Consider the following 55,786-nt stretch of genomic DNA (forward strand, 5'->3'; position numbering starts at 1 on the left):
CGACCTCCGCACCCGCAGCCATCGCGGGATCCCTCCCCGACCTGACGCTCCCCCTGCTCGGACTCCCGAAGACGGGCCTCGACGAGGCCGTGGACACGGCGCCCATCCCGATCGGATCCGTGGAACTCGGCCGGTGGATCACAGACCCGACGATCACCCCGATCGAGGTTCTCACGGACCCGGTCGCCCAGTACATCCCGCCGAAGCCGCAGCCCGCGGATCCCAGCATCCCCGGGCCAGGAGATCCCGGGTCCGGCACCGGGGGGACGCCGGGCCTCGACCCCGGCGTCACCACCCCGACGGATGTCGCGGCCTACGTCGCCCCGATGATCACCGGACGGACCGCCCCGGGCAACGCCGTCGCGATCGAGTTCGCCGCCCAGCGGTACACGGTCGATGTCGCGCCCGATGGATCCTGGACCTTCGACACCCGCCCGCTGGCATTCGATCCCGGGACCTACGACTACTCCGTCTGGGCCTTCACCCCCACCGAGCAGTCCCTCGCGACCACGGGGACCCTCACCCTGCAGGCACCGACCGTGCAGGGGTTCGAGCAGCTCGACGGGCCGATGCTCCTCGATGAGGCGCGCACCACCGGACTCGTCGTCTCGATCACCGGACCGGCCAACGGCACCGTCTGGGTCTCGACCCCCACGACCGATGCGACCGTCACTCTGGACGACACCGGTCACGCGATCCGGCGGATCAGGATGCTCGCCGACGGGTGGTACCCGTTCGGCTTCTCGGTCATCGATGCCGACTGGTACTCCGGACCGGGCACCGTCGCCACCGTCGACGTCCTCGACCCCAGCCGGGGCCCGGACTGGCCGCGCGGCGGCGGCGGCGTGTTCGAGATCGTCGATCCCTGAGCCTCCCCGAGGGATCCTGCCGTGCGGGAGGTGCGGATCAGCCCGCGCCGGGCGGGGTGCGCTTCGAGTCGGCGAGCTCGTCGACCACGAGGGAGCGCTCGTCGATCGTGCCGTTGCGGTAGGCCTGGCGGCCGACAATGTGCGCGGACAGCGGGGCGGTCGCGAACTGCATGAGCACGATGGGCGCGACGAGCAGCAGCCCCAGCGCGACGCCGATCACGGACCGCTGCGAGAGCGCGATCGCCAGGCAGATCAGCAGCAGCCCGAGGACCTGCGGCTTGGTGGCGGCATGCAGCCGATTCGGCACATCGCGCAGGCGCAGCAGGCCGATCGCGGCGATGAGGCACAGCAGCGCGCCGATCAGCACGAGCACCCAGACCGCGGTGTCGACGACGACATCGGGGATCCTCAGCTCGAAGACGTTCATCGCTCTCCCCCGTCCCTGCGGGCGCGGCGGGCGAAGGCCCGGTTCCTGGTGACGGCGTTCATGACGGGGTGTTGTCCCTCCGCGCGACGTAGCGGGCGACCGAGATGGATCCGAACACGCCGACCGCGGCGACGACGATCAGCACCGGCAGCGTGCGGGTGTGGTGGTTGATCGCCATGTCGGCGCCGAGCACGCACATGACCTCGGTGAGGAGCACATCGGCGGCCACTGCCCGGTCCAGGATCGATGGCCCGATGACGATGCGGATCACGGCCAGCACGGCGGCGACCGCGAACACGATCATGATGACGAGCAGCAGCGGGTTCATCGGCGACCCTCCTCGGATCCCTTCGACGGGCCGGATCCCTGTGCCGGGCCGGATCCCTTCGGCCGGTGCGGCTTCGGCGAGCTCCCGGCCACCGTACCCCCGAGGCGGTCCTCCTCGGCGCGTTCGTCGGCACGCAGCCGCGCCGCCTGCGCGGGCGAGCCGAGTGCGCGCACGATGCGGCGCTCCCAGCGGAGCACCCCGGCACGCTGACGCTCCACGTCCTCGAGCGAGCGCACGCCGATCACGTGCAGGTACAGGGTGCGGGTGTCGCGCTCTGCCTCGACCACGAGGGACCCGGGGATGAGCGACGACGTCACCGCGACGTGCGTCATGACGAGATCGTCGGCGTAGCGCAGCGGCACGGCGATGATCGCGGCTCCTGGTGCGCGCCGGGGGTTCAGCACCTGCACGGCGACGCTGAGCGAGCCGTGCACGACGGCCGCCAGGAACTGCACCACCAGCAGTGCCGCCCACCACAGGTTGATCCGCCCGGAGAGCTCGATCGTGGGCAGCCGGAACACGCGCGTCACGAACAGCGCCACCGCGATGCCGGTCACGGCAGAGAGCACCGTGAACTGGCCCCAGAGCAGCATCCACAGCACCACGAGCCAGAGCAGGAACGGCAGCTGCAGGCCGATCTCGCGCCAGAGTCCGCGCCTCACCTCGGTGCTCATGATGAGGCCTCGTCCCCGTCGAGCATGTCGAGGTGCACCGGCTGCAGCAGGTTCGCGCCGATCCGCTCGCAGAGTCCGTAGATCGGGCCCGCGAACACCGTCAGCGCGAGGGTGACGGCGACCATGCCGCCGGTCGCGAAGGTCATGATGGTCGGGATCCGGCGCCGCTCCTGCTGCTCGTCATCGGCCGCCGGCGCGCTGCCGAGATGAGCGATGCGCTCGTTCTCCTGCTCCTCCGGCGTCTCGTCCTTGTCGCGCCAGAACGCGAGGTTCCACGCGCGCATGAGGGCGTAGAGCGTGAGCAGGGAGGTGAGCACGCCTCCGACGATGAGCACCCAGATCAGGGGCGTCGCCACCTGCGCCGCCGCCTGGAACAGCGCGAACTTGCCGATGAAGCCCGAGAACGGCGGCAGTCCGCCGAGGTTGATCGCGGGCACGAAGTACAGCACGGCGATGAGCGGCGCGGCCTTCATGAGCCCGCGCACCTTGAGGATCGAGGTGCTGCCGGCCCGCCGCTCGACGAGCCCCACCGCGAGGAACAGGGTCGTCTGCACGATGATGTGGTGCACGATGTAGTACACCGTGGCGCCGATCGCGGCGGGCGTCGCGATCGCCAGGCCGAACACCATGTAGCCGACATGGCTCACCAGCGTGAACGACAGGATCCTCTTGAGCTCCGCCTGCGCGACCGCGCCGAGTATGCCGATCACCATCGTCGCGAGCGCCACGATCATGAGCACCGTGTTGATGCTCGACACGTTGAACAGCTGGGTCTCGGTGCGGATCAGCGCGTACACGCCGACCTTCGTCAGCAGGCCGGCGAACACCGCCGTGACCGGTGCGGGCGCCGTCGGATACGAGTCCGGCAGCCAGAACGACATCGGGAACACGGCCGCCTTGATGCCGAACGCGACCACGAGCATGAGGTGCAGCACGAGCTGCGTACTGGGCGGGATCTCGCCGATGCGCTCCGCGATCTGGGCCATGTTCACGGTGCCGAGAGCGGCGTAGATGAGCGCGATCGCGACGAGGAACAGCACTGAGGACACGAGCGAGACGACGATGTAGACCGCGCCGGTGCGGATGCGGGATTCTGTGCTCCCCAGCGTGATGAGCACGTAGGAGGCGACCAGCAGGATCTCGAAGCCGACGTAGAGGTTGAACAGATCGCCCGCGATGAAGGCGTTGAAGATGCCCGCGGCCAGGATCAGGTAGGACGGGTTGAAGATCGAGATCGGGGTCTCCTCGGCCCCATCCGCCGCGCCCTGGCCCACCGAGAAGAGCAGGACCGCGACGAGCACGATGCTCGACACGAGCACGAGCAGGGCGGCGAGCCGGTCGACGTACAGCACGATGCCGAACGGGGCGGGCCAGCCGCCCACCATCACAGCGATCGGCTTGGTCTGGTCCACCACCACGAGGAGGGTCGCGGCGATCACCGAGACCGCGGCGAGCGTGGCGACCGTGACGATGACCTGCACGCGGGTGTTGCGGCCGAACACGAGCGTGATCGCCGCGCCCAGCAAGGGGAGGGCGACGAGCAGGGGGACGAGGGCGTTCATCGCGGCTCCTCCCCCGGGTTGCGGTCGTCGTCTGTCTCGGTCGGGCGCGCTCCCCCGGAGTCGTCGACCGAGGCCGGCCGCGGATCCGGCCGGTCGACGGGGGCGTCGTCGACGAGGCCGTCCAGATCCTTCGCGTGCAGCACGCGGATCGGCGAGGTCGCGACGCCCACGAAGTCCGTCGTGGCGTCCTCGTCCTCGAGATCGACCTCGTCGTCCATGAGGTCTTCCTCGATCTCCGTGCGCTCGCGCAGGGCGATGTCCGTCTCGTCGTCCTCGACCGTGTCCGCCTTGCCCAACTGCCAGGAGCGGTAGATGAGCGCGAGCAGGAAGGCGGAGACGGCGAACGTGATCACGATCGCGGTGAGGGTGAGCGCCTGCGGCAGCGGATCGCTCACGTCGCCGTCGGTGCCGTAGAACGGCGCGCGTCCCGGCCGGCCCATCACGATGAGCAGCAGCAGGTTCACGGCGTTGCCGAGCAGCAGGAAGCCGATCAGCACGCGGGTCAGGCTGCGCTCGAGCATCGCGTACACGCCGCAGCCGAAGAGCACCGCCATGACGATGATCAGCACGAGGGAGACGTCCATCAGATGTCCACCCCCCGCGCGCGCATCTCGAGCGTCTGCCGGTCGACCTCGGCGCCGAGGCTGCGCAGCACGTCGAGCACGAGCCCGATCACGACGAGGTAGACGCCGATGTCGAAGAAGGTCGAACTGACGAACTCGATGTGTCCGACCACGGGGATCTCGGCCTCCCACACGGCGCTGGAGAGCGGCGCGAGGCCGAAGAACAGCGGCACCACGGCCGCCCCGACGGCGAGGATGAGCCCCGCCCCCAGCAGGCGCCCGGCGTCCGTGGGCGCGGCGGCGCCGAGCTCCCAGCGCCCGCCCGCGATGTAGCGCATGACCAGGGCCATACCCGCGACGAGACCGCCGGCGAAGCCGCCGCCCGGGGCGTTGTGGCCCGCGAAGAGCAGATAGATCGACACGACGATGATCGTGTGGAACAGGATCCGCACGATCACCTCGAGCAGGATCGAGCGGTTCTCGGGTTTGACGTTGCCTCCGCCGACGAGCCATGCGCGCGGGGCCGTGTCGCCGGCCGTCTGCACGCGCACGCCCTCGGTCGTCTCGACGAGAGGCCGGCGGCGCGCCGTGCGCGGGCCCTCCGGCAGCGCCCTCGTGGCGGAGAGCCGGTCGGCGCGATGCGTGACGAACACGAGCGAGGCGACGCCCGTGGCCGCGAGCACGAGCACGGACAGCTCCCCCATCGTGTCCCAGCCGCGCAGGTCGACCAGCGCCACGTTCACGACGTTCTTGCCGTGCCCCAGCTCGTAGGCCAGCTTCGGGAAGGCCGCGGAGATGGGATCCGCAACGCGGGATCCGGTGGCGACGATCGCCACGCACGCCATCATCACGCCCGCGGCGATGCCGAGGATCGCGCGCGGCACCCGGCCGACAGACGCGTTGTGCTCCCCCATCCGCGCCGGCAGCCGCCGGAGCACCAGGGCGAACGTGACGAGGGTCACGGTCTCGACGAGGATCTGCGTGAGCGCGAGGTCCGGAGCGCCGCTCGTGCCGAACAGCACGACCATGCCGAGACCCGTGACGGAGACCAGCACGACGCCGGTGTAGCGCTTCTGCGCCCGGATCGCGAGCAGGCCCGCGAAGATCATGATCGGCGCGACCACGAGCTGCACCGGGGTGTGCCAGGCGCTCAGCTGCGCGTTCGCGGGTCCGCCGGCGATGAGCGCGGTGGCCTCGGCGGCGATCACGACGACGAAGATCGTGCCGACGTAGACCGGCAGGGATCCGCGCTGCGTGAGCGACGTCGTGACCACGGAGAGCCGGTCGACGCTGCGCATCGCGAGGTAGTAGGCATCCTGGGCGGTGAACGGCAGCAGGCGCGGACGGCGGTCCCAGCCGAGGCGGCGCGTGAGCGGGAACAGGGCGAGGCCGAGCAGCACCGCCCCGAGCGACAGGAACAGGGCGGGGGCGAGCCCGTGCCAGAGCGCGAGGTGTCCGGGATCCAGGGCCGACCCGTCGTAGCCGGGCGCCTTCGCGTCGTCCGCGTAGCCGTAGAGCACCACGGTGACGGCCGAGGCGAGCGGGCCGAGGACGAGCGTGGCGAAGGCGAGGATCACCGGCGACACCAGGAAGCCGAAGGGCGGCGAGGGCCATTCCGTGTCGGGCATATATGCGCCCGCCGCATCCTTCTTCCGCCAGAAGGCGCCCCAGAGGAACCTCGCGCCGTATGCCGCGGTGAGAATGGATCCGAGGATCACGCCCGCGAGGGCGACGATCCCCCAGGGGGATCCGCGCTGGGACTCGTCGAAGAGAGCCGCGAGCGTGGACTCCTTCGCCGCGAATCCGATCGTCGGGGGGATCCCCATCATGGATCCGACCGCGAGGAATCCGGAGATCGCGAGCAGCGGGGCCTGACGCCCGACGCCGCTGATCTCGTTGACGTCACGGGTGGAGAGCTGGCGGTCGATGACGCCGACGATGAGGAACAGCGACGACTTGAACAGCGCGTGGCTGATCACGAGCGCGAGCCCCGCGAGCATCGCATCCGAGGTGCCGTAGCCCAGCACGACGGTGAAGAAGCCGAGCTGGCTCACGGTGCCGAACGCGAGGATGCGCTTGAGGTCGGTCTCGCGCAGCGCCTGCACGCCGCCGAGCAGCATCGTGAACACGCCCAGCGTGATCGTGATCGGACGCCACGGCCCCGAGAGGGCGAAGACGGGGGCGAACCGCGCGATGAGGTAGATGCCCGCCTTCACCATGGCCGCGGCGTGCAGGTAGGCGCTCACGGGCGTCGGCGCCGCCATGGCGCCGGGCAGCCAGAAGTGGAACGGGAAGATCGCGGACTTGCTGAGCGCACCGACCAGCAGCAGCACGATCGCGGCGTCGACCAACGGCCCCGTCGGCGCGAGCTCCAGGATCCGCGACATGCTCGAAGTGCCGGCATCGACGGCCAGGAAGACCACGCCGATGAACATCGCCAGTCCGCCGAGCGTGGTCACCAGCAGCGCCTGCAGCGCCGCACGACGGCTCGCGCCGCGGCGGTGATAGTGCCCGATCAGCAGGTAGGAGAGGATGCTGGTCAGCTCCCAGAACATGACCAGCAGGACGAGATCGTCGGTGGTCACCAGGCCGTACATCGCGCCGGCGAAGGCCAGCAGCACCGCGGCGAACTGCCCGATGCCTTCCTTCGACCCGCGGAAGTACCACCGGCAGTAGAGCAGCACGAGCGCGCCGACACCGGTGACGATGAGGGCGAGCAGCCAGCTCAGCTCGTCGAGCCGGAAGGAGAGCGCAAGCCCGAGCTGCGGGATCCAGTCGATCGACTCCCGCGGAACGAGGGCGGGATCCTCGGATCCGGCCAGCACCTGCGGCGTGAGCACCACCAGGTGCACGAAGGCCGCCGCCGGGACGAGCGCCGCAACGGCGAACGCGCGTGCTCCGATCCAGGAGACCAGCAGCGGCAGCAGCAGAGACGCGAGGGCGAACACAGCGAGGAGTGTCAGCACGGCGGTCTCCTCTGGCTCGTCGGTCTCTGCGGGCTCAGCGCGTGAGCGTGCAGGTCGACACAGGCGGGCGGGTTCGGATCCAGTTTACGTGCCGGAACCGGCATCCACCGCCGCGAACGTCACGAAAGCGGCTGCCGGACGGGGGCCGGCCCCGTCGTCGTGCCCTCGCGGAAGGTGCACGTGAAGCGGATCGAGGCGGCCTGCTCCCCCGCCAGCATCCGTGCGACGGCGTCGCCCGCGGCGCGCCCCTTCTCGACCGCGGGCTGCACGGCGGTCGTGAGCACGTGCTCGCCCAGGCCGTCCACCGCGATGCCGTCGAAGCCCGCCACGCTGACGTCCTCCGGCACGCGCAGGCCCGCCTCCTCCGCGGCGCGGATCACACCGGCGGCGAGGAGGTCGCTCTGCGCGATGACCGCCGTGGGACGAGTCCGCGGATCCTCGAACAGCATGCGCCCCGCGATGAGGCCCTCGTCGATGAGGCTGCCGGCGGCGGACACGACACGCGCATCGGGGAACACGGACAGGGTGCCTTCCAGGCGTGCGCTCGTGACGGGGGTCGTGATGGACGCGATGCGCTCTGGCGTCGCGTCGCCGCGCACCTTCGCGCCGTCGAAGGGCAGCGTCACCACGGCGACGTCCCGGTGGCCGAGCGCGCGCACATGGTGCGCGATCTGCGCCGCGGCCTCGCCATTGTCGAGCTCCATCCGAGGCACGTCGTCACCGGCGTCCCCCTCGATCACGACGACGGGCAGACCCCGGCTCCGTACGGCCTGCAGGGTCTCGCGCATGCGTCCGCTGCAGCCGATCAGCACCGCGGCGTCGATGGGCGCCGTGGCGAGGGTCGGCGCGTCCGACCCCGCCTCGGGATCGTCCCGCAGCAGGAGCACGCCCGCACCGAGTTCGGCGAGGCCGTCGGTGAGGCCGTCCATGGTCGCGGTCTTGATCGGGTCCAGGAAGGCCGTCCGCAGATGCTCCTCGAGCGCGACGGCGACGATGCCGCTGCGCCCCCGCCGCAACGAGGCGGCACGAGGATCGGGGCCGGTGTAGCCGAGCCCGGCCGCGACGGCGAGCACCCTCTCCCTGGTGGCGTCCGCGACGGGCGCCTTCCCGCTGAACACGACCGATGCCGTGGAGGGGCTGACCCCCGCCGCGCGCGCCACATCTGCGATCGTGGCACGGCGCCGCACGGCCGAAGGGTCCGGATCCGAGCTCATGTCTCGACAATAACATCGTGGGGAACACACGGATCGAATCGATTCGATACACTGTGCGGATGGACACCGCCCTCACCCGCTCCCAGTTCGTGCGCTGGCGCGCAGCGATCTTCGCGATCTTCCTCGCCAGCGGTCTGTCCATCGCCACCTGGGCCTCGCGCGTGCCGGATATCAAGGCCGCGCTGCACATCGAGAACGGCCAGATGGGCCTCCTGCTGCTGGGCATGGGGGTTTCGTCGATCATCGGCATCTCGACGAGCCCTGCGGTGATGGCGCGCACCGGGGCGCGCCTCGGCATGCTCGTCACGATGCTGAGTTTCGCCGTCGGCGTGGGCCTCGTGGGCCTCGGCACCAACGTGCTCGGGTCCGTCCCCGTGGTGGTCGCGGGGCTCGTGCTGTTCGGCCTCGGCAACGGATCGCTCGACGTGATGATGAACGTCGAGGCGACCGCGATCGAGCAGCAGATGGGCAAGACGATCCTGCCCGTGTTCCACGCTTTCTTCAGCTTCGGCACGGTGATCGGCGCGGGGATCGGCGCGCTCCTGGTGCACCTCGGACTGAACGTCGCCGCGCACACCCTGCTCATCGCCGTGATCATCGCGGTGCTCGCGGTCGCCTGCTGGATCAATGTGCCGAACCGCGAGGCGACGCTCGACCCGCAGCCCGCGGAGAAGCCGCGCTGGCGCGAGCGCATGCACGTCGCGCTCGAGGCCTGGCGCGAGCCGCGCACCTACTTCCTCGGCATCGTGATGCTGGGCATGTCGTTCGCCGAGGGCGGCGCGAACGACTGGCTCGCGCTCGGCGTCTCGGAGGACCACCAGGCCGGCCCCGCCCTCGGTGCCGCAGCCCTGGCGACGTTCTCCGTCGCGATGACCGTCGTGCGGCTGTTCGGCGGCCCGCTCGTCGACCGCTTCGGCCGCGTCATCGTGCTGCGCGTGCTCGCGATCACGGCCGCCGCCGGCATCCTGCTGTTCATCCTCGCGCCGAGCACGCCGCTGGTGTTCGCCGGCGCGGCGCTGTGGGGGATCGGGGCCTCGCTCGGCTTCCCCCTGGGCATGTCCGCCGCCGCCGACGATCCGGCCAAGGCCGCCGCCCGGGTGAGCGCGGCCGCCACGATCGGCTACATCGCCTTCCTCGGCGGCCCGCCCGTCCTCGGCTTCATCAGCGACCACATCGGCCTGCTCAACACGCTCTACGTCCTCGTCGTGCTGGCGGCGCTCTCCGGCTTGTTCTCGGGGGCGGCCCGCCCGCTCCGGGAGGAGGAGAAGGTCAGCGCCGGCTGAGTAGCGCTGCGCGCACGGCGCACCGCGGCGATCAGCGCTGACGGACGATCGCAGCCGCGTGCGAGCGGCTGCGTGCGCCGAGCTTCGCGAGCACGTTGGACACGTGCGTCTTCACGGTGGTCACCGAGATGCCGAGGTGATCCGCGAGCTGCGCATTGGACCAGCCGCGAAGGATCCCGTCCAGCACGTCCTGCTCGCGGGCGGTGAATGCGCCGCCCACCGGGGCCGCGCCGGGGGCGGCGACCTGCTCCCGGTCGGATCCGGCGCCGGCGCGCGCTGCGGCGAGCGCACGACGGGTCACCCTCGGATCGAGCACGCCTCCTCCTGCGGCGACCGCGCGGATCGCCTCGACGAGCGTCGCCGCGTCGGCGGTCTTCAGCAGAAAGCCTGCGGCACCGGCCAGGATCGCCCCGTCCACGAGGTCGTCCTCGTCGAAGCTCGTGAGCACAAGGACGTCGGCCAGAGCTTCGTCCACGATCTCCCTGGTGGCCGAGATCCCGTCACGGCCGGGCATCCTGAGGTCCATCAGCACGACGTCGGGACGCAGCGCTCTGGCGTTCCGCACCGCCACCTCGCCATCCGAGGCCTCGCCGACCACGTCGATCCCATGCGCCTCGAGCATGATCCGCAGCGCGCTGCGGATCGCCCCGTGATCGTCGGCGAGGAGCACCCGCGGCGCCGGCCCGGTCACGGCGCCGCTCCTCGGGGCAGCTCGGCGCGCACCGACCAGCCGTCGCCCTCCGGGCCGGCGGAGAACTCGCCGCCCAGGGCGCGCACGCACTCGGCGAGCACCGCGAGACCCGTGCCGGATCCGGCGAGCGCCGGGCCGGACGCGCCCCTGCCGCCGTGGGAGTCGATCCGGATCAGAAGCCGATCCGCCCCGTTCGAGAGCCGCACCCGCACCTCGGCGCCGACCGCGTGACGCGCCCCGTTGGCCAGGGCCTCGCGCACGACACGGGCCGCCGTCTGGTCGACGAGCGCGGGGAGCGTGCCGGCCCGACCGCCGGTCGTCCGCTCATCGGCGATGCGCACGGTGAGTCCTGCCCGCTCCGCCGCGCGCACGAGCTCAGGGACGTCGGCCAGCCTCGGCGCCGGGGCAGGGGCGTCGCCGCCGTCGCGCAGCACCGCGATCATCGAGCGCAGCGCCGCATGGGCGTCGAGGCTCGCATCGCGCACGGCGCGCAGCGCCGCACGATCCCGCGTCTGGTCCGGGGGAGTGGACAGTGCCGCCTCCGACCGGATCGCCATCGCCGACACGTGTCCTGCGACGAGGTCGTGCAGTTCCCTCGCCATGGTCTCTCGTTCATCGCGCACGGCTTCCCGCGCCGCGTCCGTCGCCCTCCTCCGCTCGAGCGCGGCGACCTCCTCCGCCCGGCCGACGGCGACCGCCCACCAGTAGTCGGTGCCGAGGAGGGTGGCGATCTGCAGCGTCACGAGCATCGCGACCCGGACGTCGGAGGTGCGCAGCAGAGCGAAGACGAGGAATCCGCCGGCCACGAGCACGAGCGCCACCGCGACTCCGCGGCGCGCGCGGGCCGTGGCCCGGTGGACGGCGTGCCAGAGCACGTCCAGCAGCACGACGAGGGATCCGAGACCGCCCACGGTCGCCGCGTCTCCGGCGAACAGCGCCGCCACCACCGGGAGTGCGAGCAGGGGAGGGATCCGGTCCCGGAGCGCGATGAGGACGCAGCCGGGCAGCGCGAACGCGAGCGCCCACCACGGCGAGATCGGGGAGGGCGTGACCCGGAAGAGATCCCAGAGCCCGGCGAAGCCGAAGGCGGACGCGGCCACGCTGAGCAGCGCGGTGCCCACGGCGTCGACGATCGGTCTGGGTATCACGTCGAGCACCCGGGGGAGGAGCGAAGGAGGACGCGGCACGGCGACGCGATCGAGCGTGCGCGGGCTGTCCATCGCCCTATCGAACCACGCGATGCTCCGCGGACGTATCGGTCGAAAGGAGGAACGGCGCCCGCGGCACTCCGTCCTTCGCCCGATCCGCGACGGTCCGGTGGACGGGAGCCTGGGAGCATGGACCTCTCACCGGAAGCGCCGCTCGCGCTCACCCTCGCCGTCCTCGCACTCCTCGACGGGCTGAGCGTGGGCACCCTGCTCATCCCGGTCTTCCTGCTGCTGCCTGCCGGTCGTGTGAGGGTGAAGCGGATCCTCCTCTACCTGGGCACCATCACCCTCTTCTATCTTCTGGTCGGGCTGCTGTTCCTCTGGGGTCTCGTGAACGTCGTCGACGTCGCCGCCGACTTCTTCTCGTCCGAACCCGGGCGGATCCTGCGCTTCGTGATCGGAGCGGCCCTCCTCGTGGGCTCCTTCCTCATCCCCAGCGCGAAGAAGAAGGAGGCCGCGCTGGTCGGCGGCGGCTCGCCGGACACGGTGCGGGAGGCCGCAGGTCCGCTCGCTCCCGGCGTTCCCGATGCGGCGGAGCCCGTCCAGGGCCGGATCGCACGCTGGCGCGACCGGCTCCTCGACCCGACGACTCCGCCGCTCGTCGTGGTCGGCCTCGCGATCGCCGCGGGCCTGGTCGAGGTCGCGACGATGCTGCCGTACATCGTCGCGATGACGATGCTCGCGGATGCCGGCATCGGCATCCCGCTCCGCGTCGCCGCGCTCGCGGGCTACTGCCTGCTCATGATCGCGCCCGCGCTCCTGCTGCTCCTCCTGCGCGTGCTCGCCGCCCGGGCCGTCGAGGGGCCGCTGCGCCGCCTCGGCGCCTGGCTCAGCCGTACTGGCGCGGAGAACACGGCGTGGATCGTCGGGATCGTCGGATTCCTCATCGCTCGGGGGGCCGCCGCCGAGCTCGGCCTCTTCTCCGGCATCGGCACCCTCTTCGGAACCGGCGGGAGCTGAGCCGCGGCCCGGCGGGCTAGGCTCTTCGGGTGCGTCTCGTCATCGCCCGCTGCGCCGTGGACTACTCCGGCCGGCTCAACGCCCACCTGCCCCTCGCCACGCGTCTGCTCGTGCACAAGGGGGACGGCAGCCTGCTCGTGCACTCCGACGGCGGCAGCTACAAGCCGCTGAACTGGATGAGCCCGCCCTGCCGCCTCGAACCCGAGGAGCCGGGGGAGGAGGAGGCATCCGCGGGCGTCACCGAGGTGTGGCGGGTCACGCATCAGAAGACCGGCGACGCGCTGCGCGTGCAGATCTACGAGATCCTGCACGACTCGGCCCACGAGCTGGGGATCGACCCCGGCCTGCAGAAGGACGGCGTCGAGGCGGATCTGCAGCGCCTGCTCGCCGAGCAGGTGGAGCGGATCTCCGAGGGCGCGACCCTGGTGCGCCGCGAGTATCCGACCGCGATCGGGCCGGTGGACCTCATGGTGCGCGACGCGGACGGCGCCGCGATCGCCGTCGAGATCAAGCGTCGCGGCGACATCGACGGCGTGGAGCAGCTCACCCGCTATCTCGAGCTGCTCGGCCGGGATCCGCATCTCGCCCCTGTACAGGGCGTGTTCGCCGCCCAGGAGATCAAGCCCCAGGCGCGCGTGCTCGCCGAGGACAGGGGGATCCGCTGCCTCGTCCTCGACTACGAGGACATGAAGGGCATCGAGTCCGGCATCCCGCGGCTGTTCTGAACCCTTATCTCCGAGAGGCATGAACATGGCCGCATCCCCCTACACCTGCGTCCTCTGGGACGTCGACGGCACGATCGCCGACGCCTCGGCGGGGATCCTGCCGCGCCTCGTCGAGGTGTACGCCGCGTTCGGCCTGCCGGAGCCCGCGCAGAGCGAGCTGTCCCGCTGGATCGGCCCGCCGATGTTCGAGTCGTTCCGCGACCTGGCCGGCCTGTCCGAGGAGGACGCGCACCTCGCAGTGCGGAAGTACCGGGAACTGGCCATGCGCGACGGCTACGCCGCGAGTGTGCGGATCTATCGCGGCGTGGCCGAGGCCCTGCAGACGGTCAAGGCGGCGGGCATCCCGCAGGCCACCGCGAGCTCGAAGCCCGAGAACCAGGTGCTCGCGATCCTCGAGCACTACGGCCTGATCGACGACTTCGTCATCGTCGCCGGAGCGCTGCCCGACGCCTCCGGCCTGCACGACGGCAAGGAGGCGGTCCTCCGCCGCGCCCTGCACCGGCTCACCGAGGCGGGCGTCGACGTCAGCCGCCCCGTCCTGATCGGCGACCGCCTGCACGACATCGAGGGCGCGGCTCCCCTGGGCGTGCCCGTGATCTTCGTCACCTGGGGCTTCGGCGAGCCTGGGGAGTCCGCCGGCGCCATCGCCGAGGTCGCGACCCCCGACGAGCTGCTGCGGATCCTGCTGCCGCACGGCTGACCCAGGCCCCGAGGCCGCCGAGCCGCCCGCGAGAAACCACTTCCGACACGAGGCACCACGTCTGACGCGGCGTCTCGTGCAGGATCTGGTTTCTCGCACCGAGCGGCCGAGCCGCCCGCGCAAAAGAGAGACTCCCCCGGTGCCGAGGCACCGGGGGAGTCAGAAGTCCGTGTCGCTCAGAGCGGACGGATGTTCTCGGCCTGCAGGCCCTTGGGGCCCTGCGCCACATCGAACTCGACGCGCTGGTTCTCGTCGAGCGAGCGGTAGCCGGAGGATGCAATGGCGGAGTAGTGCGCGAACACGTCAGCTCCACCGTCGTCGGGGGAGATGAAGCCGAAGCCCTTCTCCGAGTTGAACCACTTAACCGTGCCCTGAGTCATGTACTGCCTTCTTGCTTGGGCTTACGCCGGCGCAGTCGCGTCGACGATGCTAACGCTATCCGAGTCGACCCGCATAGCAACACCCCGGATCACAAGGTGACGAAAATGTTGCAACCGGCGTCACAGGAGAGATCCACATCCCGAGCGTGCGGAGGGCCTGAGGCCACTGTACGCGTGCCCGGGGGAATTAGGCGGGTCCCCACCGCGGGGGGAGCGATGGGGACCCAGGACGACCGGAGGGTGCGTCTGAAATCAGCATAACCCATGTTCGGGGGTTCTGTCCCCCAAAAGGGGGACAAAATCTGACCGCGGCGGTATCATCTCAATAGATCGCAATACCGGGGGAGGAAGCGGCCCCCTCGGGGGATCCATTGGGGACTGGATGCGCCGAGGGGGCCATTGCACGCACTAGCCGCCGGTCTCTGGGGAAGACCTTCCGCCACGCTGGGGACGTTGGGCGGGAGCAGCCGTCTTCACGTGCGCGCGGTCCACACTAGGCGAGTGCGCGCACCCCTGTCCAGGGAACACGAGCGCACCGATCGGAAAACGCTCTCAATCGGTCAGAGAGCGCCATTCTTCCGCGAGAAGCCCGTAGTTCATGCCATCCATCCACTCTCCGCTGCGGTGCAGCGCGGTGCGGCGGCTGTGCTCCTCGCGCCGCATGCCGAGGCGCTCCATCATCCGCCAGGACGGCTCGTTCGCCGCGAAGCAGCCGGCGCTGATGCGGCGCAGCCCGAGCTCGGTGAAGCAGGCGGCCATCACCGCGCGCACCGCCTCGGTCGCGTATCCGCGGCCCTGCTGCGCGGGATCCATGGCCCAGCCGAGCTCCGCCTGCACGCCCGCGGCCTGCGGGCGCACCTCCGTCTGCGCCCACGCGTCCTCGACGCGCAGCATGATGTCGCCGATCACGCCGACGCCGGGAAGCTCCACGAGCAGGGTGAGCGCGAGCCGCTCCGGATCCGTGAAGTGCGCGCGGAACGCCTCGGCATCGTCGGGAGCCGTGCTCAGCCACTGGCGCACCTCGTCGTGGCGGCGGTAGCGCCACACCGCATCGGAGTCGGCCGACGTGCTGGCGCGCACGATGAGCCGCTCCGTGCGCAGCGGGAGGGCGATCCGGTCGAATGCGGGGGAGGTCATGCCTCCAGGCTAGAGTCCGGATCCGACATCCGGGCGCCGCGCACCTGGACGAGTCCGTCCAGGGCCTGCAGCAGGCGGGCGGCGCCGGGCCGATCCGGCGTGGTGCGCGTGTGGACCAGCACGTTCATCGCGGCGAGCACGAGGGACACCGCGCGCACGGCCTCGTCGTGATCGGCGGCACGGCGCTCGGCGAGCTCGATGAGCTGCTCCCGCACGGACCCCATCCACTGCGAGAACGCGGGCAGCAGCTCGGGCCGCCGGATGAGCAGCTGCTTGATGCGGTGGCGGTCCATGCCCTCGTCCATCGAGGAGCCGACCACTTCGCAGAGCGCGGGCACGAGCTCGCCGCGGGCGCGCAGGAATCGCTCCACCACCTCGCCGCCGGCGCCGGACTCCGGCAGCTTCAGGGCGGCGGCGGCCTTGGACGGGAAGTAGTTGAAGAAGGTGCGCGGCGAGACGTCGACGGCCTCGCAGATCTGCTCGATCGTGGTGCCGTCCAGCCCCTGCTCCTCGACCAGGCGCAGAGCGGCCTCGTGCAGAGCCTGCCGGGTCTGCTGCTTCTTGCGCTCTCGCCGGCCCTCGCCGGCGGTGTTCGCGATGCTCATCTTCTTCTCCTCGTACGCGAAGCCGGGACGGGACGTGCCCGCCCCGGCTGCATCGCTCAGGCGCTCTGGACCCTGATCGTACCGGTCTCGCTGACGCCGGCCTCGTCGGCCTGCTCCTGCAGGGCCGAGCGGGTGCGCAGCGGCGGCGCCTTGAAGAACCAGCTCAGCACGAACGCGAGCATCAGCACGCCGAAGCCGACCCAGTAGATGATGTCGATCGCCTGCGTGAAGCCGACCATGAACGGCTTCGTGAGCACGGGGTCCGCGCCGTTCAGGAACGACGTGTCGCTGACCGAGCTGCTCGACCCGTTCGACGCCTTCGAGGTGCCCTTGTCGATCTCCTTGACGATGTTCGGCACCAGCTGGCCGACCCAGTATGTGCGCTGATCCTTGTTCGACCAGTCCACGACGACCTTTCCGTCCTGCACAGTCGCATGCGCCTTGTCGGCGACCGCCTGCAGTGCCGCGGCCTCGGCGGCCGGAGTCGCCTCCGCCACCTTCTGGTCGATCACGGTCTGCGCGGCGGCGGCAGGAACCTGACCGGCGGCGACGGCCTGATCCACGCCCTCGGTGACCTTCTGCGTCACGGCCTGGCCCGCCGCGGCCTTCGCCGCGGTCGCGCCCTTGTCGAGCTGCGCCTGGACGTTCTGCTCGAGCGGGCCCGTGATCGGCGTCCACAGCTGCTTCATGACGGCCTTGTTCTGCTCCTTGCCCGCCACGGCGGGGTCCAGAGCCGCGTTCAGCGCGGCGGTCAGAGTGGGCTTGTCAGCCATGCTGTGCGTGATGTTCAGCGGAAGCAGCGTGAACAGGATCGAGAGCATGATCGCCGTACCCAGCGTTCCGCCGATCTGGCGGAAGAAGGTCGCGGCGCTCGTGGCGACGCCCATGTCGGGCGCGGCGACAGCGTTCTGGCTCGCCATGGTGAGCGACTGCATGAGCTGGCCGAGCCCGAGGCCCACCACGAACATGCCGATCATCATGAACCACACCGGGGTGCTGGACGAGACGAACGTGAGCAGCAGGAATCCGAGGGCGGTGCACAGCGTGCCCAGGCGCGGGAAGATGCCGTACTTCCCGGTCCGCGCCGTGATCTGACCGGCGGCCATGGACGACGTCATGAGGCCGACGACCATCGGCAGCATCGCGAAGCCCGACTCGGTGGGGGTGAGGCCCGCGACGATCTGCATGTACAGCGGGATGGTCATCATCGCGCCGAACATGCCGAAGCCCACGAGCACGCCGATGACCGTCGCCATCGAGAAGGTGTTGGAGTGGAACAGGCGGATCGGGATGATCGCGTCATCCTTCATCGCGATCTCGATCAGCACGAAGGCGATCGCGCCCAGGCCTCCGATCACGTAGCAGGCGATCGCGGCGAACGAGGACCAGCCCCACTCGCGGCCCTGCTCGGCGACGAGCAGCAGCGGCACGAGCGCCACGATCACGGCCGTCGCGCCCCACCAGTCGATGCGCGGATTCTTGTGCGTGCCGACCTTCGGCAGGTGCAGGAATGCGATCACCATCGCGAGCGCGATGAGGCCGATCGGCAGGTTGATGAGGAACACCCAGCGCCATCCGGAGATCCAGAGGATCTCGTTCGCGCCGGCGAACAGGCCGCCGACCAGCGGGCCGATCAGCGAGGAGATGCCGAACACGGCGAAGAAGTAGCCCTGGTACTTGGCGCGTTCGCGCGGGGCGAGGATGTCGGCCATGATCGCGAGCGGGAGCGACATCAGCGCGCCGGCGCCGATGCCCTGGAAGGCGCGGAAGCCCGCGAGCATCAGCATGGACGTCGAGAACGTCGAGAGCACGGATCCGAGGATGAACACCGTGATGCCAAAGATGAACAGCGGCCGGCGACCGAAGATGTCGCTGAGCTTGCCGTAGATCGGCACCGAGATCGTCGAGGTGATGAGGTACGCGGTGGTGACCCAGGCCTGCTGATCGAGGCCGTGCAGGTCGTCGCCGATCGTGCGGATCGCGGTTCCCACGATCGTCTGGTCGAGCGACGAGAGGAACATGCCGGCCATCAGGCCGTAGATGACGAGCAGGATCTGCCTGTGCGTCATGATCGGGGCGTTCTGCTTGCGCTCCGTGCGCGTCGCCCCCGTGGTTGCTGTCGCGGTGGACATGGAGTCCCTTCAAATGGATCGAGGACGCCGTCGCCCGTCGTCGACACCCGTCGCTTCGAGCGCCGACGTTGGCGGCAAGAATGTTGCAGCCATGCAAGATTACACGAAAGGAAAGGTTGCGCAAACGCAGATTCACTATGAGGTTGCTGGAATCTGCGCGGCGGACGAGATGGATTCCGCAGCTTCGGAGGGTCCGCGAGGATCCTTTTCCATCCCTCCGGCCGGATCACCGTCGCGGCGAGATGGATATCGTCGCCCGAGTCCCGCACTCCAGCAGGGAGGCGACCGTCGTCAGGCCGCGTCGCGCAGCCGCACGTCCCGCGCAGCCACCAGCTGCTCGACACCCTCGAGCAGACGAGCGGCACCCGGCCGTTCGCCGCCCGCGGTGCCGTCGTGCACGATCACGCTGAGCGCCGCCATCGTGAGGGCGACCGCGGCCATGGCGTCCGCATCGTCTGCGCGCTCGCGGACGAGCGCGTAGTACTGCTCGCGGATGCCGCCCATCCACTGCGCGAAGGCGGGCATGAGCTCGGGGCGGCGAACGACCAGCGCCTTCATGCGCTTGCGCTGCTGCGCGTCGTCCATCGAGGCGCCGATGAGCGCGCAGAGCGCGGGCACGAGCTCGCCCTGGGCGGCGCGGAACGCGTCGGCGCCCTCGGGCGGGATCCCGGTGTCGGGCAGGTCGAGGGCGGCGGCGGCCTTGGACGGGAAGTAGTTGAAGAAGGTGCGCGGCGACACGTCCACGGCCTCGCAGATCTGCTCGACCGTGGTGCCGTCGAGGCCCTTCTCATCGACCAGGCGCAGCGCGGCCTCGTGCAGCGCCTGCCGGGTCTGCTGCTTCTTGCGCTCGCGCCGGCCGCAGTTCTCCGCGTGCGGATCCGCCGCGGTCAGCTCCTCTGTGTTCGTCATCTCGCTCTCCTCGAGAGTCGGGGCGGGTCTCCCCGCCCCGACTCCGCTCAGGCCTTGTGGGTCCTGATGCTTCCGGTCTCGGTCATGCCCACCTTGTCCGCCTGCTCCTGCAGCGCGGATCGGGCGCGCAGCGGCGGCACCTTGAAGAACCAGGTGAGCACGAACGCGAGCAGGATCACACCGAAGCCGACCCAGTACAGCGTCACGAGACCCTGGATGAAACCGATCATGAACGGCTTGCTGAGCGCGGCGTCGGCCCCGGTCAGGAAGGAGGTGTCGTTCACCGCCGTGCCGGACGAACCGGATCCGGAGGCATCGCTCTCCTTCTTCTTGATCTCGTCCTGCAGGGTCGGGACCAGCTGGTCGACCCAGTAGGTGCGCTGGTCGTGATCGGCCCAGTCCACAGCGACCTTGTCGCCCTGGACGCCGGCGTGCGCCTTCTCGGCGACCGCCTTCAGCACCTGCTCGTGCGCGGCGGACTCGGCGGCGGGCGTCGCCTCCGCGACCTTCTGCGCGATCACGGCGGGCGCGGCCTCCGCGGGCAGCTGCCCCGCGGCGACGGCCTGGTTCACGCCCTCGGTGACCTTCTGCGTCACGGCCTCGCCGGCCGTCGCCTTCGCCGTGGCGTCGCCCTCGGCCACGCCCTCGTCGAGCTGCGCCTGGATGTTCTCGGTCAGCGGACCGACGATCGCACTCCACTGCTGCTTCATGATGGCGGCGTTGTCAGCCTTGGACGAGGTCGCCGGATCCAGGGCGGCATCGAGCGCCGCCGACAGGTTGGCCTTGTCCTCGGTGGCGTGAAGGACGTTGGCGGGCAGCATCGAGAACAGCACCGAGAGCATCACGGCGGTGCCCAGGGTTCCGCCGATCTGACGGAAGAACGTGGCGGCGCTCGAGGCGACGCCCATCTCGTGCGGATCGACCGAGTTCTGACTCGCGAGCGTCAGAGGCTGCATGAGCTGGCCGAGCCCGAGGCCCAGCACGAACATGCCGACGAAGATCTGCCAGAGCGGCGTCTCGTACCGGATGAGCGTGAGCGAGAAGAAGCCGACGGCGGTGAAGAGCGTGCCGAGGACGGGGAAGATGCGGTACTTCCCGGTGCGCGCCGTGATCTGACCCGAGGCGAGCGAGGCGATCATGAGGCCGACGATGAGCGGCAGCATGGACAGGCCGGATTCGGTCGGGTTCATGCCGACGACGATCTGCATGTAGAGCGGGATCGTCATCATCGCGCCGAACATCGCGAAGCCCACGAGGAAGCCCAGGACCGTGGCCATCGAGAACGTGCCGGAGCGGAAGAGCTTCAGCGGGATGATCGCGTCGTCCTTCATGAGGGCCTCGATCACGACGAATGCGACGAGGCCGATGCCGCCGATCACGTAGCAGGAGATGGAGGCGACAGAGTCCCAGCCCCAGGCGCGGCCCTGCTCGACGACGATGAGCAGCGGCACGAGCGCCATGATGACCGCGGCAGCACCCCACCAGTCGATGCGCGGGCCCTTGTGCCGACCGACCTTGGGCAGGTGGAGGAATGTGATCACCATGAACAGCGCGAACAGGCCCAGCGGGATGTTGATGAGGAAGGTCCAGCGCCAGCCGTCGATCCAGAGGATCTGGTTCGCGCCGGCGAACAGGCCGCCGACCAGCGGGCCGATCACGGTCGCGACGCCGAACACGGCGAAGAAGTAGCCCTGGTACTTGGCGCGTTCGCGCGGGGCGAGGATGTCGCCCATGATCGCGAGCGGAAGCGCCATGAGCGCGCCGGCGCCGATGCCCTGGAACGCGCGGAACGCGGCGAGCATCATCATCGAGGTCGAGAACGCAGAGAGCGTGGAGCCCAGGATGAAGATCACGATGCCGAGGATGAACAGCGGGCGGCGGCCGAAGATGTCGCTCAGCTTGCCGTAGATCGGCACGGCGATGGTCGATGTGATGAGGAACGCGGTGGTGACCCAGGCCTGCTGATCGAGACCGTGCAGGTCGTCGCCGATCGTGCGGATCGCGGTGCCGAAGACGGTCTGCGCGAGCGACGACAGGAACATGCCGCTCATCAGGCCGTAGATCACCAGCATGATCTGCTTGTGCGTCATGATCGGCTTCGCGGCGAGCGGGGCGGACGCCTCGACCGTCGTGACGGTGTCGGTGGCGGTTGCCATAGAAGTCCTTCCAGGAGAACGGGGGATGGAGCGGTGCGGATCCCGCTCGCGGACTTCTTCGATCGACACGAGCGCCGACGCCGGCGCAAAACTTGCAACTCTGCAATGTTACACGCTTGCAAGCTTTCCTGCACGCACGGATTTCGGATCCGCGTCGTGACAGTGTCGGCGGCATCCGTCACGATGGAGGCATGACGGACGGCTACGAGCCCGGGTTCCTCTCCCTTCCTGTGCCGCTGCCGCGCCCGGAGCGCGAGGTGCGAGAGCTCGCGTATCCGCGCTTCACCGTGCTGCTCGACCCCGGCCGCAGACTGGCCGTGGCGACGGGCGTCAACATCGACGGCACGACGCTGCGCGACCTGCCGCGCTCAGGCGAGTGGCGGCTCGACCCCCGGGTCGGAGAGGACGAGCAGACCGGGCCCGCCGTGTACGCGCGCAACGACCTCGACCGAGGACACCTGGTACGGCGGCGCGATCCGGGGTGGGGAGACGTCTCGGCCGCGCGCGCCGCGATGGAGGCCACCTTCGTCTACCCCAACGCCGCTCCGCAGGCGGCGCACTTCAATCAGGGCCCCGAGCTCTGGCTCGGCCTCGAAGACCACGTGCTCACCTATGCCGAGGCGACCGCGCAGCGCATCTCCGTGTTCACGGCCCCGGTGCTCGCCGACGACGACCCGCCCTACCGCGGCATCCGGATCCCCCTGCGCTTCTGGAAGATCGCGGCCTGGGAGTCGGCCGGCTCACTCGCGGCGGCCGGATTCGTCCTCGACCAGAGCGACCTCGTCGAAACCAGGGACGGGCTGCTCGCCGCCGCGCCGCTCGGCGGGTTCCGCACGTTCCAGGTGCCGATCGCGGAGATCGCCGCGCTCGCCGGCGTCGACGTCGGGCCCCTCATGGCCGCCGACGTGCTGACCACCCGGGGGATCCGCCCGGTCGAGTGGCGACCGCTGCACAGCGCCGACGACATCGTGCTCTGAACCGCGGCGGACGGCGCGCGGGATCTCCGGGCCGACCGGCTCAGCCGGCGGGGAGGTGGTCGCAGTCCGGGGTCGGGGCCTTGCCGTCCCAGCGGTCCAGGGTCCACTGCTCGAGCTGAGGGGTGAGCGGGGAGTCCGGCCCGACGAGCTCGACGTGGCCGAGCCCGGGGTAGGTGCGGTAGTCGACGGGGATCCCGGCATCGCAGCGGGCCTTCACCCACGCGTCCTGGATCGCGGGCTTCACGAGCGGATCCGCCAGTCCCTGCGCGACCAGCACGGGTGCGGGGAAGGGCCCGGTGGGCTCCTGCTCCTTGAGCTTGTCGCCGAACGGGCCGTCGAGCAGCGCATCCGGGAAGATCTGGTTCGGCACCTGGCTGCCGCGCAGGATCGCGGCGAGGCCGTCGTGCCCGTTGAAGCAGAGTCCGCCGATGCGCTCGACCGGCCCCGCGGATCCGGGGGTGAGGCTCTTCTCGACGTTCAGCTCGGGGAACACCTTGTCCCAGGTCGCCGCGATGTACGCGGACACCGTCTTGCCCGCCGTCTCCGACTTGATCGCCTCGGCGAGCGCGTACAGGTTCGAGGCCGGCGCGAAAGCTGCGACCCCCTTGACCGTGAACTCCGGAGCGTAGGACGAGGCGATCTGGCCGGTCCAGAGCGAGCCCTGGCCACCCTGCGAGTGGCCCCAGATCACGGTGTCGGTGGACACCCTGAGCTCGCGGAAGCCGAGCACGGCCTTCGACGCGTCCCACACGTTGCGCGCCTCCGCGTCGCCTACGAGATAGGGGTGCGGGCCATTCGTCCCCAGGCCGATGTAGTCGGAGGTGACGGCGACCCAGCCGTGCTCGGTCACCATGGCGGCCATCGCCGTGCCCGCGCCGTCGGCGAAGGGCGCGGCGCTCAGCGACGGCGAGCAGCCCGGCACCACCCCGACCGTGCCGTGCGAGACCGTGAGGAGAGGAAGAGGATCCGGTCCCGGATTCTCCGGCGCGAGCACCGTGCCGCTCGAGACGGCCGGCGACCCGTCAGGGTTCGTGGTCGTGTAGAGGATCCGCCACGCCTTCGCCCCCGCGGGCACGCCGACCGTCATCGGTTCGGAGCGGATCAGCGTGCCGGGCTCGGACGGCACCTCGGCGGGCGGGGTGTAGAACGCATCCGGCACCGGCAGCGGAATGCCCCCGAGCAGCGCGCCGCTGCCCGCGGCGAGCGCGACGGCGAGCACGAGGGCGACGCTCGCCCCGATGGTGCGGAGCCAGCGCACCCACGGACGGCGCGGGGCGTTCGTCGCGGGAGAACGCCTCGCGAACGCGCGCACGATCAGCTGCAGCCCGATGAAGACGAACCACGCCCCGACGCCGAGCCGGAACACGACCAGGGTCAGCACCGGCCAGAACACGGTGATCGCCGCGACCGCGAGCGTCGCGACCGCCGCGATGATCCCGGTGACGCGCTGATCCGCGCCGGGGCGGAAGGCACGCGCGGCGGTGGCCAGGGCGAAGACGATCAGCGCGATCGTGAGGAGCAGCGAGAGCAGCGGAGCACCCGCGACCGGCCACAGCGCCATGCCGGCCCCGAGCAGCACGAGCAGCCCGCCGAGCACGCGCGCGACGATCACGACGGCCGGGCGCGACGCGGATCCGTCGTCGTCCTGCCCGTTGCCCTCGCCCGCGGTGAGCAGCACGGCGACGCCCGCCAGCAGGATCCCGATCCCGGTGACGAGAGCGATCGTCTGCACGGTCATCGACACGAGGAGGAAGACGACGCCGACCGCGACGATCGCGAGGCCCAGCACGATGCGGATCGGAGCGCTCCACCGCGCGACCGTCGCGGACAGGCGACGGGACGGGCCGGTGCGCGGCGCGGAGGTCTCCGGCGCGGTGTTCTCGGGGGCGGGTGCGGACTCCTGCGGAACCACGGCGTCTCCTTCGGCTCGCGCCGCGGTCCGCGGCTGACGCCAGATTAGCGGCGGGGAGGCAGCGGTCAAGGAAACGAAGAAGGCCCGGATCTCTCGATCCGGGCCTTCTTCTCACTGTGCGCGAGGGGGGACTTGAACCCCCACGCCCTTGCAGGCACTGGCACCTGAAGCCAGCGCGTCTACCTATTCCGCCACTCGCGCATGTCGGTCCTCGCGAACCAACCTCCCGAGAATATCACGCCCCGGCGCGCACTCCGAACCGGCGCTGCACCCGGCCGTGTCGAGTGCACGGCATCCCGTCGAGTGCACGGCCTGCGCGCGCGAACGTCCCGTGCGCTGGGCAGGATCCGGTGCGCTCGCTACCGGAACCAGAGCAAGCCCGGCCGAGCGAACGAACCGGCGACGCAGGATCCACTCGGCATCCGGATCGCGCCGTCCGGGGGATCATTCAGGCCGTGTCGCTACGATGTGCGTACCGATCGGTGAGCCATGGGAGCCCAGTGGGACTACTAGACAGCTTTGAGAAGGGTCTCGAGCGCGCAGTGAACAGCGCGTTCGCGAAGACCTTCCGCAGCGGCATCCAGCCCGTGGAGATCGCTTCGGCACTGCGTCGCGAAATGGACACGAAGGCGGCTGTCGTCAGCCGCGACCGCATCATCGTGCCGAGCACCTTCCTCGTGCACCTGAGCGGCGAGGACGCGACGGCCATGCACGGACTCGGATCCGCTCTCATCGACGAGCTGCACGTCCTGGTCAAGGAGCACGCCCGCGCACAGGGCTACAGCTTCTCCGGCCCCGTGAACATCGCCCTCGAAGCCGACGACAAGCTCGCCACGGGCACCGTCCGCGTCGAATCCGCCTCCACGCCGAGCAGCGGACGCGTCACCTGGCAGGCCGTCGTCACCACGGGCGGCGCCCGCTACCCCGTCACCAAGGCGCGTACGGTCATCGGCCGCGGGAGCGACGCCGACATCACCATCAGCGATGCCGGATCCAGCCGCAAGCACGCCGAAGTGCTGTGGGACGGCGATCACGCCATGCTCCGCGACCTCGGCTCCACCAACGGCACCAAGCTCAACGGCCAGCGGGTGCGCGAGGCCCAGCTCAACAGCGGCATGGTCATCACGATCGGCCGCACGGACCTGACATTCGAGGTCGTGCCCGTCTCCGAGCCGGCCCGCGGCCGCGGCGACGACGCCACGCGCGCGTTCGGGGTCAATCCGTGAGCGCGGCCCGCGGAAAGCGCGGCGAGCACGCCATCCGTGAGGAGCAGCCGTCATGAGTGAACTGACGCTCCTCCTCCTGCGCATCGGCTTCCTCGTGCTGATGTGGTTCTTCGTCTTCGCGGTCGTCTATTCGCTCCGCGCGGATCTGTTCGGCGTGCGCGTGCGCAAGCTGCCCCAGGCCGAGGCCGCGGCGAGCGCCCCCGCGGCGAAGCCGGCCCCGGCCCCCGCGAAGCCCCCGGCCGCACCGAGGAGCAGGCCCGGCGGACCGGCCACCACGTCCACCGTCGCCAAACTCGTCATCACATCCGGCCCCAAGGCCGGCCTCGAGGTGCCGCTGGGATCCGAGCCGATGTCGATCGGCCGCTCGAGCGAATCCGGCCTCGTCATCCGCGACGACTACACGTCCAGCCACCACGCGCGCCTGCTGCTGTGGGGCGACCAGTGGATGCTCCAGGATCTCGACTCCACGAACGGCACGTTCCTGAACGGAGAGCGCGTCGGCGCCCCCGTCGCCGTGTCGATCGGCGCACCCATCAAGGTGGGCGCCACGACGTTCGAGCTGCGGGCGTAACCGGCGGCCATGGTCTTCGAGGGCTCGAGCGCCGCGATCTCCCACACCGGGAAGGTCCGCTCCAACAACCAGGACTCCGGGTACGCCGGGGCGAACCTGTTCGTCGTCGCCGACGGCATGGGCGGCCACGCGGGCGGCGACGTCGCCAGCAGCCTCGCGATCCACCGGCTGCAGAACCTCGATCACGCCTACCCCTCGACCATGGACGCGGAGGCCTCGTTGCAGGCCGCCGCCACGACCGCGGCGGGCGACATGATCCGCGCCGTCAAGGACCGCCCGGAGCTCGCCGGCCTCGGCACCACGCTCGACGCGATCATCATGGTCGACGACTACGCCGTCATCGGCCACATCGGCGACTCCCGCATCTACCTCTACCGCGACGAGACGCTCACCCAGATCACCACCGACCACACCTTCGTGCAGCGACTGGTCGATTCGGGCCGGATCACGCCGGAGGAGGCGCGCTACCACCCGCGTCGCTCCGTGCTCATGCGCGTGCTCAGCGACATGGACGCGGATCCCGAGCTCGACATGTTCGTCATGCCGACGCTGCCCGGCGACCGCTGGCTGCTGTGCTCCGACGGCCTCTCCGGGGTCGTCGACGAAGCGCACATGGAGAAGACGCTGCGCCTGGCCATGGCCCCGGGACGCACCGCGGACGGCCTGCTGAAGTATGCGCTCGACGGGGGAGCCCCCGACAACGTCACGATCGTGATCGTCGACGTCGGCGGCCAGCACCCGCTGCTCTCCGGATCCGCGACCGTGGTCGGCGCCGCGGCGAACCCGCAGGGCATCATCGTGCCCGCCGCGCGCCCGGCCCGCCCGAGCTGGCTGCACCCCGTGCGCCAGGCGGCGAACGAGCCGACGCACTTCGAGCCGGCCGCCGACTACCTTGAGGAACTCATCGAGGAGGACCACCGCCGCTCGGTGCGCCGCAGGGTCGGGTGGATCACCGGACTGCTCGTGGTGATCGCGCTCATGGCGGCCGCACTGTTCGGCGCCTACGCGTGGACGCAGACCCGCTACTTCGTGGGGGTCTCCTCCGACACCGACACGGTCGCCGTCTTCCAGGGGATCCAGCAGGATCTCGGCCCGATCTCGCTCTCGCACGTGTACGAGGACACCGGCATCAAGATGTCGGACCTGCCCAGCTTCAATCAGTCGCTCGTGCAGCAGACCATCACCGCACGCTCCCTCGACGACGCGACGGCCATCGTCGGGCGCCTCCGCGCCTCGGCCGGGACGGGGAAGACGCCATGACCGCCACCGCACCCGCCCACAACGCCGGCGACGTCGCGGCCGACACGGCCGTGCTGCGCGCGCTGCGCAAGATCCGCGGCCCGCAGACGCAGCGCAACCGCGAATTCTGGCTCCTGCTGTTCGCCGTGGTCGTCGCAGGCGCCGCCCTCACCCTCGTGCAGCTCGGCGCCCTCGGCCGCATCGACCCGATGATCCTGCTCATCGGCGGCGGGCTCGCCGTGCTCGTGTTCGCCCTGCACATCGTGCTGCGCTTCGTCGCCAGCGACGCGGATCCGTTCGTCCTCCCGATCGCCACGCTCCTGACCGGCGTCGGCATCGCGGAGATCTACCGCATCGACATCGCCAACCACGCCACGGGCTGGAACGCGTCGTCCAACAAGCAGCTCATGTGGATGGCGATCTCGGTGGCAGGCGCGATCGCCCTCGTGATCTTCCTGCGCAACTACCGCGTGCTGTACAAGTACACCTACCTCTCCGGGCTGGCGGGCCTCGTGCTTCTGGTCCTGCCCTTCATCCCCGGTCTCAAGGCCGATGCGAACGCCGACGTCTGGATCTCGATCGGCGGGCTCGGCTTCCAGCCCGGCGAGCTCTCGAAGATCTTCTTGGCGATCTTCTTCGCGGGCTACCTCGTGCGCACGAGGGAGAGCCTGTCGTCCGTCGGCAAGCGGTTCGCCGGCATCACCTGGCCGCGCATGCGCGAGCTGGGGCCCGTGATCGTGGTCTGGCTGATCTCGCTCGCCATCATCGTCGCGCAGCACGACCTCGGCACCGGTGTGCTCATCTTCGGCATGTTCATCGTGATGCTCTACGTCGCGACCGGGAAGACCAGCTGGGTGCTCATCGGCGTCGTGGGCGTGGTGATCGGCGTCGCGGTCGTGTCGCAGTTCCTGACCTACGTGCAGAACCGCTTCAACACGTGGATCAACGCTTTCAACCCCGACCTCATGGAGGACCAGAGCTACCAGCTCACGCAGGGCATCTTCGGCCTCGCGCACGGCGGGCTGCTCGGCACGGGCCTCGGCCAGGGCCGACCGCAGATCACGCCGGTCGCCGAGAGCGACTTCATCATCACCAGCCTCGGCGAGGAGATCGGACTGATCGGCCTGTTCGCCGTGCTGTGCCTGTACATGGTGTTCGTCAGCAGGGGCCTGCGGATCGGCGTCGCCGGTCAGGACGACTTCGGCAAGCTGCTCGCGGTGGGCGTCTCATTCACGATCGGCCTGCAGGTGTTCATCATGGTCGGCGGCGTCACCCGCGTGATCCCGCTGACCGGTCTCACCACGCCGTTCCTCGCGGCGGGAGGCTCCTCCCTCATCGCCAACTGGCTCATCGTCGGTCTGCTGCTGCGGATCTCCGACGGCGTGCGCCGCCAGCCCAGGGTGGTGATCGGATGACCACCCTTCGTCTCGCTCCGCTCGCTCAGGGACCGACGAGCACGACACCCCGGGGGGTGCCGCATGACTAAAGAGCTCAGAAGGATCAGCATCCTCGTGCTGGTCATGTTCCTCGCCCTGTTCGGCTCCGTGAGCTGGATCCAGGTCGTGCAGGCGGACGCGCTCGCGCAGAACGACGCGAACCGGCGCACGCGGCTGGACAGCTACGAGATCCAGCGCGGATCCATCCTCGCCGGGGACACGCCGATCGCCACCTCGAAGGCGTCGGGCGACATGTACTCGTTCCAGCGGGTGTACACGGATCCGCAGATGTGGTCGGCGGTCACGGGTTACTACAACCCCGCACTGGGCAGCGCGACCGGCATCGAGAAGGCCATGAACAGCGAGCTCAGCGGCACGGGGGGCTCCAACTTCCTCTCGTCGATCGAGCGCATCGTCTCCGGCCAGCCGCAGAAGGGCGCGAACGTCCGCCTCAGCCTCGACCCGGTGGCGCAGAAGGCCGCGTACGACGCACTGCAGGGCCTGCAGGGCGCCGTCGTCGCGATCGAGCCCAAGACGGGACGGATCCTCGCGATGGTCTCCACCCCCGGCTACGACACGAACAGCCTGGCCGTGCACGACTCGAAGGCCGCCAACGCCACGTACGACGGCCTCGTCGCCGACCCGAACAAGCCGCTGTCGAACCGCGCCATCGGCGGGAACATGAACCCTCCCGGTTCCACCTTCAAGCTCGTCGTGGCCGCCGCGGCGCTGGACTCCGGCAAGTTCACGATGCAGTCGACGTTCCCGAACCCTGCCGCCTTCACGCTGCCGGGCACCACCACCGCCGTGCACAACTCGTGGGGCGGGCCCTGCCCCGGCGGCGAGACCGTGAGCCTCGCCGATGCGATCCGGTACAGCTGCAACATCCCGATGGCCGAGCTCGCGGTGCAGCTCGGGGACAAGGCGATCCGCTCCTCAGCGGAGAAGTTCGGCTTCGGCAAGGAGTTCTCGCTCCCGCTCGAGTCGACCGCGTCCACGTACCCGAAGAGCCTCTCGCCCGACAAGACCGGTCTCACGGGCTTCGGACAGGGCGACGTGCGGGCGACCCCGCTGCAGATGGCCATGGTCTCGGCCGGCATCGCGAACAACGGCGTCGTGATGAACCCGCGCATGGTGGATCAGGTCCTCGGCGACGACCTGTCGGTGCTCAAGCAGATCGACAACAGCCAGTTCGGGCAGGCGATGAGCTCCGACCAGGCCGCGGCGATCACCGCCGCCATGCAGGCGTCGGTCTCAAGCGGCGCGGCGCAGGGTGCAAGAATAGACGGAGTCGACGTGGCCGGTAAGACGGGCACAGCGGAGAACGGTGACACCAACCCCTACACGCTGTGGTTCACCGGCTTCGCGCCCGCTTCGAACCCGGAGATCGCCGTTGCGGTCGTCGTCGAAGACGGCGGTGGGCAGGGACAATCCGGATCCGGTGATGCGATCGCATCACCGATTGCCAAGAAGGTCATGGAGGCGGTGCTGAAGAAATGAGGCCGACACAGGGTGTGCATTTCGGCGGTCGCTACGAGCTGCAGTCTCGGATCGCCATCGGTGGCATGGGCGAGGTGTGGGAGGCGACCGATCACGTCATCGGACGGACCGTCGCCATCAAGATCCTCAAAGACGAGTACATGGGGGATCCTGGCTTCCTCGAGCGCTTCCGCGCCGAGGCCCGCCACGCCGCCCTCGTGAACCACGAGGGCATCGCGAGCGTGTTCGACTACGGCGAGGAGAACGGCTCGGCCTACCTCGTCATGGAGCTCGTCCCCGGCGAGGCGCTCTCCACGATCATCGAGCGCGAGGGATCCCTCAGCGCCGACAAGACGCTCGACATCGTCGCGCAGACCGCCTCCGCCCTGCAGGCCGCGCACGCCGCGGGCCTCGTGCACCGTGACATCAAGCCCGGCAACCTGCTGATCACGCCGGACGGCCGAGTCAAGATCACCGACTTCGGCATCGCCCGGATCGCCGACCAGGTGCCGCTCACGGCCACTGGTCAGGTCATGGGCACCGTGCAGTACCTCTCGCCCGAGCAGGCCTCTGGACACGCCGCATCGCCGGCCACCGACATCTACTCGCTCGGCATCGTCGCGTACGAATGCCTGGCAGGGAAGCGCCCGTTCACGGGCGAGTCGCAGGTCGCGATCGCCATGGCGCAGATCAACGACACCCCGCCGCCGCTGCCGCCGACCGTGCCGCAGCCGGTGCAGAACCTGGTCATGGCCATGATCGCGAAGAAGCCGGCCGACCGGCCGAGCTCCGCGGCCACGGTCGCGCGTGCCGCGCAGGCGCTGCGCCGCGGCGACCTGAACTCCGCGGCGATCGCGGTGCCGGCCGTCATCGCCGGTGTCGTGGGCGCCGGTGCCGTCGCGGGTGCCGCCGGCGACGACGCCATGACCCAGCTCCTCGGCGCGACCCAGGGCGCGACCACGATCATGCCGACGACCGCTCAGATCCCGACCGAGGCCGATGAGGCCCCGGAGAAGAAGAAGCGCAGCCCGTGGACCTGGCCCCTCATCGCGCTCATCGCGCTGCTGGTCATCGTGCTCGGCGGCACGGTCTGGGCGCTGCTCTCGAACCAGAAGGCGCCGGAGCCCGCTCCGTCCACGACGAGCTCGCAGACCACGCCGTCGAAGACGCCGAGCCACACGCCCACGCCGACACCGACCGCCGACACCGTCGCGCTCGGCACGCTCGGCCTGATCGGGCAGACGTGCGATGCCGCCGTGCAGACGCTCAAGGGCGCCGGCCTCGACGGCACCTGCTCCACGGGCGACCACGCCCCGGCGCAGGACAAGGTCGGCACGGTCTACAGCACGGATCCCAGCGGCGGCAACGTCAAGAAGGGCACCGTCGTCCAGCTTGCGGTGTACGGCGACCTCGTGCCGATCGGCGCCCCCGATTCCGCTCCGAAGCTCGCCGGACCCGCCACCGCGGGCCAGACCGTGCAGCTGAGCTGGGCCGGGTTCGTGTGCCCGAGCGGCACCGGCAACGTGTCGGGCTACGTGGTGACCCTCACCAACGCGACGTTCGTCGGCGACGGATCCCAGAAGACCTTCGACGCCGGCACGCTCAACGCCGAGATCTCGATCGCCAATCAGCCGGGAGCACAGGTCACCGCGACCTATCTGGCGCTGTGCGGCGACAGCAAGCGCGAGAGCGGCCCGTCCCCGCAGATGGCGGATCCGATCGTGCCGGGCACCGGCCCGGTCACACCCGCTCCGACGCCCTAAGCGGCCCGAAAGCATCCAGAACAAGAGAACCAGGGGGGTCCTCTGTGGCGACGATCACGCGCGTCATGGCCGGTCGCTACCGCGTCGATGACCTCATCGGCCGCGGTGGCATGGCACATGTGCACCGGGGATACGACCTGACCCTCGGGCGCGAGGTCGCGATCAAGATCCTCGACCGCGAGCTGGCTCGCGACGCGGCGTTCCGCACGCGCTTCCGGATGGAGGCGCAGGCGGCGTCGCGCATGTCGCACCCCTCGATCGTGCGCGTCTTCGACGCGGGCGAGGACAGCACCGCCGAGGCCGGCGGCACGCCCGCCGAGCCGGTGCCCTTCATCGTCATGGAGCTGGTGCCCGGCGACCTGCTGAAGGACATCATCGCGCGCGGCCCCGTGCCCACCGTCGATGCCGTGCGCTATGCGGACGGGATCCTCGAGGCGCTGGAGTACTCCCACCGCGCCGGGGTCGTGCACCGCGACATCAAGCCGGGCAACGTCAAGGTCACCCCCGACGGCACGGTCAAGGTGATGGACTTCGGAATCGCCCGGGCCGTCTCCGACTCCTCCTCCACGGTCGCCGAGACCACCCAGATCATCGGCACGGCCGCGTACTTCTCGCCGGAGCAGGCCAAGGGCGAGCAGGTCGACGCCCGCACGGACCTGTACTCCGCGGGAGTCGTGCTGTACGAGATGCTCACCGGACGCCAGCCCTTCCGCGGGGATTCCCCGGTGGCCGTCGCCTACCAGCACGTCAGCGAGACGCCGCTGCCGCCGAGCGAGGTGCACGACGAGGAGCACCCCGCCGCCGAGCTCGCGCGCATCCGCGCCCTGGATCCGGTCGTGCTGCGCGCGATGGCGAAGGATCCGTTCCAGCGCTTCCCCGATGCGGTGTCGTTCCGCACGGCGCTCGACGACGCCGTGACCGGTGCCGCGCCCACGAAGAAGCAGCTGTCCTCGCTCACCAGCGAGCTCTACGGACCGAGCCCCCGTCACGCGCAGGAGACCGCGCGCACGCTGCGTCAGCTCTCCACCGACACGACCATGACGCGCACCCAGTCCGGCCCCCCTGTGGCATGGATCTGGGCCGGTGTCGCGCTGCTGGTCGTGCTGATGGCCTCCGTGCTGATCTGGGTGCTCGCGATCAAGCCCACCGTCGAGGTGCCGACCGCCACGCGCTCGGTGCCGAGTCTCTCCGGCCAGACCTACGAGACCGCGGTCGCGCTGCTGGCGAAGAACGACCTGCGCGCGATCCGCATCGATCAGGCGGATGCGACCGTCGACAAGGGCAAGGTCGTCAGCACGGAGCCCGAGGCCGGCGCGCACTTGGACAAGGGACAGTCGGTCACCGTCTACGTCTCGTCGGGCGCCGCGGAGGTGGCCGTGCCCCAGGTGGTCGGCCTCAGCGCGACGGCTGCGAAGGACGCGCTGACCAAGGCCGGGCTCCAACTCGGATCCGTAACGCAGAAGAACGATCCGCGCACGCAGCATGACGTCGTGCTGACCTCGAGCGTGCAGACCGACACGAAGGTGCCCCCGGGGACCGTGATCGACCTCGTCGTGGCCAGCGGCGTGGTGACGCTCAACGACCTCACGGGCTGGACCCTCGACTCGGCGACCCAGACGTTGCAGCAGCTGGGCCTGACCGCGAATCCGGTCGAGAACCCGCAGTGCAAGGCCACCGACCCGAAGACCGTCGCATCGATGTCGGCGCCCCCGGGAGACGTGCCCGTGCTGTCCACGATCGACCTGACCTACTGCACCGGCAAGTGACCTGCCGGCGTCGTCGAGCGTCCTTCGTCTCGCTGCGCTCGCTCAGGAACCGGTCCGCCCTCGGTTCCTGAGCGAGGAGCGCAGCGACGAGACGAAGGACGCCCGGATCAGGTCGCGGTCGGCGTGGGTTCGATGCTGACGTCGCCGGGGGAGATCAGCGGGCTCACCCACGGGAACACCCAGAACATCAGGCCGTAGAGCACAGCCGCGATCAGCACCAGCACGATGAACAGCCGCACCCACCACGGGCCGGGAAGGATGCGCCACAGAGCGCCGTACATCAGCTCACCGCCTTCAACGATGCCGGGGCGCCCAGTGCGCGCGGCTGGAAGCTCTCGAACACCCCGTACGCCACGATGCGCTCGGCGAGCGAGTACAGCGGCGAGCACGCCGTGAGGGTGATGTAGCGGCCCCCTGCGGCGACGCCCGGCTCCTGCGGAACGGGATCCAGCACGTCGACGCTGTCCGGCGTGACGTACTCGAGCGTGCGGAACCGATAGGTGTACCACCCCTGCTCCGTCTCGATCACGATCGCGTCGTTCAGGTGCAACCGGTCGAGCTGGTTGAAGGGCTTGCCCCAGGTGGTGCGGTGGGCGGCCATCGTGAAGTTTCCCGGCTGGCCGGGCATCCCCGACGTGGGGTAGACGCCGATCCAGCCGTGGTCGAGGGTGTCGGGCCTGGTCACCCCACCGGCGATCTGCACGTTGTAGTCGGATCCCCACCGCGGCACGTGCATCTGCGCGCCCCACGGGACGCCGTTCTCGGGCGCCGTCATCACGGGTGGCTCGTACCGGGGATGAGCAGCGTCGACGCCGTTCCCGTCGTCGATCACGGGCGGAAGGGCGGGAGCGGGACCCTTCGACCAGGCCTGGGAGATCTGCTGCCCCTTGTCGTTCGCAGAGGCGCTCATGATGATGTCGCCGATCCACATCTGCCACGCGGCGTACAGCAGCACCACGACGCCCGCGGTCAGCAGCAGCTCGCCGAGCACGCTCGCGAACGTGGCGCGGCGGCGCGGTCGTCCGCCCCGGCCGGCACGGCGCGTGGCGGCTCGCGAGGCGTCGGTCATCCCGCGATCCTACCGAGCGGACCTTGCCGCCGGACGACAGCCTGATGCCGGAGCGGCCTGTTGGGTAGACTGTGCCCATGGCACGATCCCGCAAGCCCGAAGAAGCCGTCGCAGAGAAGGTCGACGGCGACGCCGCACCCAACGCCGTGTGGTTCAAGCCGGTCATGGTCGGCTTCATGCTGCTGGGCCTCGCCTGGATCCTGGTCTTCTACATCACCGGCATGCAGTACCCGATCCCGGGTCTGCAGTCCTGGAACCTGCTGATCGGTCTCGGCATCGCCCTGATCGGCTTCCTGATGACCACCCGCTGGCGCTGACACCGCCTTCCCGCTCTCCGAGACGCCCCCGCCCGCGCGGGGGCGTTTCTGCATTCCGGCGCTTCCAAGGGCTCAGGGACCGACCGTCTCAGGGACCGCCGTGGACAACCATCCGCAGGGTTGTCCACGGATCCGAGGGGTTATCCACATTCTGGGGATGGATATGCACACCCCGTCCCCGAAGTTATCCACAGATCTATCCCCATGTGGGGAGAATTACACGCATGTCATTCCCACGGCCGGGAGGACGACGAACGGCCCCCGCCCGAAGGCGAGGGCCGTTGCGGTCCGTCGGTCAGTGACCGGCGGTGATGAGCAGGGGCGGAACGATCGCGACCACGGCCAGCAGCACGAGGACGAGCGCGGAGACGAGCCCGATCCACCAGAACTTCGTCGTGCCGCGGCCGCTCGTGCGGGCATAGATGAGGCCGATCAGCGCTCCGGCGACGAGGCCGCCGACGTGCGCCTGCCATGCGACATTGAACGCAGGCACGAAGCCGATCGCGAGGTTGATGCCGAGCACCACCAGGATCCCCACGATATTCCCGCCGAGATGCCGTCCGATCACGAGCAGGGCCGCCATGAGTCCGAAGATCGCCCCGGATGCGCCGACGGTCGACGTACCGGGCGAGATCAGCGCGACCCCGATCGAGCCGGCCAGTCCGCTCACCAGATACAGCGTGAGGAACTTCGCCCGGCCGATCAGCGGCTCAAGAATCTGCCCGATCATCCACAGCGCGAGCATGTTCAGGCCGAGATGGATGAATCCGCCGTGCACGAGCAGCGCCGTCAGCAGGCGCCAGGGCTCGAACGGCGCCCCGGACAGCGACGGGTAGAGATACCCGGCCCAGAACGACAGGTTGCTCGTGAGGAAACCACCGATACCCGGCACGAACTGCAGCAGGCTCACCGCCGACGTGATCGCGAGGATCCAGTACGTCACCATCGGACGCCCGCCGACGGCGGTCATCGAACGCGCACCCCAGCGCCGGTTCGCGCGGCGCTGGGCGGGCGTCTGGTTGCGACGCTGCTCCTGCATGCACTCGGGGCAGATCACCCCGACCGGGGCCTGAGTCTGGCATTCAGGGCAGATCGTGCGCATGCACCGCTGGCACAGCACGAAGCTCTGCCTGCCGGGATGCCGGTAGCAGAAGTTGTCGGGATTCGCGTGGAACTCCGAAGTCGTCATCCGTGCGCTCCGGAGTCCGGGGGCGGGGTCAGTTCGCGACGATGTCGACGGACTGCAGCACGACGTCCTCGACCGGGCGGTCGCCCGCTCCGGTGCGCACGGCGGCGATCTCGTCCACGACGGCCCTGGAGGCGTCGTCCGCGACCTCGCCGAAGATCGTGTGCTTGCCCTGCAGCCACGGGGTCGGGTCGGTCGTGATGAAGAACTGCGAGCCGTTGGTGCCCTCGGCCTGGCCGGTTATGGCGTTGCGACGCAGGCCGGCGTTGGCCATCGCGAGGATGTAGGGCTCGTTGAAGTTCAGCTCGCCGTGGATCTCGTCGTTGAAGGTGTAGCCGGGACCGCCGACGCCCTGTCCGAGCGGGTCGCCGCCCTGGATCATGAAGTTCGGGATGATGCGGTGGAAGATGACGTCCTGGTACAGCGCGCCCTCGCCGGGCTTTCCGGTGGCGGGGTGGGTCCAGGATCCGGTGCCGTCGGAGAGTTCGACGAAGTTCTTCACGGTGCGGGGAGCGTGGTCACCGAAGAGGTTGATGACGATGTCTCCGTGGTTGGTGTGCAGCGTGGCGACGTGAGTGGCGTGAGGCATGCGTCCATTCTCGCATCGGATCCCCTGCAGTCTCTGATTCCTCCAGGAACTTCTCCGACGCACACCCGCCACTCAGGAGCTTGTCTGGCAAGATGGTGAGTCCGAACTCCGTTTCGATTGGGAGGGCATCGTGAGCCTGAGCCGCAAGCGTCAGAAGGAACTCCGTCAGCTGCAGAGCGAGGCCGCCAAGCTGTGGGCCTCCCAGCAGGTCGTCGTCGGCGAGGCCGCGAACGTCGCCCGTGAGGCGGGTCGCCAGCTCGACAACTTCCGCCGCGAGCAGGTCGTGCCCACGGTGCAGGACGTGTACGAGCACCGCGTGGTCCCCGCCGTGGACAAGGGCGTCAAGTTCTCCCGCGATGTCGTCGACCACAAGGTGGTCCCGGCGATCGGCGGTGTCGTCGGATCCGCCCTCACCGCATGGGACATCGCGAACGCCAAGCGCACCGGGACCGTGCACGTTCCGCGCGCCGTGGTCGCCGTGCCGGCCGAGCGCAAGAGCGGCCTCGGCATCGGTGCCGTGATCGCGATCATCCTCGGCGCCGCGGCAGCCGTGGGCGTCCTGGTCGCAGCCTGGCAGGCGCTGCGCGCGGACGACGAGCTCTGGGTCGCCGACGACCCGCTGAACGCCCCCGAGGCGTGAGCACCCCCGCTTCACCGGCCCCTGAGCCCGTCGGAAGACCCGCCGACGGGTCGGATCCGCACGCCCGCGTGCGCGATGCCGCGGCCGAACGCGGCCTCGACATCGAGATCCGGCAGCGACCGGCCGCCCACAGCCTGCACGAGGCAGCGGCACTTCTCGGCCTGGATCCGTCCGGCATCGTGAAGACCCTCGTGGTCAAGCGCCCTTCGAGAGCCTCAGGGACCGGCGACACGTTCCTGTTCGCGCTGATCCCCGGCGGACGCAAGATCTCTTGGCCGAAGCTGCGCGCTCTGGTGGGCGTCAACCGGCTGAAGCTGCCGGATCCCGCCGTCGCGCTGGCCGCGACCGGTTATGAGCGCGGAACCATCGTCCCGATCGGCAGCACCACCGCATGGCCGGTGTTCGCGGATGAGACGATCCGCGGTCGGCGGATCGCGATGGGGGCGGGCGCGCACGGATACAGCCTGTTCGTCGACGGCGACGCCCTCATCTCCGCGTACGACGCGACCGTCGCCGACATCTCCGAGCCGGAGTGATCCGCACGCCCGTCCGCTGATCTCGATCGGGGAGTAGCATCCGGGCATGACGGATGCGCTGGACGCGTGGTCGGAGTTCCACGTCGCGATGCTGGGCGCGACCGCGGCCCTCGCCGGGCTCGTCATCGTCGCCGCGAGCGTCAACATCGGCAAGATCGTGGTCGCCAAGGCGCTCACCGCGCGGCTCGCCGCAGCCATCGCCGGACTCGTGCTGGCGATCCTCACCTCCGGCATCGCCCTCATCCCGCACCTCGGCGGCGGATGGTTCGGCGCACTCGTGCTGATCATCACGGCCGGAGCGACGGCGTTCCAGATGCACGCGGCCCTCTCGCTGCGGCGCGACCCCGGCCACGGCAACCCGGTGCCCAGGGCCGCCCTGGGGTTCCTTCCGCTCGCGGCGTACACCGCCGCCGGCGTACTGCTTCTCGCCGGCCAGCCTGTCGGTCTGGTGCTCGCCGCGACGGGTTCGCTGCTCGCACTCGTCGTGGCGATCGTGATCTCCTGGATCGCCCTGGTCGAGGTGCTGCGCTGACGTCAGCCGCTCAGGCCCGCCATGCCGAGGGCGATGTCGACGAGCCGCACGCGCTGCAGGCCGGCGACCTCGTCGAGAGCGAACCAGGCGGCCATGTCGGTGGATCCGTTCTTCTCGAAACGGAGCTTCCCGCTCGTGATCCGCGCCCGGTACACGATGCGCAGGGTGTGCAGCGGCTCGGTCGCGCCGGGCGTGACCCTGCGGCGGGCGGGGATCACCCGGGAGTGGATCCCGAGCAGCTCGTCGACCACCACCTTGTAACCGGTCTCCTCGCGCACCTCGCGGCGGACCGCGGCCTCAGGGTCCTCACCGGGCTCCAGCCCGCCTCCCGGCATCGTCCACGACACCCGGCGGCCCTCGGTCCACCGCGCCAGCAGCACCCGCCGGTCATCGTCGAGGATGACCGCGTATGCCGCGACGCGCATGTCCATGGTTCACACCCTAAGACGTCGCCACCGGTATGGCGCGGTCAGCTCACGCGCCGTCCGCCGAGGTGCACCTCCCGCACCTCCGCCTCGGCGAGCTCCTCCGCCGGCACGGTCAGCGGATCGCGGTCCAGCACGACGAGATCGGCGAAGAGGCCGGGCGTCAGGGAGCCGACCTCGTGCTCGCTGAACAGCTGCCAGGCCGCATTGGTCGTGTGCGCGGCGAGCGCCTGCGTACGGGAGACCGGGGTGCCGGCGGGCATGACCCGGCCGGAGCGCGTGCGGCGGGTCTCGGCCACGGCCATGTTGCGCAGCGGTTCCGCCGGCGTGACCCAGCCGTCGTTGTGGAACGTCGCACGATGCCCGGCCGCGAACGCCGCGCCGGCATCCGCCCATGCCCCGCCCCGCTCCGGGCCGAACAGGTCGTCCACCAGCACCTCGCCCCAGTAGGTGATGTGGTCGACGAACAGGCTGACGGTCACGCCGAGCGCCGCGGCACGGGCGAACTGCGCCGCGGTCATCGCCCCCACGTGCTCCAGGCGGAAGCGGTGATCGGTCAGGCCGTGCTTCTCGATCAGTTGCTCGTAGACGTCGAGCGTCTCATCGATCGCGAGGTCGCCGTGCGCATGGCAGGCGAGCTGCCAGCCGGCCGCGGCATAGGGCTCCGCGATCCCGTGCAGTTCTTCGGACGTGTAGTTCGACGCGCCGCGGTGGCCGGGCTCAAGGCCGAGCCCCCTGGTGGCAGCGGTGTCGAGATACGGGAAGCTCGTGGCGATGTTGCCGATCCACGGGGAGCCGTCGGTCCAGGTCTTGACGCCGATCTGGCGCACGAGGTCGTCCTCGGCGTCCGCGGTCCCGCCGGCGGGACCGCTCGCGCTCGACGGGCGTGCGGCGGGCGTCCCCCCGGGGCGGGACATCTCGTACCAGCGCAGCCGGAGCGGCATCCGTCCCGCGGCGCGCAGGGCGTCGACGACCGGGTTCAGCGCGGGGTTCCAGCTGAGGTCGGAGACCGTCGTGATCCCCCGACGGGAGAGGTCTGCGAAGTGCGCGCCCAGCAGTTCGACGATGTCGGCTCGAGCCGACTCCAGGAGCGGTGTCACGACCTGTTCCACGGCGGCGGCTTCGAGAGCGACACCGCTCAGCTCCCCGTCCGCGGTGCGGCCGAAGGATGCTCCTGCCGGATCGGGCGTGTCCCTGTCCACTCCCGCGAGCCGAGCCGCAGCGGCGTTGAAGTACGCCGAGTGGCCGGAGTTGTGCACGATCGCGAGGGGGGTGGTTCCGGCGAGGTCGTCGAGCAGGCGCATGTCGGGATCCGGGAGTCCGCGCTGCAGCAGCGCGTCCCACCCGCTCGCGTACACGGGACGCCCCTCGGAGGCGGCGAGCGCGACGCGCAGCGCAGACATCACGCTCTCCGCATCCGGCAGCACCACCGGCCGCAGGTCGAGCACCCGGTCGGACAGCAGCACGGCCGCCGTGCCGGGGTGGCCGTGCGGCTCGATGAGCCCCGGCATCGCCCAGCCGTCCAGCGCCACCCGCTCCGCAGAGGGATCCTTCGCCGCGAGATCCGCGATCGCGCCGACGGCGACGATGCGCCCGTCGTCGCCGACCAGGAGCGCCTCAACGAGATCGTCGGAAGCGGGGGAGAGCGGTCGGATCCGGCCCGTGAACAGCGTCGTCATGAAGCCCATCGTGCCAGGTTCGACAGCGGTGCGAGGCACCCCGCCGATCGATCAGTTCTGAAGAAGCGCCCGTCCGCGCACGTTCGTAGGCTGACGATATCCCCGGATCCGCGGGGCACCGACAGGAGGATGCCATGACCGAGAACACCGCCCCCGTGCTGACCGAGTTCGAGCGCGCCGCCGTCAAGGAGGCCGCGAAGGAGAGCCGCACCCGCGTCGCGCGGAAGAAGATCTCCGCCGAGGAGGCCCGCGCCGCCGGTGAGGCCGATGTGCGGGCCAAGATCGCCGAGATGGACGGCGAGGACGGCACGCTCGCCGAGGCCCTGCACCGCCTGGTCGCCGAGAACGCTCCTCATCTGGTGCCCCGCACGTACTACGGCATGCCGGCCTGGGCCAACGCCGCCGGCAAGGTCGTCTGCTTCTTCAAGCCCAAGGCCAAGTTCAAGGTGCGCTACGCCACGTTCGAGTTCGAGTGGCCCGCCCAGCTCGACGAAGGCGCCGTGTGGCCGGTCTCCTACGCCGTGACCGCGCTCTCCGCCGCCGACCTCGCCTTCCTCGGCGAGCGCATCCGCAGGGCCGCTCCCGCGGAGTGATGCTCGTGCCTGTTCAGGTCGCGATTTCTGCGCGCTCGCGGGGCCAATTGCCACAGAAACTGCGACCTGAGCGTGGGGAATGGGATCCGGATCGGTCATTCTCCGCGCAGGTGCGCGGCGGTGAGCACGGCCATCTCCTCATCGCTGAGCTCATCCATGCTGCGCGATTCGCGGCGGTCGGAGCGGATCCATCGCATCATCAGGATCACCAGGATCGGCACGTCGACGATCTCGGCGATGAACCACAGGAAGTCCCCGGAGAGCTGCTGATCGCGCAGCGGATTCGGGAACCAGAGCGGCAGCGCCCCCGGCCAAGGGGCGGCGTGGTCGAAGACGACGGTGCCCAGGCGCAGCAGCACACCGGGGATCGCGTCGAGGACGAGCTCCACGAACGCGAACATGAACTCGGCCACGATGAACAGGCTCGTGCGCGCGACCGTGTGCGCGGCCATCGGCAGGATCATCAGCAGTCCGAGCAACGGCACGATCGCCGACGTCGCGCCCTCGGCGATCGGGTTGACGCGCAGCACCGCCGAGAGCGGCGTGAAGAACACCGAGAACACCAGGCAGGTGAACACCGGCGCCATGATCGCGTTGCCGAAGAACTTCGCCAGCCAGGAGCGCAGGAAGCCGTTGACCCGAGCGCGGGGCCGCGAAGAGAGCACCGCGCGGGCCAGGGACACCGGGCGTCCCAGGGTGATCAGCACCGGCACCACGAACATGAGCAGGGCGATCCGCGTCGAGAAGGCCCAGCGCAGCGCCGTGCTCCAGGTGCCCAGGAACCCGAACGACACGACGGCGTAGGAGCCGAGACCCAGCAGCAGGAACATCAGCGTCAGCGACAGCGGCCAGCGGTGGCCCCTCCGGCGCAGCACCTCCACCCCGCCGAGGTAGAGGCCGGCTGCGACGATCAGCACCGCGAGCGCGGTGGGATCCAGGCTCCAGGTGCTGAGGAAGACGGGAATGGGAGGCGTGGCGGGTTCCGATCTGCAGTGCGGCCGCCGTGAGGCTACGCCCGGCTGCTATGCGGACGGTGAAGGCGCCGCTCGACCGCTCTCGGCCGGGAGCGCTTAACGCCCGATGAACTCTCGCCGTCGAGTGCACGACACCGGCTGTTCACACCGTCGGGACGCGGGATGCTGACGACCATGAGCGCCGAAGTGATGATCCTCATCCTGGTGGTCGTGACCGCACTGGGCTTCGACTTCACCAACGGATTCCATGACACGGGGAACGCGATGGCCACCTCGATCGCGACCGGGGCGCTGAAGCCGAAGGTCGCGGTGGCGCTCTCCGCAGTCCTGAATCTCGTCGGAGCCTTCCTCTCGGTGGAGGTCGCCGCGACCATCACGAAGGACGTGCTCACGATCCAGGGTCCGAGCGGCGACCTCGTGCCCGGTCTGAACCCCGAATCCGCGATGATCATCATCTTCGCCGGACTCGTCGGCGGCATCCTGTGGAACCTGCTCACCTGGCTGCTGGGCCTGCCGTCCAGCTCCTCGCACGCCCTGTTCGGCGGACTCATCGGCGCCGGCATCGCCGGAGCGGCGACCGTCAACTGGGCCGGCATCGTCGGGAAGATCATCGTTCCGGCCGTGCTCTCCCCGCTCATCGCGGGAGTCGTCGCCGCGGTCGGCACCTGGCTCGTCTACCGTCTCACCCGGTCCGTGCACGCGAAGCACCGCGAAGCCGGCTTCCGCTGGGGCCAGATCGGCACCGCGTCGCTCGTCTCGCTCGCGCACGGCACCGGCGACGCGCAGAAGACGATGGGCGTGATCGCGCTCGCGCTCATCGCGCACGGCACGCTCACCGGCGATCAGATCCTGAACGAGGGTCTGCCGATCTGGATCATCGTGACCTGCGGTGCGGCCATCGCGCTCGGCACGTACCTCGGCGGGTGGCGGATCATCCGCACCCTCGGCAAGGGGCTGGTCGAGATCGAGTCGCCGCAGGGCCTCGCCGCCGAGGCCTCCTCCGCCGCGATCATCCTCACGTCCAGCTCGATGGGCATGGCGCTGTCGACCACACACGTCGCCACCGGGTCGATCCTCGGATCCGGCGTGGGACGCCCCGGTGCGCAGGTGCGCTGGGGCATCGCGGGCCGCATGGTCACCGCCTGGCTCATCACGATGCCCGCGGCGGGGGTCGTCGGCGCGCTCTGCTTCTTCCTCGCCCACGGCATCGGCGGCCTCGCCGGCGCGATCACCGTGTTCGTGCTGCTGCTCGCGGCCGCGGCCCTCCTCTACCTGCGCAGCCGCCGGCAGAAGGTCGACCACCGCAACGTCAACGCAGAGTGGGACGACTCGACCGTGCCCCAGGGCGCGACGGCCTGAACCGAAGGACGGATGAGATGAACTTCGACATCGCGCAGATGGCCCTCTCCGCAGGCCGCGTGCTGCTGGTCGGCCTGCTGTTCGGCGCGGGACTGCCCGCCCTGTTCGCGGTCGGCATGCGGCTGCAATCGGCCGGCACAGGGGAGATCGACGGCGAGGCCCCCGGGACGCGCCGTCCGCTGCTGACCGCGGCGGGCTGGATCCTGTTCGCCCTCGTGATCGCCGCGGTGCTCGCCGGCGTGCTCTTCATCACCCGCCTGAGCATCTACCACTACTTCGGGATCTCGTTGTTCGGAGTCGCCAAGTGAACGGCAACGTCCTCAGCCGCGTGCTCGACTGGCTGCGCGCCGGTTACCCGGAGGGGGTGCCGCCCAAGGACTACTCCCCGCTGCTGGCGCTCCTGCAGCGGACACTCACCGCCGAGGAGCTCGCGGACGTGGTCGCCGCGCTGGCCCGACAGGAGACGGATCCGGTGCGGGTATCGCAGATCCGTGCGGCGATCGCCGACGTGACCTCGGCGAACCCGGGAGGCGACGAGGTGCGCCGCGTGGCCGTCCTGCTCGCCGACCGCGGAGTGCCGCTGAGCACCAAGGCGCAGCGGATCGTCGGCGATCGGGAGATCCTCACCGAGGCGGGTGCGCATGTTGAAACGTCGGACCCCAACCCCATCGCGCAGGCCCTGCGCTGGCTGGGCGCCGGCTATCCGGACGGGATCCCCGCCCAGGACCGCGTGCCGATCCTCGCTCTGCTGCGTCGTCGCCTCACCGACGGCGAAGTCCAGGAGGTCTGCGAGGCCGTGGCCGCGCAGAGCGGAGCGGATCCGGAGATCTCGCTCGTCGACGCGCAGGTGCTCATGATGAAGGTGCTCGGCGAGCTCCCCGGCGACGACGACGTGAACCGCGTCCGCTCCCGCCTCGAGCAATCCGGCATCACCCTGAACTGATCCCCCTGACCCTCCCCTCTCGGACCTCACTTCTGACCGCGAGACTCCAACTGGGCGACGAGACTGCACCGCAGAGCCGCAGTCTCGTCGCGGAGTTGGAGTCTCGCGGTCAGACGAATTGTCTGGGCCGGAGGGGCGACGGGTGGGAAGCGGCGGACGAATGCGCTCGGGATCCGGGGCCGGCCGGCGGTTCATCTCGATCTCGGAATATGTCCCTCCGCGGGCCTGGCGTGGCCGGCCCGAGCCGACGTAGCGTGGAGGGGTGAGCACGCCATTCCCCGCCTCCGTGTACGCCGCCCGCCTCGACCGCGCTCGCGCCCTGACCGCGGAAGCGGGTCTCGATGCGATCGTCGTGGGACCCGGTCCCGATCTGACCTACCTCGCGGGCGTCGAGGGGAACACGATCGAGCGGCTGACCGCTCTCGTGATCCCGGCGGCCGGAGCTCCGACTGTCGTCGTGCCGCGCATGGAGCTCGCGAAGGTACGCGACACGGCCGTCGGCGCGCTCGGACTCGCCGTGGCGGACTGGGTGGACGGGCAGGATCCGTACGCCCTCGTCACCGCCGCGATGCCCGCGGCGCCCACGCGTCTCGGCGTCTCCGACGCTCTGCCCGCCCTGCACGTGATCCCTCTCGCCGACCGCCTCGGCCTGCGGCCGGAGCTCGCCACGCCCGTGCTGCGCGAGGGACGGATGATCAAGGACGCCGCAGAGATCGCCGAGCTCCGTCGCGCCGGCGAAGCCATCGATGCGGTGCACCGCCGCGTCCCCGGCCTGCTGCGCGCCGGTCGCACCGAACGCGAGGTCGGCGCCGACATCGCCGCGGCGATCGTGGAGGAGGGGCACCGCACGGTCGAGTTCGTGATCGTCGCCTCCGGCCCCCACGGTGCGGATCCGCACCACGAGGTCTCCGACCGGGTGATCCAGGACGGCGACATCGTGGTCGTGGACATCGGCGGCGCGGTGCCGACCGGATACAACTCCGACAGCACGCGCACCTACGCCGTCGGCGAGCCGGATCCGGAGGTCGCACGCAGGATCTCCGTGCTCGTGCGCGCCCAGCAGGCGGCCGTCGACGCCGTGCGCCCCGGCGTGACCGCGGAACAGGTCGACGCCGCCGCCCGCGACGTGCTCGCCGCGGAGGGTCTCGCCGAGGCGTTCGTGCACCGCACCGGCCACGGCATCGGCGTCACCACCCACGAGGAGCCCTACATCGCGCCCGGCAACGACCTCCCCCTGCGGGAGGGCATGGCGTTCAGCATCGAGCCCGGCATCTACTTCCCCGGCGCGTGGGGTTCGCGCATCGAGGACATCGTGGTCGTCACCGCCGACGGCTGCGTGAACCTCAACACCACCCCGCACGCCCTGACGCCCGCGGGAGGCTGACTTCGGCGCCCTTCGTCTCGTCGCTGCGCTCCTCGCTCAGGGACCGTCTCGTCGCTGCGCTCCTCGCTCAGGGACCGGGAGGGGCACCGTGGGTTTCCCGGTGCGGGCGCAGGGGGGCAGGCCCGCACCGGGAAGTCTGTGCCGCGCGCTCAGCGCACGCGGTCGAGCGCCTCGGGGATGTCGACGCGCCAGGACGACGGTGCCTCCGAGGCGGGGGCGGCGGGCAGCACGCCCTCGCCGTCCGGGTGAGGGATCGCGTCGAGCAGCGCCGCCGTGTACGGGTGCACGGGCTGGGCCCACACCACGGGGGTGGCGCCCGACTCGACGATCCGGCCGCGGTACATCACGGCGACGCGGTCGGCCATGAGACGCACCACGGAGAGATCGTGCGAGATGAACAGCATCGCCGCGCCGGAGGCCACGCACAGCTCGCGCATCATGCCCGCGACCGAGGCCTGGGCGGAGGCGTCGAGCGCCGAGATCGGCTCATCGGCGACGATGAGATCCGGCTTCGCAGCGAGCGCGCGGGCGATCGCGACGCGCTGCCGCTGGCCGCCGGAGAGCTGGTACGGGTACCGGTTCTCGAGAGCGGGCGAGAGGCCGACCGCCTTCAGCCAGTGCGACGGCGCCTCGGTGTCGACGCCGCGCGCGCGGGCGGCGCGGGATCCCTCGGCGATCTGCTGCGCCACGCGGATCCGCGGGTTCAGCGAGGAGTTCGGATCCTGGAACACCATCTGGATCGCGGTGAGCTCCGCAGGCCGCGTACGCATGCCGAGCGGCTGCACGGGGCGATCCCGGTAGAGCACCTCGCCGGCGCGCGGCTTCTCCATGCCGATCACGGCGCGCGCCGTCGACGACTTGCCGCAGCCGCTCTCTCCGACGAGCGCGAGCACCTCACCGGCGGCGATGTCGAAGGAGACGCCATCCACCGCGCGGAAGGCGGCGCGGCCGCCGTATTCGACGACGAGGGAGTCGACGTGCAGGACCGGCTTCTGATCGCTCATCGGGTCTCCTCGGGATCGTCGGCGTGCTTCGTCGGTTCCTGACCGAGCAGAGCGCCCTTCGTCTCGCTGCGCTCGCTCAGGGACCGAGACGGGTCCGCAGGCGCATCCACGAGGGAGTCCTGGGCGTCGGGCATCGCGTCCAGCAGTTCGCGCGTGTAAGGATGCTGGGGGTCCTGGAAGACCTGCTGCCGGGATCCGGATTCGACGATCAGTCCGCCCCGCATCACGGCCACCTCGTCGGCGACCGCGCTCATCACGCCGAGATCGTGCGTGACCAGCAGCACGGCCAGGTCGCGTTCCGTCGCGAGGTCGCGCAGCAGGTGCAGGATACCGGCTTGCACCGTCACGTCGAGCGCCGTGGTGGGCTCGTCGGCGAGCAGGACCTCGGGCTCGCATGCCAGGGCGATCGCGATCGCGATGCGCTGCCGCTGGCCGCCCGAGAACTGGTGCGGATACTTCTGCAGCGCTTCCTCGGGATTCGGCACCCGCACCAGCGCGAGCAGTTCGGACGCCCGCTTCCTGGCCTCGGCGCGGGAGAGCTTGAGGTGTGTGCGGATGCCGTCGGCGAGCTGGGCTCCGACCGTGATCTGCGGATGCAGGCTCGCGGACGGATCCTGGAAGACCATGCCGATCCTCTTGCCGCGTACCGCGCGATAGGCGCCGCCCGTCATGCCGACGAGCTCGACATCGGTCTTGCCCGGGCCGCCGAGGACGATCGATCCCGACGCCGTGCCCCCCGCCGGCAGCAGGCCGAGGATCGCCATGGCTGTCATGCTCTTGCCGGATCCGGATTCACCGGCGAGGCCCTGGATGCGTCCGGGGACGAGGTCGAGCGAGATGCCCTTCACGACCTCGGTGCGGTTGTGACGGCTCTGGCCGAGTTCGACGTGCAGATCGCGGATCGCGAGCGCGGCGGTCACTGTGCCACCTCCCCGGTCGATGCGGCGGCGGAGACCGCCGTGGGCGATTCCGCCTCGCGCTCGCGGGCGGCGAGCGGGTCGAGGGCGTCGCGCAGCGAGTCGCCGATGAAGTTGAACGCCATGACGATGCTGAGGATCGCGATACCCGGGAACAGGCCCAGCCACCAGGCCGAGGGGTTCTGCATGGCCGCGGCGATCATCGTGCCCCATTCGGGCGTCGGCGGCTGCGCGCCGAGGCCGAGGAACGACAGACCGGAGAGCAGCAGGATCGCGGTGCCGATGTCGAGTGAGGCGAGCACCAGCACCGGGCCCGCGATGTTCGGCAGCACGTCCCGCAGGAGCGAGCGCAGCGGGGACGAGCCCAGCAGCCGGCCGGCGATCACGTAGTTCTGCGTGCGCAGGCCGAGCACGAGCGACCGCGTGATGCGGGCGTAGGGAGGCCACGCCACGATGATGCCGGCGATCACGGCGTTCATGATCGACGGGCCGAGGGAGGCGGCGATGACCATGGCGAGGATCACGGTCGGGAACGCCATCACCATGTCGGTGATGCGCATGAGCACCTCGTCGAACCAGCCGCCGAGATAGCCCGCGACAGCCCCGACGACGGTGCCCACGATCATCGCGCAGACGACGAGCATGAGGGCGAGCGGGATCGTGGCCTGGGCTCCGAGGAGCAGGCGCGAGAACAGGTCGCGGCCGTTGACGTCGGTGCCCATGATGGTTTCGCCACTGGGCGGCGCGAGCCGGGGGAAGTCCTGCGCGAGCGGGTCGTGCGGAGCGATCCACGGCGCGAGGATCGCGATCACGATCCACATCAGCGCGATCACGGTGCCGACGATCGCGAGCGGGGTGCGCCACGCGCGCGGCAGCCAGGGGCGACGGCGCTTCGGGGCGACCTTCTCGGGGATGACGAGGTTCACGACAGCCTCACTCGCGGATCCAGGACGCCGTAGAGCACGTCGACGACGAGATTGATGACGAGGTAGAACACGCCGACCACGAGACCGACGCCGGTCACGGCGAGCAGGTCGAGGTTCTTCGACGCGTTGTAGGCGTAGGTGCCGAGGCCCGGCCACGCGAACACGGCCTCGACGAGCACGGTGCCGGAGAGCAGGCTGCCGAACGCGATGCCGACGAGCGTGAGGATCGGCAGCGCCGCTCCGCGCAGCACGTACCCGACGACGACGCGGCCTCCGCTCAGGCCCTTCGCCCGCGCGGCCCTGGCGTAGTCCATGTCGAGCACCTCGAGCACCGAGGTGCGCACGAACCGGGTGAGGGTGGCGATCGTGAACAGGCTCAGCACCAGCACCGGCAGGGCCAGATGGCCGATCGCGTCGAGGAACCCGACCGAGTCGCCGTTCAGGAGGTAGTCGATCGTGTAGAAGCCGGTGATGCGCGGCGGCGGGGTGATCGTGGGGGAGATCCGGCCGGATCCGCTGACCCAGTGCAGCTGCATGAAGAACAGCTGGTAGGTGAGGATCGCCATCCAGAACGTGGGGATGCTGAGGCCGATCAGGGTGACCACGCGCACGACCTGGTCGGTGACCTTGCCGCGACGGTAGGCGGCGAGGGTGCCGAGCACGATCGCGACGGCGAGGCTGATGATGATCGCGTAGAAGGCGATCTCGGCGGTCGCCGGCACGGCCTTGGCGAGGTCGGCGGAGACCGGCTGTCCCGACTTCAGCGAGGTGCCGAGGTCACCGCGCAGCAGGTTGCCGACATAGATGAAGAACCGGATCCACACCGGCTGATCGAGTCCGTACTTCTCCCGGAACGCTTCGACCGTGGCGGGGTTGGACGCTGCGCCCTCGCCGAGGGCGGCGCGCACCGGGTCGCCGGGCACGATCACGGTGAGGGAGAAGGTGACCAGCACGATCCCGAACAACAGGATCACGCTCGTCACGGCCCGCCGGGCGAGGAAGCGCAGCAGGGTGTGCTGCGCCGTCCGCGTCGTGCGGGTGGCGATGGCTTTCGTCTCGGACACAGGGGGCTTCCGGGTCTACGTGGCGGAGAGGGCGTGGTGCTGCGGGGACCGGAACCGCGTGGTTCCGGTCCCCGCAGGGACTCACTTCGCGGGGTGCAGCGTCCGCAGGTCGAGGGTCCAGGTCACGTTGTACTCGAGACCGGCAACCTTGGTGGAGCTGGCGAGGTTGATGCCCGGGACGATCAGCGGCACGAACGGGCCGGACTCCTGCATCGCCTTCGCGTAGTCGCTGAACGCCGTGTTGCGCGTGTCGACACTGGTCGCGTTCTGCGCCTTGGTCACCAGGTCGGCGATCGAGGTGTCGGCCTCGGCGGCCCAGCCGGCGCGCAGGCCGACCTTCTGACCAGGGCCGAACGGCAGGAACGAGGAGGTGTCGGCGTAGTCGGGACCCCAGTACCAGAGCGAGAACGCCTCCTGCGCCTTGACGTAGGGCTGCACCTCGGTCGCGAACGGGGCCGGAGCCAGGGTCACGTTGATGCCCGCGGCCTTGAGCTGCTCCTGGACGCGCTCGGCGACCGGCGTGAACTCCACGCCGCCGACGGGGTTGTCGTTCGGGAACTGGAGCTTGATCTCCTGGCCCGTGTAGCCGGACGCGGCGAGGGCGGCCTTGGCCTTCTCGAGGTCCTGCTTCACGCCGGACTTGTTCGCGCCAGGGAACATCGGCGGGATGACGCCGGTGGCCTGCACGGATCCGGATCCGGCCAGCTCCAGCAGCTTGTCGTAGTCGAGCGCGTAGCGCACCGCTTCGGCGAACTTCGGGTTCGCGGTCGCGCCGCCGACGCTCTTGTCCTGGTTGATGAGGAGGAACAGCGTCTGGGCGGACGGCGCCGAGTTCACCGTGAAGCCGTCGCCGAGGTTCTTCACCTGGTCGCCGGAGAGGTCGACCGCCACGTTCGAGTCGCCGCCCTTGAGGTTGGTCAGCTGCGTGGCGGACTGCGAGATGTTGCGCACGACGATCTTGTCGTAGGCGGCCTTGTCGTCGCCGTCGTACTTGTCGTTCTTCACGAGCACGACCTGCGAGGTGAGGTCGAGCGACTGCAGCGTGTACGGGCCGGACCCCGCAGAGTTCGCGTCGAGCCAGGTCTTCGCCGCGTCCTTGTCGTCGGTCGTGCCGCCGTTCTTCTGGACGAGCTTCGAGTTGAGGATCGCGAGCGACGGGTTGGTGACGATCGCGGGCAACTGCAGCGACGGGCTCTTCGTCGACAGCGTCACCGTCTTGTCGTCGACCTTGGCGACCGTGATCCCCGTCATCAGGAAGTTGGCCTTGGAGTCGGTGATCCCGGCGACGCGGTCGAGTGAGAACACGACGTCGTCCGCGGTGACAGGGGTGCCGTCGGAGAACTTCCGGCCGTCCTGGATCGTGAAGGTGAACTCGGTCGCATCCGCGTTCTGCTTCATGGTCGCGAGATCGGGCTTCGGCGTCTTCGAGTCGGCGCCCTCGAACGTCAGCAGGGTGTCGTACACCGCGTGCAGCACCATGTTGCCGGTCGGCACGTAGTTGCGGCCGGGGTCGCCGGTCTCGAGCGAGAACGCGGTGTCGACCACGAGCGTGCCGCCCGAGGAGGAGTTGGTGCTGGAATTGTTCGCGGAATTGCCGCCGGAGCAGCCGGCGAGCGCGATGGCGGCCACAGCGATGAGCGCTGCGGCGACGTGGCGATAGGAACGGGCCACGGCTTCCTCCTCATTGAAGTTGGACAGGTCAGACGACCGGATCGGGTTTTCCGGCACTATATCCGACTGAACAGCTCGATTTCGATCATTCGATTGTCACGCTTCCGTCACTACGGCAATATGTCCAGCATGAGCGACGATGAGCCTTCCATCCCTGGACGATCCGCGCCCGTGATCGACGAAATCGCCTACGACATCCTCCGGGCGATGCGACGCAATGGTCGGATCTCCATCGCCGCCCTCGCCCAGGAGGTCGGGATCTCCCGCGCCAGCGCCTACTCCCGGGTGGAGTCCCTCACCCGGGCCGGGATCATCACGGGCTACACCGCGGAGGTGGACACCACGCGCCTCGGACTGGGGGTGAGCGCCCTCGTGTTCTGCACGATCCAGCCGCAGTCGTGGAGCTCGTTCCTGCAGGCGATCGGGGATATGCCCGATGTCGAATCCGCGATGGTGATGACCGGGGAGCACGATGTGATGCTCCTCGTCCGCAGCGTCGACATGGAGCGCATGCAGTCGCTCGTGATCGGAACGATCGCCGATCGTCCGGAGGTGACCAAGGTCGAGACCGCGATCGTGATGGGCGAGGTGTTCCGCCGGCCGTTCGTCCTTCCGGACGAGATCCCGGAGCGCGCGGCGATCGGCGTCGACAGCGGCCTGATGCGGTTCACGCGCACCGATGGGAGCCGCGGGACCCGCGTCTGAGGGCGGTCCCCCGAGCGAGGGATCAGACCTGCAGGCAGACGCTCACGTGATCGATGCCGTCGACGGCGAAGTCCTCGATGAGACGGATCCGGCCGTCGTCCTCGTGCTCGGCGCGGCTCACCGCGTCCCCGCGCACGACCGAGCCGTCGCTGACCAGCGCATGCGCGAAGGAGACCCGCACCTCGGCGCCGGCGATCTCGCCGACGAAGCGGCCCTCGGTCACAGTGTCACCGGTGTATTCGCCCCAGATCAGGCGGCCGTCCTGGTGGTAGTCGAAGGTCGTCGGAGCGTCGGAATCGACCTCGCTCGCGGTCGAGGAGACCATGGCGAAGCGCATTCCGTCGAGGAAGAACGTGGAAGGCATGACGACGAGTATGGACCCGCGACCGGCCTTCGGCGCAATCGCGGCATCGTCCGAGGTGGCCCTGGAACCCCACACGAAGAGGGCGTGCCGACGCGGTTCGGCCCGCTCTGAAATGACAATCCCGACGCCGCCGGAATCTATTAACAGGTTCATCCACATGTGGATTACTCGGGGAATGCGGAAATCGTCCCGCGACGGAGCGTCCGATCGGCTCCACCCCCGGGATACCGGCTGTTCACCGGTTGTTTTCCCGCGCTCGGCGATGCTCTGCAGCTCGCGTCCGAACCGGTATTCCGGAAGGCCCGTCGCAGTCCTTGGAGTTCGCCCTGAGCCGGCTCAGGAAATCCTGCGGAAGAGCGCATTCCCGGCGGCGGCCAAAGCGCTTCCGACCGCGAGGATCGCCGCGCCCCCGCCGGCGTAGGCGATCTGCAGATGGCTGCCGTGATTCTGCACGGTGATGAAGATGATGACGAACGCGATGCCGGAGGCGACCGCGCTCGCCCCCGCGATCCACCACAGCGCCGGCAGTGTCCGGGCCGGCGGGACGGCTTCCGGCACTCGCCAGAGCAGCAGAGCGATCCCTCCGATGCAGCTGCATGCCGCGACGAGCATGAATGCCGCGACCACGTCGCTCGGCCGGTGCCACTGCTGGATCACGAGCAGAATCCCGGTGAGCACGGCGAACGCGCCGCCCAGCACCGCCGCCAGCGGCCGCCATCGCGGAGTGCTCACGACGAAGATCGCGAAGGCCGCAGCGGCGGCGACCGTCGCATGCCCGGATGGGAATGAATTGCCGAGCAGGTCGGTGGCGCCCGTCGCGGCACGCTCCAGGAACACGTGCTTGGCGAGCTCCGCGGCGATCACCGCGATCCCACCGGTGGCAAGGGCGACCAGCAGATGCCGGAACCGGCGTGTCACCAGGCCGATGACGAGCGTCAGCAGAAGGCCCCCTCCGATCGCGACGGTCGGCACGTTGCCCAGCACCATGCCGGTCAGACGATAGACCAGGTCATGCTGCGAGGACGCCCCCACGAATGCGCGCTCATCGACGACCTGCCCGACGTAGGTGCGCACGAAGAAGACGTACGTCGCCACGAACGCGGCCGCCACGACCACCGCGGCTATCGCGAAGGACCACACTCCACGTCTCGCCGCCATGCACCCATCATGCAGGCTCGAACTGTGCGATCGCTCACCAGTCGCTGCGATCCCGCGCGGCCCGCAGGTCGCCGATGGCACGTGAGTCGTCATGCGTCGCCTCACCACCGCGCTGCAGTATCGGGCGGGGGAGCCCTGCGTCCTCCGGGATCCGCGTGCGGATCGCCGGCGCCTCCGGCTCCTCGCGGTTGCCACGGTTCGTGCGCGCCGTATCGAGCAGAGGCAGCGCGATGTGCACGAGCGGTCCGATTCCCAGCGCGAACACGACCGTGCCGACGCCGACCGTGCCGCCGAGCAGCCACCCGATCGCGAGCACGGTGAGCTCCACCGAGAGGCGGGACGCCCAGATCGGCCAGCCCAGGCGTGCGTTCATCCCGGTCATCAGGCCGTCACGCGGTCCGGGTCCGAAACGCGCGCCGATGTAGAGCCCGCTGGCGAGGGCGACGACGAGCACGCCGGCGATGAGCACGAGCACCTGCACGAGGAGGCCGTGCACCGGCGGGATCACCGTCACGGTCGCCTGGATCGCGGTGCCCACGAGCAGCACGTTCAGGAGCGTTCCGACGCCCGGCTTCTGTCGTAGCGGGATCCACAGCAGCAGCACCAGCAGGCCGACGATGTTCGTGATCCAGCCCACGCCGACGCCGGTGCGCAGCGCAAGACCCTCTGCGAACACGGTCCACGGGTCCACGCCCAGGCCGGCCACGATCGTGAGTCCGCACCCGAAGCCGTAGAGCACCAGCCCGATGAGCAACTGCAGCACGCGTCTTGTCATGGATCCATGATGATCCTGAACTGGCCTGTTGCGACCAGTCCAATCACTCTAGGCTGGCCTCATGGACTCCCGTCTTTCCGCACGCGCCCTCGTCGAGCTGCTCGGACTGTGGCGCACCAGCGAACCCGCCTTCGACGCCCTCGCCGACGGCATCCGCCTGCTCTGCCTCGACAACAGGATCGCGCCGGAGACGGCGCTGCCGGCCGAGCGCGAGCTCGCGGCGGCCCTCGGCGTGAGCCGCACCACGGTCGCCGCGGCCTACCGGGGCCTCCGCACCACCGGGCACATCGTGAGCCGTCAGGGGTCGGGCAGCGTGACCAGGCCGCTCGGGCGCACCACATCGGCGCGCTGGTTCGACCGTGAAGGCATCGACCTGCAGCAGGCCAGCCCACCCGCGTGGCCCGGCCTGCCAGGGGTGATCGCCGAGGCCGCGACATCGGCCACCGCGCTCGTCTCGCGTGCGGGATACGACATCCTCGGCCATTCGGAGCTACGGGCCGCGATCGCCGACCGGTACGCGCTGCTCGGGATCCCGACCTCGCCAGAACAGATCATGGTCACCACCGGCGCGCAGCAGGCGCTCAACCTCATCGCCTCGACGCTGCTGCGCAGGGCCGACCGCGTGCTCATCGAGACGCCCAGTTACCCGCACGCCATGGAGACGTTCCGTCGCGTGGGCGCCCGCCTCGTCGGGGTTCCCGTCGAGACCGCGCACGGATGGGATCTGGATCGCGCCGCGCAGGCCTTCGCCCGCACCCGGCCGGTGCTCGCGTACCTGATGCCGGAGTTCCAGAACCCCACGGGGCGCTCGATGACGGTCGAGGAGCGCGTCGTCTTCGAGCGCGCCGCGCACGACGCGGGCTCGGTGCTGCTCATCGACGAGACGACGGCCGACCTCGACATCGACGGCCTTCCCCGCGCACGGCCGCTGGGCACGGAGGACACCGGGACGATCCGGGTCGGATCCCTCGGCAAGTCCGTCTGGGGAGGACTGCGGATCGGCTGGATCCGCGCGGCGGACGACGTCATCCGCCGTCTGCGTGCCGCCCGCCCGACGCATGACCTGGGCACGCCCGACCTCGAGCAGGCCGTGGCGACGCGCATCGTGCACCGTCTCG

Annotated in this window: 54 protein-coding genes, 1 tRNA gene and 1 pseudogene (1 of these 56 cut by a window edge); 24 read left to right on the forward strand and 32 right to left on the reverse strand. The window is 70.0% G+C overall.

The features are described 5' to 3' along the window. Positions 1–869, forward strand: a pseudogene (locus CQ044_RS19615) (hypothetical protein); the annotation flags it as partial. A 37-nt stretch (positions 870–906) separates the two neighbouring features. Here the strand turns inward: CQ044_RS19615 and mnhG are convergent. From mnhG to CQ044_RS13810, 7 genes are all read right to left on the reverse strand, one after another. Next, positions 907–1,296 carry a monovalent cation/H(+) antiporter subunit G gene (mnhG, locus tag CQ044_RS13780; protein WP_105689000.1) on the reverse strand — a complete coding sequence of 130 codons (390 nt, stop codon included), beginning with the start codon at positions 1,294–1,296 and terminating at the stop codon, positions 907–909. 58 nt (positions 1,297–1,354) lie between these two features. Beyond that, entirely contained in the window at positions 1,355–1,624 is a 270-nt protein-coding gene (locus tag CQ044_RS13785; RefSeq protein WP_045271280.1) for a monovalent cation/H+ antiporter complex subunit F, read from the reverse strand. Then, on the reverse strand, positions 1,621–2,298 hold the full coding sequence (locus tag CQ044_RS13790) for a Na+/H+ antiporter subunit E (RefSeq protein WP_105689001.1): 678 nt from the start codon (positions 2,296–2,298) through the stop codon (positions 1,621–1,623). Before CQ044_RS13790 ends, CQ044_RS13785 begins: the two co-directional genes overlap by 4 nt. Further along, positions 2,295–3,860, reverse strand: a complete 1,566-nt coding sequence (locus tag CQ044_RS13795) for a Na+/H+ antiporter subunit D (RefSeq protein ID WP_045271281.1) — start codon at positions 3,858–3,860, stop codon at positions 2,295–2,297. The genes CQ044_RS13790 and CQ044_RS13795 overlap by 4 nt, the downstream gene beginning before the upstream one ends. Then, on the reverse strand, positions 3,857–4,444 hold the full coding sequence (locus CQ044_RS13800; protein WP_105689002.1) for a Na(+)/H(+) antiporter subunit C: 588 nt from the start codon (positions 4,442–4,444) through the stop codon (positions 3,857–3,859). The genes CQ044_RS13795 and CQ044_RS13800 overlap by 4 nt, the downstream gene beginning before the upstream one ends. Then, on the reverse strand, positions 4,444–7,389 hold the full coding sequence (locus CQ044_RS13805) for a Na+/H+ antiporter subunit A (protein ID WP_105689003.1): 2,946 nt from the start codon (positions 7,387–7,389) through the stop codon (positions 4,444–4,446). The genes CQ044_RS13800 and CQ044_RS13805 overlap by 1 nt, the downstream gene beginning before the upstream one ends. Before the next feature lie 119 nt (positions 7,390–7,508). Then, complete coding sequence (locus tag CQ044_RS13810) at positions 7,509–8,603, reverse strand: LacI family DNA-binding transcriptional regulator (RefSeq protein WP_105689004.1); 1,095 nt, start codon at positions 8,601–8,603, stop codon at positions 7,509–7,511. Positions 8,604–8,662: 59 nt separating this feature from the next. Between CQ044_RS13810 and CQ044_RS13815 the strand changes: the two genes are divergently transcribed. Then, positions 8,663–9,886 (forward strand): MFS transporter, encoded by a 1,224-nt coding sequence (locus CQ044_RS13815; protein WP_105689005.1) that lies wholly within the window; start codon positions 8,663–8,665, stop codon positions 9,884–9,886. A 31-nt stretch (positions 9,887–9,917) separates the two neighbouring features. On the opposite strand, the gene CQ044_RS13820 is transcribed toward CQ044_RS13815, so the two are convergent. Then, positions 9,918–10,577: a response regulator transcription factor gene (locus tag CQ044_RS13820; protein WP_258133318.1), complete on the reverse strand. Its 660-nt coding sequence runs from the start codon at positions 10,575–10,577 to the stop codon at positions 9,918–9,920. After that, the gene (locus CQ044_RS13825) at positions 10,574–11,797 is read right to left on the reverse strand and encodes a sensor histidine kinase (RefSeq protein ID WP_105689006.1); all 1,224 of its coding nucleotides are present in this window, start codon (positions 11,795–11,797) and stop codon (positions 10,574–10,576) included. The genes CQ044_RS13820 and CQ044_RS13825 overlap by 4 nt, the downstream gene beginning before the upstream one ends. A gap of 117 nt (positions 11,798–11,914) precedes the next feature. On the opposite strand from CQ044_RS13825, the gene CQ044_RS13830 reads away from it, so the two are divergent. The 3 genes from CQ044_RS13830 to CQ044_RS13840 are packed head-to-tail and all read left to right on the forward strand — an operon-like array spanning position 11,915 to position 14,170. Next, entirely contained in the window at positions 11,915–12,745 is an 831-nt protein-coding gene (locus CQ044_RS13830; RefSeq protein ID WP_105689007.1) for a GAP family protein, read from the forward strand. 29 nt (positions 12,746–12,774) lie between these two features. Next, positions 12,775–13,470: an endonuclease NucS gene (gene nucS, locus CQ044_RS13835; RefSeq protein WP_105689008.1), complete on the forward strand. Its 696-nt coding sequence runs from the start codon at positions 12,775–12,777 to the stop codon at positions 13,468–13,470. A gap of 25 nt (positions 13,471–13,495) precedes the next feature. Beyond that, positions 13,496–14,170 carry an HAD hydrolase-like protein gene (locus CQ044_RS13840; protein ID WP_105689064.1) on the forward strand — a complete coding sequence of 225 codons (675 nt, stop codon included), beginning with the start codon at positions 13,496–13,498 and terminating at the stop codon, positions 14,168–14,170. A gap of 176 nt (positions 14,171–14,346) precedes the next feature. On the opposite strand, the gene CQ044_RS13845 is transcribed toward CQ044_RS13840, so the two are convergent. The 6 genes from CQ044_RS13845 to CQ044_RS13870 form a co-directional block, all read right to left on the reverse strand. Beyond that, positions 14,347–14,550 (reverse strand): cold-shock protein, encoded by a 204-nt coding sequence (locus CQ044_RS13845; protein WP_045250254.1) that lies wholly within the window; start codon positions 14,548–14,550, stop codon positions 14,347–14,349. Between the two features lie 552 nt (positions 14,551–15,102). Further along, positions 15,103–15,687, reverse strand: a complete 585-nt coding sequence (locus CQ044_RS13850) for a GNAT family N-acetyltransferase (protein ID WP_105689009.1) — start codon at positions 15,685–15,687, stop codon at positions 15,103–15,105. After that, positions 15,684–16,292, reverse strand: a complete 609-nt coding sequence (locus CQ044_RS13855; protein WP_105689010.1) for a TetR/AcrR family transcriptional regulator — start codon at positions 16,290–16,292, stop codon at positions 15,684–15,686. Before CQ044_RS13855 ends, CQ044_RS13850 begins: the two co-directional genes overlap by 4 nt. Before the next feature lie 56 nt (positions 16,293–16,348). Then, complete coding sequence (locus CQ044_RS13860) at positions 16,349–18,424, reverse strand: MDR family MFS transporter (protein WP_258133319.1); 2,076 nt, start codon at positions 18,422–18,424, stop codon at positions 16,349–16,351. Positions 18,425–18,715: 291 nt separating this feature from the next. Further along, positions 18,716–19,333 (reverse strand): TetR/AcrR family transcriptional regulator, encoded by a 618-nt coding sequence (locus tag CQ044_RS13865; protein WP_105689011.1) that lies wholly within the window; start codon positions 19,331–19,333, stop codon positions 18,716–18,718. 47 nt (positions 19,334–19,380) lie between these two features. Next, the gene (locus CQ044_RS13870) at positions 19,381–21,489 is read right to left on the reverse strand and encodes a DHA2 family efflux MFS transporter permease subunit (protein WP_374954863.1); all 2,109 of its coding nucleotides are present in this window, start codon (positions 21,487–21,489) and stop codon (positions 19,381–19,383) included. A 191-nt stretch (positions 21,490–21,680) separates the two neighbouring features. Between CQ044_RS13870 and CQ044_RS13875 the strand changes: the two genes are divergently transcribed. Next, positions 21,681–22,466, forward strand: a complete 786-nt coding sequence (locus tag CQ044_RS13875; RefSeq protein WP_105689012.1) for a DNA/RNA non-specific endonuclease — start codon at positions 21,681–21,683, stop codon at positions 22,464–22,466. A gap of 40 nt (positions 22,467–22,506) precedes the next feature. On the opposite strand, the gene CQ044_RS13880 is transcribed toward CQ044_RS13875, so the two are convergent. Both CQ044_RS13880 and CQ044_RS13885 read right to left on the reverse strand, forming a co-directional pair. Next, positions 22,507–24,378 (reverse strand): lipase family protein, encoded by a 1,872-nt coding sequence (locus tag CQ044_RS13880; RefSeq protein ID WP_258133320.1) that lies wholly within the window; start codon positions 24,376–24,378, stop codon positions 22,507–22,509. A gap of 117 nt (positions 24,379–24,495) precedes the next feature. Next, a tRNA-Leu gene (locus CQ044_RS13885) sits at positions 24,496–24,579 on the reverse strand. Positions 24,580–24,878: 299 nt separating this feature from the next. Between CQ044_RS13885 and CQ044_RS13890 the strand changes: the two genes are divergently transcribed. The 7 genes from CQ044_RS13890 (at position 24,879) to pknB (ending at position 33,858) form a co-directional block, all read left to right on the forward strand. Continuing rightward, positions 24,879–25,604 (forward strand): DUF3662 and FHA domain-containing protein, encoded by a 726-nt coding sequence (locus tag CQ044_RS13890; RefSeq protein ID WP_258133321.1) that lies wholly within the window; start codon positions 24,879–24,881, stop codon positions 25,602–25,604. A gap of 52 nt (positions 25,605–25,656) precedes the next feature. Next, the gene (locus CQ044_RS13895; protein ID WP_105689014.1) at positions 25,657–26,175 is read left to right on the forward strand and encodes an FHA domain-containing protein; all 519 of its coding nucleotides are present in this window, start codon (positions 25,657–25,659) and stop codon (positions 26,173–26,175) included. A 9-nt stretch (positions 26,176–26,184) separates the two neighbouring features. After that, on the forward strand, positions 26,185–27,435 hold the full coding sequence (locus CQ044_RS13900) for a PP2C family serine/threonine-protein phosphatase (protein ID WP_105689015.1): 1,251 nt from the start codon (positions 26,185–26,187) through the stop codon (positions 27,433–27,435). Beyond that, complete coding sequence (locus CQ044_RS13905; protein ID WP_105689016.1) at positions 27,432–28,829, forward strand: FtsW/RodA/SpoVE family cell cycle protein; 1,398 nt, start codon at positions 27,432–27,434, stop codon at positions 28,827–28,829. The genes CQ044_RS13900 and CQ044_RS13905 overlap by 4 nt, the downstream gene beginning before the upstream one ends. A gap of 63 nt (positions 28,830–28,892) precedes the next feature. Further along, positions 28,893–30,350 (forward strand): penicillin-binding protein 2, encoded by a 1,458-nt coding sequence (locus CQ044_RS13910; protein ID WP_105689017.1) that lies wholly within the window; start codon positions 28,893–28,895, stop codon positions 30,348–30,350. After that, on the forward strand, positions 30,347–32,092 hold the full coding sequence (locus CQ044_RS13915; protein WP_105689018.1) for a protein kinase: 1,746 nt from the start codon (positions 30,347–30,349) through the stop codon (positions 32,090–32,092). The genes CQ044_RS13910 and CQ044_RS13915 overlap by 4 nt, the downstream gene beginning before the upstream one ends. A gap of 65 nt (positions 32,093–32,157) precedes the next feature. Then, entirely contained in the window at positions 32,158–33,858 is a 1,701-nt protein-coding gene (pknB, locus tag CQ044_RS13920; RefSeq protein ID WP_181158330.1) for a Stk1 family PASTA domain-containing Ser/Thr kinase, read from the forward strand. 107 nt (positions 33,859–33,965) lie between these two features. Here pknB and CQ044_RS19620 read toward each other — a convergent pair whose 3' ends face one another. Both CQ044_RS19620 and CQ044_RS13925 read right to left on the reverse strand, forming a co-directional pair. Next, positions 33,966–34,139 carry a hypothetical protein gene (locus CQ044_RS19620; protein ID WP_181158326.1) on the reverse strand — a complete coding sequence of 58 codons (174 nt, stop codon included), beginning with the start codon at positions 34,137–34,139 and terminating at the stop codon, positions 33,966–33,968. After that, positions 34,139–34,927, reverse strand: coding sequence for a class E sortase (locus CQ044_RS13925; RefSeq protein WP_105689020.1), 789 nt, complete (start codon positions 34,925–34,927; stop codon positions 34,139–34,141). Before CQ044_RS13925 ends, CQ044_RS19620 begins: the two co-directional genes overlap by 1 nt. 77 nt (positions 34,928–35,004) lie before the next feature. Here CQ044_RS13925 and CQ044_RS13930 point away from each other — a divergent pair, with 77 nt between their 5' ends. Further along, complete coding sequence (locus tag CQ044_RS13930; RefSeq protein ID WP_045271301.1) at positions 35,005–35,244, forward strand: cell division protein CrgA; 240 nt, start codon at positions 35,005–35,007, stop codon at positions 35,242–35,244. A 295-nt stretch (positions 35,245–35,539) separates the two neighbouring features. Here CQ044_RS13930 and CQ044_RS13935 read toward each other — a convergent pair whose 3' ends face one another. Together CQ044_RS13935 and CQ044_RS13940 are read right to left on the reverse strand one after the other, a co-directional pair. After that, positions 35,540–36,433, reverse strand: coding sequence for a rhomboid family intramembrane serine protease (locus tag CQ044_RS13935; protein ID WP_105689021.1), 894 nt, complete (start codon positions 36,431–36,433; stop codon positions 35,540–35,542). Between the two features lie 28 nt (positions 36,434–36,461). Then, positions 36,462–37,019, reverse strand: a complete 558-nt coding sequence (locus tag CQ044_RS13940) for a peptidylprolyl isomerase (RefSeq protein ID WP_045271303.1) — start codon at positions 37,017–37,019, stop codon at positions 36,462–36,464. Between the two features lie 130 nt (positions 37,020–37,149). Here CQ044_RS13940 and CQ044_RS13945 point away from each other — a divergent pair, with 130 nt between their 5' ends. The 3 genes from CQ044_RS13945 to CQ044_RS13955 all read left to right on the forward strand — a co-directional run bounded on the left by CQ044_RS13945 (position 37,150) and on the right by CQ044_RS13955 (position 38,727). After that, positions 37,150–37,659: a hypothetical protein gene (locus CQ044_RS13945; protein WP_045271304.1), complete on the forward strand. Its 510-nt coding sequence runs from the start codon at positions 37,150–37,152 to the stop codon at positions 37,657–37,659. A gap of 68 nt (positions 37,660–37,727) precedes the next feature. Further along, entirely contained in the window at positions 37,728–38,195 is a 468-nt protein-coding gene (locus tag CQ044_RS13950; protein WP_105689022.1) for an aminoacyl-tRNA deacylase, read from the forward strand. Positions 38,196–38,241: 46 nt separating this feature from the next. Next, entirely contained in the window at positions 38,242–38,727 is a 486-nt protein-coding gene (locus tag CQ044_RS13955) for a hypothetical protein (RefSeq protein ID WP_105689023.1), read from the forward strand. Between the two features lie 2 nt (positions 38,728–38,729). Here CQ044_RS13955 and CQ044_RS13960 read toward each other — a convergent pair whose 3' ends face one another. Next, positions 38,730–39,158, reverse strand: a complete 429-nt coding sequence (locus CQ044_RS13960) for an NUDIX hydrolase (protein WP_105689024.1) — start codon at positions 39,156–39,158, stop codon at positions 38,730–38,732. 38 nt (positions 39,159–39,196) lie between these two features. Then, positions 39,197–40,831: an amidohydrolase gene (locus CQ044_RS13965; RefSeq protein ID WP_105689025.1), complete on the reverse strand. Its 1,635-nt coding sequence runs from the start codon at positions 40,829–40,831 to the stop codon at positions 39,197–39,199. Positions 40,832–40,965: 134 nt separating this feature from the next. Between CQ044_RS13965 and CQ044_RS13970 the strand changes: the two genes are divergently transcribed. Then, complete coding sequence (locus tag CQ044_RS13970) at positions 40,966–41,424, forward strand: DUF1801 domain-containing protein (RefSeq protein WP_105689026.1); 459 nt, start codon at positions 40,966–40,968, stop codon at positions 41,422–41,424. Between the two features lie 95 nt (positions 41,425–41,519). Here CQ044_RS13970 and CQ044_RS13975 read toward each other — a convergent pair whose 3' ends face one another. Then, complete coding sequence (locus tag CQ044_RS13975; protein WP_105689027.1) at positions 41,520–42,341, reverse strand: cytochrome c oxidase assembly protein; 822 nt, start codon at positions 42,339–42,341, stop codon at positions 41,520–41,522. Positions 42,342–42,572: 231 nt separating this feature from the next. Here CQ044_RS13975 and CQ044_RS13980 point away from each other — a divergent pair, with 231 nt between their 5' ends. The 4 genes from CQ044_RS13980 to CQ044_RS14000 all read left to right on the forward strand — a co-directional run bounded on the left by CQ044_RS13980 (position 42,573) and on the right by CQ044_RS14000 (position 46,084). Then, a complete protein-coding gene (locus tag CQ044_RS13980) occupies positions 42,573–43,757 on the forward strand; it encodes an inorganic phosphate transporter (protein WP_105689068.1) in 1,185 nt (394 codons plus the stop codon). 17 nt (positions 43,758–43,774) lie between these two features. Then, positions 43,775–44,065 (forward strand): hypothetical protein, encoded by a 291-nt coding sequence (locus tag CQ044_RS13985; RefSeq protein WP_105689028.1) that lies wholly within the window; start codon positions 43,775–43,777, stop codon positions 44,063–44,065. Further along, positions 44,062–44,700 (forward strand): DUF3349 domain-containing protein, encoded by a 639-nt coding sequence (locus CQ044_RS19880; RefSeq protein WP_258133322.1) that lies wholly within the window; start codon positions 44,062–44,064, stop codon positions 44,698–44,700. Before CQ044_RS13985 ends, CQ044_RS19880 begins: the two co-directional genes overlap by 4 nt. Positions 44,701–44,962: 262 nt before the next feature. Continuing rightward, positions 44,963–46,084 (forward strand): Xaa-Pro peptidase family protein, encoded by a 1,122-nt coding sequence (locus CQ044_RS14000; RefSeq protein ID WP_105689029.1) that lies wholly within the window; start codon positions 44,963–44,965, stop codon positions 46,082–46,084. Between the two features lie 149 nt (positions 46,085–46,233). On the opposite strand, the gene CQ044_RS14005 is transcribed toward CQ044_RS14000, so the two are convergent. The 5 genes from CQ044_RS14005 to CQ044_RS14025 form a co-directional block, all read right to left on the reverse strand. Continuing rightward, complete coding sequence (locus tag CQ044_RS14005) at positions 46,234–47,088, reverse strand: ABC transporter ATP-binding protein (protein ID WP_105689030.1); 855 nt, start codon at positions 47,086–47,088, stop codon at positions 46,234–46,236. Beyond that, positions 47,085–48,008 (reverse strand): ABC transporter ATP-binding protein, encoded by a 924-nt coding sequence (locus CQ044_RS14010; RefSeq protein WP_219844972.1) that lies wholly within the window; start codon positions 48,006–48,008, stop codon positions 47,085–47,087. Before CQ044_RS14010 ends, CQ044_RS14005 begins: the two co-directional genes overlap by 4 nt. Beyond that, the gene (locus tag CQ044_RS14015; RefSeq protein WP_105689031.1) at positions 48,005–48,931 is read right to left on the reverse strand and encodes an ABC transporter permease; all 927 of its coding nucleotides are present in this window, start codon (positions 48,929–48,931) and stop codon (positions 48,005–48,007) included. The genes CQ044_RS14010 and CQ044_RS14015 overlap by 4 nt, the downstream gene beginning before the upstream one ends. Further along, entirely contained in the window at positions 48,928–49,995 is a 1,068-nt protein-coding gene (locus CQ044_RS14020; RefSeq protein ID WP_235281656.1) for an ABC transporter permease, read from the reverse strand. The genes CQ044_RS14015 and CQ044_RS14020 overlap by 4 nt, the downstream gene beginning before the upstream one ends. 81 nt (positions 49,996–50,076) lie before the next feature. Continuing rightward, complete coding sequence (locus CQ044_RS14025) at positions 50,077–51,666, reverse strand: ABC transporter substrate-binding protein (RefSeq protein ID WP_105689032.1); 1,590 nt, start codon at positions 51,664–51,666, stop codon at positions 50,077–50,079. A 171-nt stretch (positions 51,667–51,837) separates the two neighbouring features. On the opposite strand from CQ044_RS14025, the gene CQ044_RS14030 reads away from it, so the two are divergent. Next, on the forward strand, positions 51,838–52,371 hold the full coding sequence (locus CQ044_RS14030) for an Lrp/AsnC family transcriptional regulator (protein WP_235281658.1): 534 nt from the start codon (positions 51,838–51,840) through the stop codon (positions 52,369–52,371). Positions 52,372–52,393: 22 nt separating this feature from the next. Here the strand turns inward: CQ044_RS14030 and CQ044_RS14035 are convergent, their stop codons facing one another. The 3 genes from CQ044_RS14035 to CQ044_RS14045 form a co-directional block, all read right to left on the reverse strand. Further along, positions 52,394–52,735 (reverse strand): hypothetical protein, encoded by a 342-nt coding sequence (locus CQ044_RS14035; protein WP_219844973.1) that lies wholly within the window; start codon positions 52,733–52,735, stop codon positions 52,394–52,396. A gap of 336 nt (positions 52,736–53,071) precedes the next feature. After that, positions 53,072–53,893 carry a phosphatase PAP2 family protein gene (locus CQ044_RS14040; RefSeq protein ID WP_181158327.1) on the reverse strand — a complete coding sequence of 274 codons (822 nt, stop codon included), beginning with the start codon at positions 53,891–53,893 and terminating at the stop codon, positions 53,072–53,074. A 34-nt stretch (positions 53,894–53,927) separates the two neighbouring features. Then, positions 53,928–54,668: a hypothetical protein gene (locus CQ044_RS14045; protein WP_308736932.1), complete on the reverse strand. Its 741-nt coding sequence runs from the start codon at positions 54,666–54,668 to the stop codon at positions 53,928–53,930. Positions 54,669–54,729: 61 nt separating this feature from the next. Between CQ044_RS14045 and CQ044_RS14050 the strand changes: the two genes are divergently transcribed. Continuing rightward, positions 54,730–55,786: the 5' portion of a PLP-dependent aminotransferase family protein gene (locus CQ044_RS14050; protein ID WP_105689034.1), read on the forward strand. The gene runs 368 nt beyond the window's last position; 1,057 of the gene's 1,425 nt are visible here — the first part of the coding sequence; it begins with the start codon at positions 54,730–54,732; the stop codon falls past the right edge of the window.

Origin of the sequence: Microbacterium sp. MYb64 (assembly GCF_002979495.1) — a bacterium.
Lineage (GTDB): Bacteria > Actinomycetota > Actinomycetes > Actinomycetales > Microbacteriaceae > Microbacterium > Microbacterium azadirachtae_A.

What these genes read in the sequence shown, in the direction of transcription:
- CQ044_RS13825 (WP_105689006.1), bottom strand. Translation starts at nt 11,797, where the DNA reads ATGGACAGCCCGCGCACGCTCGATCGCGTCGCCGTGCCGCGTCCTCCT.
- CQ044_RS13790 (WP_105689001.1), bottom strand. Translation starts at nt 2,298, where the DNA reads ATGAGCACCGAGGTGAGGCGCGGACTCTGGCGCGAGATCGGCCTGCAG.
- CQ044_RS13875 (WP_105689012.1), top strand. Translation starts at nt 21,681, where the DNA reads ATGACGGACGGCTACGAGCCCGGGTTCCTCTCCCTTCCTGTGCCGCTG.
- CQ044_RS13870 (WP_374954863.1), bottom strand. Translation starts at nt 21,489, where the DNA reads ATGGCAACCGCCACCGACACCGTCACGACGGTCGAGGCGTCCGCCCCG.
- CQ044_RS13930 (WP_045271301.1), top strand. Translation starts at nt 35,005, where the DNA reads ATGGCACGATCCCGCAAGCCCGAAGAAGCCGTCGCAGAGAAGGTCGAC.
- CQ044_RS13965 (WP_105689025.1), bottom strand. Translation starts at nt 40,831, where the DNA reads ATGACGACGCTGTTCACGGGCCGGATCCGACCGCTCTCCCCCGCTTCC.
- CQ044_RS14035 (WP_219844973.1), bottom strand. Translation starts at nt 52,735, where the DNA reads ATGCCTTCCACGTTCTTCCTCGACGGAATGCGCTTCGCCATGGTCTCC.
- CQ044_RS13905 (WP_105689016.1), top strand. Translation starts at nt 27,432, where the DNA reads ATGACCGCCACCGCACCCGCCCACAACGCCGGCGACGTCGCGGCCGAC.
- CQ044_RS13850 (WP_105689009.1), bottom strand. Translation starts at nt 15,687, where the DNA reads ATGACCTCCCCCGCATTCGACCGGATCGCCCTCCCGCTGCGCACGGAG.
- CQ044_RS14045 (WP_308736932.1), bottom strand. Translation starts at nt 54,668, where the DNA reads ATGACAAGACGCGTGCTGCAGTTGCTCATCGGGCTGGTGCTCTACGGC.
- CQ044_RS13980 (WP_105689068.1), top strand. Translation starts at nt 42,573, where the DNA reads ATGAGCGCCGAAGTGATGATCCTCATCCTGGTGGTCGTGACCGCACTG.
- CQ044_RS13815 (WP_105689005.1), top strand. Translation starts at nt 8,663, where the DNA reads ATGGACACCGCCCTCACCCGCTCCCAGTTCGTGCGCTGGCGCGCAGCG.
- CQ044_RS13985 (WP_105689028.1), top strand. Translation starts at nt 43,775, where the DNA reads ATGAACTTCGACATCGCGCAGATGGCCCTCTCCGCAGGCCGCGTGCTG.
- CQ044_RS13845 (WP_045250254.1), bottom strand. Translation starts at nt 14,550, where the DNA reads ATGACTCAGGGCACGGTTAAGTGGTTCAACTCGGAGAAGGGCTTCGGC.
- pknB (WP_181158330.1), top strand. Translation starts at nt 32,158, where the DNA reads ATGGCCGGTCGCTACCGCGTCGATGACCTCATCGGCCGCGGTGGCATG.
- CQ044_RS13940 (WP_045271303.1), bottom strand. Translation starts at nt 37,019, where the DNA reads ATGCCTCACGCCACTCACGTCGCCACGCTGCACACCAACCACGGAGAC.
- CQ044_RS13925 (WP_105689020.1), bottom strand. Translation starts at nt 34,927, where the DNA reads ATGACCGACGCCTCGCGAGCCGCCACGCGCCGTGCCGGCCGGGGCGGA.
- CQ044_RS14005 (WP_105689030.1), bottom strand. Translation starts at nt 47,088, where the DNA reads ATGAGCGATCAGAAGCCGGTCCTGCACGTCGACTCCCTCGTCGTCGAA.
- CQ044_RS13910 (WP_105689017.1), top strand. Translation starts at nt 28,893, where the DNA reads ATGACTAAAGAGCTCAGAAGGATCAGCATCCTCGTGCTGGTCATGTTC.
- CQ044_RS13830 (WP_105689007.1), top strand. Translation starts at nt 11,915, where the DNA reads ATGGACCTCTCACCGGAAGCGCCGCTCGCGCTCACCCTCGCCGTCCTC.
- CQ044_RS13795 (WP_045271281.1), bottom strand. Translation starts at nt 3,860, where the DNA reads ATGAACGCCCTCGTCCCCCTGCTCGTCGCCCTCCCCTTGCTGGGCGCG.
- CQ044_RS13915 (WP_105689018.1), top strand. Translation starts at nt 30,347, where the DNA reads ATGAGGCCGACACAGGGTGTGCATTTCGGCGGTCGCTACGAGCTGCAG.
- CQ044_RS13785 (WP_045271280.1), bottom strand. Translation starts at nt 1,624, where the DNA reads ATGAACCCGCTGCTGCTCGTCATCATGATCGTGTTCGCGGTCGCCGCC.
- CQ044_RS13860 (WP_258133319.1), bottom strand. Translation starts at nt 18,424, where the DNA reads ATGTCCACCGCGACAGCAACCACGGGGGCGACGCGCACGGAGCGCAAG.
- CQ044_RS14040 (WP_181158327.1), bottom strand. Translation starts at nt 53,893, where the DNA reads ATGGCGGCGAGACGTGGAGTGTGGTCCTTCGCGATAGCCGCGGTGGTC.
- CQ044_RS13970 (WP_105689026.1), top strand. Translation starts at nt 40,966, where the DNA reads ATGACCGAGAACACCGCCCCCGTGCTGACCGAGTTCGAGCGCGCCGCC.
- CQ044_RS19620 (WP_181158326.1), bottom strand. Translation starts at nt 34,139, where the DNA reads ATGTACGGCGCTCTGTGGCGCATCCTTCCCGGCCCGTGGTGGGTGCGG.
- CQ044_RS13840 (WP_105689064.1), top strand. Translation starts at nt 13,496, where the DNA reads ATGGCCGCATCCCCCTACACCTGCGTCCTCTGGGACGTCGACGGCACG.
- CQ044_RS13960 (WP_105689024.1), bottom strand. Translation starts at nt 39,158, where the DNA reads ATGGACATGCGCGTCGCGGCATACGCGGTCATCCTCGACGATGACCGG.
- mnhG (WP_105689000.1), bottom strand. Translation starts at nt 1,296, where the DNA reads ATGAACGTCTTCGAGCTGAGGATCCCCGATGTCGTCGTCGACACCGCG.
- CQ044_RS13855 (WP_105689010.1), bottom strand. Translation starts at nt 16,292, where the DNA reads ATGAGCATCGCGAACACCGCCGGCGAGGGCCGGCGAGAGCGCAAGAAG.
- CQ044_RS13800 (WP_105689002.1), bottom strand. Translation starts at nt 4,444, where the DNA reads ATGGACGTCTCCCTCGTGCTGATCATCGTCATGGCGGTGCTCTTCGGC.
- CQ044_RS13810 (WP_105689004.1), bottom strand. Translation starts at nt 8,603, where the DNA reads ATGAGCTCGGATCCGGACCCTTCGGCCGTGCGGCGCCGTGCCACGATC.
- CQ044_RS13900 (WP_105689015.1), top strand. Translation starts at nt 26,185, where the DNA reads ATGGTCTTCGAGGGCTCGAGCGCCGCGATCTCCCACACCGGGAAGGTC.
- CQ044_RS13935 (WP_105689021.1), bottom strand. Translation starts at nt 36,433, where the DNA reads ATGACGACTTCGGAGTTCCACGCGAATCCCGACAACTTCTGCTACCGG.
- CQ044_RS13865 (WP_105689011.1), bottom strand. Translation starts at nt 19,333, where the DNA reads ATGACGAACACAGAGGAGCTGACCGCGGCGGATCCGCACGCGGAGAAC.
- CQ044_RS13895 (WP_105689014.1), top strand. Translation starts at nt 25,657, where the DNA reads ATGAGTGAACTGACGCTCCTCCTCCTGCGCATCGGCTTCCTCGTGCTG.
- CQ044_RS13955 (WP_105689023.1), top strand. Translation starts at nt 38,242, where the DNA reads ATGACGGATGCGCTGGACGCGTGGTCGGAGTTCCACGTCGCGATGCTG.